Origin of the sequence: Bacillus sp. MYb56 (assembly GCF_002976445.1) — a bacterium.
GTDB classification, from domain to species: domain Bacteria; phylum Bacillota; class Bacilli; order Bacillales; family Bacillaceae_G; genus Bacillus_A; species Bacillus_A mycoides.
Genome location: NZ_PCOH01000013.1, coordinates 1 through 57,671, shown reverse-complemented (window position 1 = coordinate 57,671; position 57,671 = coordinate 1). Strand labels below are relative to the sequence as shown.

Genomic DNA, 57,671 nt, shown 5'->3' with positions numbered 1-57,671 from the left:
TGTAACACCGCCTTTAACGCATACCTTTTCTTGTAAAGTAGGTAATGTGAAAATTTCTTTTTCGAGTAATTTCCCCATTCCAATGACCATTTCACTTACTAAAGTAGTGGCTTCTTCATGTGTAATATTTGTTTTATCTACAGCAGCGTTAATGAAACATTGTAATAAATAACTAAAAAAAGCAGGGCCGCAGCTTGCTATATCAGATGAAACGCGCGTTATATCTTCTTCTATAACAAGGGGAGTAGAAATGTTTTTGAATAGACGAAGTAGTTTTTGTTGCCATTCTAGAGAGCAATTATTTCCAAATGTAAATAGTGATGCGCCGGATAAGGCGCGGTTTGTGATGCTTGGAATGATACGAGCGACGTGGCAAGGTATAAGTGTTTCTAATTGTGATGGAGATATGGGGCTTGTGATAGAAACTAAGCAATCTTCGTCTGAAAAATGGTCAGCGTATTTTTGTAGAATAGGGTATATGTCTTTCGGTTTTACGCAAATGAAAATAAGCTGGGATTGTTCGATTACCTCTTGGATTGTTTTGGCTATATGAACAGAAGGGTATTTTTCTTTTATATGATATGCTTTGGCAGGCGTCCGATTAATAATAGTAAGGCACGAAGGTTTGACAGCACGGGTTTCTAAAAATGCATCGATTAGTATATTCCCCATGTTCCCTGTCCCTATAATTCCTATGTTCAATGTTTCATCCCTCCTTCGTAACAGCTTTCTCCTAAACAATATGAATGATGTTATAAATTTATGATTAGAGGTGTAAAATGATGTGGGATTTTCCGAAAAAATGGTTGGGATTAGTGGTTATTATTGGCACTTTGATTTTTCTTTTTTTCTGGAAAACGAATCAGCAAACAGAGCGATCGCTCGTTACAACGGAAGTTCAAGTGAAAGATGTGGAGAAAAAAAGTAAACCGAAAGTATTGGATGCAAAGGAGCAGAAAAAAATAATTATAATTGATGTGAAAGGGGCGGTTTTTAAAGAGGGTGTGTATGAAATGAAGGAAGGGGACCGGGTGAAGGAGGCGGTTGAAAAAGCTGGTGGTTTGTTGCCGGATGCAGATGTGAAGAAAGTGAATTTGGCGCAAATGGTCCAAGACCAAATGCTTCTGTATGTTCCTAACAAGAATGAGCCAGTGCAAGAAGGGGCTACTTTTTCAAAAAGCGAAGGTAAAGTGCAAATAAATACAGCTTCTAAAGAGCAACTTGAAAAAATAACAGGCATTGGTTCTCGGAAAGCGGAAAGTATTTTGAAATACCGAGAAGAACATGGTCCGTTTCAGAAAATAGAAGATTTATTAGAAATTGATGGGATTGGTGCGAAGTCTTTAGAGAAAATAAAAGATCAAATTATTATTCCATAAAAGATTGACGAAGTTTTTCTTTTTTCGCTACACTACAAGTAGACAAAAAAGAAGGTGAAAAATATGGAACGAATTTCATGGGATCAATATTTTATGACGCAAAGCCATCTACTATCTTTACGTAGTACATGTACAAGGCTTGCGGTAGGAGCGACAATCGTTCGTGATAAACGAATTATTGCTGGTGGATATAACGGTTCAATTAAAGGTGGTGTGCATTGTATAGACGATGGTTGCTATGTCATTGATAATCATTGCGTTCGTACAATTCATGCTGAAATGAATGCTTTATTGCAATGTGCGAAATTTGGTGCAAAAACAGAGGAAGCGGAAATTTATGTCACACATTTTCCTTGTTTGCAGTGCTGTAAGGCGATTATTCAAAGTGGTGTTACAGCGGTTTATTATGCACAGGACTATAAAAATCATCCGTATGCCGTAGAGTTATTTGAACAAGCGAGTGTAACGGTAAAGCACGTTCCGCTAGAATACGATATTACATCGCTAGAGGAACAAGAGCGTCATTTACAGCTAAAGGAATTATTCGCAGCTTTAGAAAAAGATAATTTATCAATGGAAGAATTACAGCGTGTATTCACTAAAGCGAAAATGATGCTATAAGGAGTGAGTATGAGTTGAATGGGCAATGGGGCTATGTTGCAATCTCGTTTATAATTGGGATTGCAATTACCTTTTCCGCATCGCATTTGTTGGCTGCTTGTTGTTTCGTTTGTTATGTTTTATTTTGTTTATATCGTACTTCGCGTAAAACCTTCATATTTTGTATAATAGCGTGTTTTAGTGGCGTTATGTACACCACGTATGTTCAGAGTCTAAATAAGCCGCTAGGGGATTCCTATGAAGTTACACGAGGGGTCGTGCAAAATACACCTCTAATTAATGGGGATCGTCTCTCTTTTCAAATTGAAGATCAGAATAAAAACTTAGTGCAGTTAAATTATAAAATACAATCTGCTTCGGAAAAGAAGCAGTTGCAACAATTACATGCAGGTATATCGTGTACATTTAAAGGGGAGGTGAAAGAACCACAAACTGCCCGGAATTTTCATGTTTTTGATTATCGTAATTATTTATATCAGCAAAAAATACATTTTATATTTGATGTGACATACATTTCTGAATGTCACAAAACATCGTTGTCACTCGTGCAATGGATTTTCCTTCTCAGGCAACAAACAATCTCGAAAGTTACAGAAATGTTCCCGGAACAATCAGGTGCATTTATGAACGCATTATTATTTGGAGATCGACAACAAATGACGTTTGAAGTAGAAGAGCAATATCAACAATTTGGTCTTATACATTTGTTAGCAATTTCAGGATCGCATATCGTATTATTAATGGTTATAATGTATTTTGTTTTGCTAAGAAGTGGTGTGACGAAAGAGATAGCAACAGTATGTCTTATAGTTTGCATTCCTCTGTATATGATCATAGCGGGGGCGTCGCCATCTGTTGTGAGGGCTTCTATAACAGGAGTTTTATTATTGGTAGCTTTCATATGCTCTGTTCGCTTATCTAGTCTAGACGCCTTAAGTATAACGGCTATATGTATGCTTATATACGATCCGTATCTTATTTTCAACATTGGATTTCAATTCTCATTTGTAGGTAGTTTTTCTTTACTACTATCTGCGCCGATATTATTAGGGCGTAGTAATGGGATAGTTCGAAATTCTATTTACATTTCTATAATTTCACAGCTCGCTAGTACCCCCATCTTGTTATATCATTTTGGTTATTTTTCTCCTTATAGCATTTTCCTCAATCTTATATATGTTCCTTTTCTATCCATTATTGTATTGCCGTGTAGCATCATTATTCTTATATGTATGCCGGTTATTCCATTTTTCGCAAAAGGAATTGCATATGTACTTTCACTATGTTTAACCATTTCTAATGATTTTCTAAGTTACTGTGAAAGTTTCCCTTTCATCCGACTTACTTTTGGTCAAACTCCTTTATTTCTTGTGGCTATATATTGTTTTAGTATCGTTAGTATATTTGTGATTTGGGAAAGGGTAATAACGAAAAAAATTTTGTGCATAGTTGTGGGTGTGTTTCTTTTTATTAGTACTTGTCATTATGTATATCCATATTTTCGCGAAAGTGGGAGTGTTACATTTCTTGATGTTGGACAGGGAGATGCGATATTAATTCGTCTTCCATACGATAAAGAGGTTTATCTTATTGATACAGGAGGAGCCCTTTCTGTCAAGAAGGAAGCGTGGCAACAGAAAAAGCATGAATTTTCTGTTGGGCATGATATTCTTGTTCCTTTTTTACAAAAAGAAGGTATAAAAACGATTGATAAATTAATTGTAACGCACGGAGATGCGGATCATATAGGTGCTGCGCTGGATTTGCTGTCATCTATTATTGTAAAAGAAGTTGTATTTGGGAGAAAGGAACAAGATGCTGTATTGGAAAAAGTGGTGAAGAAAAAGGCGTTAGAAAAGAGCGTGAAGATAAGTGTAGTAGGAGAAGGGGAAGGTTGGAGGGTAAATGAAGCGGAATTTTTCGTATTAGCTCCAAAGGGGAAAGAAAAGGGAGAAAATGACTCTTCGATTGTACTATGGGCCAGACTAGGGGGACTAACATGGCTATTTACGGGTGATCTAGAAGAAGAAGGAGAAAAGTTTATAGTATCAACATATCCTGATTTGCGGGCTAATATTTTAAAAGTTGCCCACCATGGGAGTAAAACATCGTCTACAGACCCATTTTTAAGCCTTGTACAGCCTGCTGTAGCGATTATTTCTGTGGGGGAGCGTAATGGGTATGGGCACCCGCATAAGGAAGTTATAGAGCGTTTTAAGAAGATGGGTATTGATATATGGCGTACGGATAAGCAAGGTGCTATTTCCTATGTTTTTAATGGAGAAAAAGGAACCTTTCAAAGTAAAATCACATATGATGAAACACATAGAAGATGAAAAAAAGAAGACTGCCGTTAAGCAGCAGCCTTTAAGAACCGATGAATTTAATAACAGTTGCAATAATGAAAAGTGTTGCGAAAAAACCAAATGAGACGATAAATCCTACCCCTGAATCAATAGCGTCATTGCGTTTACTTTGAACGTTTTGTTCAAAATCATTCATTTAGAATCCCTCCCCAACATTCCATTTTAGTATAAAATATTGTCAGAAAAAAATCTACAATTTCCATATGAAGTGAAATAGAGTATTTGTATACTTTCTCTAGTTAGTTAAGTAGCGTGAATTTTTCATTTCCAATCATGTTAACAGTTGGCACTTATACTAAGATTATTATTGTAAATAATAAAGGGAAGGTGATTACCGCACACCAATAAGAAATCCGGGGCTTATTGCGTGGCGTTTTATATAAATAAAGGGGCGGGTTATAAAGACCGTCCCTTTGTACTTGTAAAACAAAAGCTAGGGCATTAGTATAAATATATATTGCCAAGTTAGGGAGTAGGAAAAAATATGAGTGATATACATAAGAAGATTAAAAAGAAACAGTTCGCTCCGTTGTATGTACTGTATGGAACGGAAGCCTATTTTATAAATGAAACGATAAAGCTTATTACAACGGAAGCGCTTGAAGAGGAAGATCGAGAGTTTAATGTTGTGACATACGATTTGGAAGAAGCGTATTTAGAAGATGTAGTTGAGGATGCGCATACGCTTCCTTTTTTTGGAGAGCGTAAAGTTATATTAATAAAATCACCACTATTTTTAACGGCACAAAAAGAAAAATTAGAACAAAATATAAAAATTTTAGAAGAATATATTGGGGAGCCATCTCCTTTTTCTATTCTTGTTTTTGTTGCGCCTTATGAAAAATTAGACGAACGAAAAAAAATTACAAAACTATTAAAGAAAACAGCGGATGTAATAGAAGCAAATGCGATGCAAGTGCAGGATGTTCAGAAGTGGATTGTTTCTCGTGCGGATGAGGTGCATGTGCATATTGATAATGCAGCTGTTAGTTTATTGTTAGAGCTTGTGGGAAGTAATGTAACAATGTTGGCGAAGGAAATGGACAAGTTAACGTTATACGTCGGTATGGGCGGAGAAATTACGCCAAAACTTGTCACGGAACTTGTGCCGAAATCTGTTGAGCAAAACGTGTTTGCTTTAACAGAAAAAGTGGTGAAAAAAGATATCGCTGGTGCGATGCAAATTTTAGACGGATTATTTACACAGCAGGAAGAACCGATTAAACTGCTCGCTTTATTAGTAAGTCAGTTCCGCTTGCTACATCAAGTGAAAGAGTTGCAACAGCGTGGTTACGGACAAAATCAAATCGCGTCCCATATTGGTGTACATCCGTACCGGGTAAAGTTGGCGATGAATCAAACGAAGTTTTTCTCTTTTGAAGAATTAAAAAAAGTTATTATAGAATTGGCGGAAGCTGATTATAGTATGAAGACTGGAAAGATGGATAAGAAACTTGTGCTTGAGTTTTTCTTAATAAGGTTAAATCATATGTAGTGACACAAAAAAGTTCACGTACTTAGTACGTGAACTTTTTTGTGTATATAAAAAACGATCCGAATGGATCGTTTTTTAAACGCCTTACGCGTTTACTTGTTTCGCTAAGCGAGATTTTTGACGAGCTGCAGCGTTTTGGTGGATAAGACCTTTACGAGCTGCTTTGTCAAGTTTTTTAGAAGCAGTTTTGAAAGCTTCTTTAGCATTTTCAAGATCGTTATTAGTAACTAAAGTTTCTACAGTTTTAACAGCAGTACGCATGTCAGACTTGATAGAAGCGTTATGTGAACGACGCTCTTCGCTAAGTTTAGCGCGTTTGATAGCAGATTTGATGTTTGCCATACTTTTCACCTCCCTGGTGCAATCGAATGACTCGATTCTTACATAGAACAAGTGATATTTTATCAAACGGTGAAGAGAATTGCAATAGTATATCAATGAAATTTCACGTAAAGGAAAGAATGACCTAATATAACTTGGGGAAATCTAACGATATTTACTATGAATTACGGAGGAGATACGATGAAAGAACCATTAGATTTAAGTAAATATAGTGTTAGAACTGACCTTGCTGTAGAGGCGCACCAAATGCTACAAGAGCGCCAAGAAGAACAAAAAGGGATACAGGGAGTTATTGTAAAAGAGAGGGAAGAAGAGGGAGTTACAATTACAAAAGTAACTATTGATGAAATTGCATCTGAGTCGATGGGGAAAAAACCTGGAAGTTATTTAACTCTTGAGGTGCAAGGTATACGACAACAAGATACGGAACTTCAGCAAAAGGTAGAGCGTATTTTTGCAAAAGAATTTTCTTATTTCTTAGAAGAGGTTGGAGTTTCAAAAGAAGCGAGTTGTTTAATCGTAGGTCTTGGGAATTGGAATGTAACGCCGGATGCACTCGGACCGATAGTTGTAGAGAACGTATTGGTGACGAGACATTTGTTTAAATTGCAGCCTGAAAGTGTGGAAGAAGGGTTTAGACCTGTTAGTGCCATTCGTCCAGGGGTAATGGGAATTACAGGGATTGAAACGAGCGATGTCATTTACGGAATTATTGAGAAGACAAAACCAGACTTTGTCATCGCAATTGATGCATTAGCTGCGCGTTCTATTGAACGAGTAAATAGTACGATACAAATTTCTGATACAGGAATTCATCCAGGATCTGGTGTTGGGAATAAGCGTAAGGAACTAAGTAAAGAAACATTAGGTATTCCTGTTATCGCAATTGGTGTGCCAACTGTGGTAGATGCTGTTTCGATTACGAGTGATACAATTGATTTTATTTTGAAACATTTTGGCCGGGAACTGAAAGAAGGAAACAAACCGTCACGCTCTTTATTGCCAGCAGGTTTTACATTTGGAGAAAAGAAAAAATTAACAGAAGAAGATATGCCAGATGAAAAGAGTCGAAATATGTTTTTAGGAGCTATTGGTACGTTAGAAGAAGAAGAAAAGAGAAAGTTAATTTATGAAGTGTTATCTCCTCTTGGTCATAATTTAATGGTAACTCCAAAAGAAGTAGATGCGTTTATTGAGGATATGGCAAATGTAATAGCCAGCGGTTTAAATGCAGCGCTGCATCATCAGATTGATCAGGATAATACAGGGGCATATACACATTGATGGAAAGAGGCAGAAATAGCTTGAGTCAATTTACGCTGTTATGTATATGCGGTACAGTCTTATGTTTGCTTATGATGATAGCTGGAGTGGGACTCGCTAATCATGGTCTAAAAAGTATGAAGGGATATCGTCAGCTGTCATATGAACAAATTGCTCATATGACAGGAACAGAAGGCGCTGGGGCTGAATCGGAAATTTCGGGAGAGACGTTTTCGACTATTGAAAAACAAAAACAGTTAGAAAGCTTAAGAAGTTTTAATGTTGTAGAAGGTATCGGTATGGCGATAGCAAGTGTTGCTCGTGATATGACAAAGTTTGGAACGGATATAGTTGTTGGGGCAATAAAAGGAATTTTTAGTTAAGGGTAGCGGGAAGGATGGTTGTCTTATGTTTGTAAGAGAGCTGTCTTTTAATTTGAAAAAGGTTTGTCTCTTATGGTTTGTTCGCATAAGATATAGATAGAGTGATTTGTATTGTAAGCAGCACGAGTTTTCATTGAATCTTTGCTGCTCTATTGATATAATCAGTGCTAGTGTATATTGGCGAGACTATTAGGAGTTGAGAACATAGATGAATAAAGAAGAAAGAGCAAAAAGACAGTCCAAAATTCGTAACTTCTCCATCATTGCTCACATTGACCACGGGAAATCAACGTTGGCAGACCGTATTTTGGAGAAAACAAACGCGTTGGCACAGCGCGAAATGAAGGCGCAATTGCTTGACTCTATGGAGTTGGAGCGTGAGCGTGGTATTACAATTAAATTAAATGCAGTACAACTAACGTATAAAGCGAAAGACGGTGAAGAGTATATTCTTCACTTAATCGATACTCCAGGACACGTCGACTTTACGTACGAAGTATCTCGTAGTTTAGCGGCTTGTGAAGGTGCAATTCTTGTAGTGGATGCAGCGCAAGGAATTGAGGCGCAAACATTAGCGAACGTATATTTAGCGCTTGATAATAATTTAGAAATCTTACCAGTTATTAATAAAATCGACTTACCAAGTGCAGACCCAGAACGCGTACGTCAAGAGGTAGAAGATGTAATTGGTTTAGATGCATCGGAAGCTGTACTTGCTTCAGCGAAAGCTGGCATTGGTATTGAAGAAATTTTAGAACAAATCGTTGAAAAGGTACCAGCTCCAACAGGTGATTCAGAAGAGCCGTTACAATGTATGATTTTCGATTCTTTATATGATCCGTACCGTGGTGTAATTGCATATATCCGTGTTGTAAATGGAACGGTAAAAGTTGGCGATAAAGTACGTATGATGGCAACTGGAAAAGAATTTGAAGTAACAGAAGTAGGTGTGTTTACACCGAAAACGACGCAACGTGACGAGTTAACAGTAGGTGATGTAGGTTTCTTGGCAGCATCTATTAAAAATGTAGGCGATACACGTGTTGGTGATACGATTACACATGCGAAACGTCCGGCTGCAGAGCCGTTAAAAGGGTATCGAAAATTAAACCCAATGGTATTCTGTGGTTTATATCCAATCGATTCTGCACGTTATAACGACTTACGTGATGCGTTAGAAAAACTAGAATTGAATGATTCTGCTCTTGAATTTGAGCCTGAAACATCTCAAGCTTTAGGTTTTGGTTTCCGTTGTGGTTTCTTAGGGCTTCTTCACATGGAGATTATTCAAGAACGTATTGAACGTGAATTCAAGATTGACTTAATTACAACAGCGCCAAGTGTTATTTATAAAGTGTATTTAACAAACGGTGAAGATTTTATTGTTGATAATCCATCTAATATGCCAGATCCACAGACTATCGATCGTGTAGAAGAGCCGTTTGTGAAGGCTGCAATTATGGTTCCGAATGACTATGTTGGAGCTGTAATGGAAATTTGCCAAGGGAAACGTGGAACGTTTATTGATATGCAATATTTAGATGAAACACGTGTTACATTGACATATGAAATCCCGTTATCAGAAATCGTATATGATTTCTTCGATCAATTGAAATCAAATACGAAAGGATATGCATCATTTGACTACGAGTTAATTGGTTATAAACCATCTAAACTTGTGAAAATGGATATTCTTTTAAATAATGAACAAGTGGATGCTTTATCATTTATTGTACATCGTGATTCAGCGTATGACCGTGGTAAAGTAATTGTAGAGAAATTAAAGAAATTAATTCCAAGACAACAGTTTGAAGTGCCAATTCAGGCGACTATCGGAAATAAAGTTGTATCTCGTTCTACAATTAAGGCGATGCGTAAAAACGTACTTGCAAAATGTTACGGTGGTGACATTTCTCGTAAGCGTAAACTTCTTGATAAGCAAAAAGAAGGTAAAAAACGTATGAAGTCTGTTGGTTCTGTAGAAGTGCCGCAAGAAGCATTCATGGCTGTACTGAAAATGGATGATAACTAATGGAGTGAACTATAATTAGTGGAGATTTTTCTATTCTTCGCTAATTATTAGCCCGCACCAATCGTGATAAAAGTAGAAGCCGTTCGTTCGGCTTCTTTTTTATATGCTACTTTTTAGACATCTTATCATCTCTCATTTACAATAGTGAGAGAGCTTTTTAGTGATTGATATAGAGTTAGGAGACTATTAATGTCCGAAAATATTCGAAAAGATATTCGAGAGAAAATACAAAAAGGTAATTTTAATTGCGAAAAGGAACTGACGCTTTCTATAATTAGTGGGAAGTGGAAAGTTGTGATATTGTGGCACTTAGGTGTGGAAGGTCCGCATCGTTTTAGTGAATTGCAACGTCTGTTCCCGAGCATTTCTCATAAAGTGTTGTCAAATCAATTGAAAGAGTTAATGGAGGACGGGATTGTTGATCGAACGGTATACCCGGAAATTCCTCCGCGTGTTGAGTACTATATGACGGAATTAGGTATGTCGCTTTTACCGATCGTTGAAATGATGTATGATTGGGGAAAAATGCGAATGGAACAAATCCGTAATACAGTAGAGAAGTAAAGAATCCTCCGGAGTGCGGAGGTTTTCTTTTTAGAAAGGTAGGAGTTATATTTGGTACAAGCTGCATATATTCATATTCCATTTTGTCAGCATATTTGTCACTATTGTGATTTTAATAAAGTATTTATTGAACGCCAACCGGTTGATCAATACTTACAATATTTAGAGAAAGAAATAATAAATACGGTTCAAAAAGTACCGTTTGAAAGTATGAAAACGATTTTTGTTGGCGGAGGAACTCCGACAGCTTTAAATATGGAGCAAACAAAAAAACTACTCGACATCATTAACCGTCGTTTGCGCCTATTTGCGCCGAATTGTGAATTAACATTTGAAGCGAATCCAGGTGATTTACCGAAAGAGAAGTTGAACGTATTGCTAGAAGGTGGAGTAAACCGAATTAGTTTTGGTGTGCAAACGTTTCGTGATGAGCTACTTGAGAAGATTGGACGCAGACATACGAGAGAAGATGCATTCGTAGCAATTCGAGAAGCGCAGGAAGTCGGTTTTACAAATATTAATGTAGATTTAATTTATGCTCTGCCAGGACAGACGATAGAAGATGTAAAGGAAACATTAGACATTGCTTTTACGCTTGGTGTACAACATTTCTCGGCATATTCCTTAATTGTGGAACCGAAAACCGTGTTTTATAACTTAATGAATAAAGGGAAATTAAGACTTCCAGGTGAAGACCATGAAGCGAAAATGTACGAAATGGTAATGGATGAAATGGAGAAACATGGTTATAACCAGTATGAGATTAGTAACTTCTCAAAAGGTAATAATGAAAGTAGACATAATCTCACATACTGGAATAATGAAGAGTATTATGGATTTGGAGCTGGAGCGCATAGCTATGTGAACGGGGAACGAATTCAAAATGTAGGTCCGCTCAAGCAATATTTCACTAAAATTGATGAGACAGGATTTCCATATTTAGATGTTCACCCAGTGACAGAGAAAGAAAAAATGGAAGAAGAGTTGTTCTTAGGACTTCGAAAAACAAAAGGTGTTTCTAAGTTAGAATTCCAAAAGAAATTTAATGTGGAGATGGACCATGTTTTTGCAAAGCAGTTACAAAGTAATCAAGAACAAGGATTACTTGAAAACAGAGATGGACATGTTTGTTTAACGAGGAAAGGGAAACTATTAGGGAATGAAGTATTCCAGTCATTTTTGATTGATTAATTAAATGTGCCATAAGCGCGAAAATTTTTTGTTATTTCGTGACGTTTCCGTTGACAATTGAATGTCAATTTTGGTAAGTTATTAATAGATTTAGCACTCGAAGACAAAGAGTGCTAACAGAGGTGATGATGAGATGCTTACGGAACGTCAGCTCTTAATTTTACAAACAATTGTTGATGACTTTATTGGATCAGCGCAACCAGTTGGTTCGAGGACGTTGGCTAAGAAAGATGAAATTACGTTTAGTTCAGCTACTATTCGAAATGAAATGGCTGATTTAGAAGAATTAGGATTTATTGAAAAAACGCATAGTTCTTCTGGGCGTGTTCCTTCTGAAAAAGGATACCGATTTTATGTAGACCATCTTTTAGCGCCGCAAAACTTACCGACCGATGAAATTGTACAAATTAAAGATTTATTTGCTGAAAGAATTTTTGAAGCAGAAAAAATTGCACAACAATCAGCTCAAATTTTATCAGAGCTTACGAATTATACGGCCATTGTTCTTGGTCCCAAATTGAGCACAAATAAACTTAAAAATGTACAAATTGTACCGCTTGATCGTCAAACAGCAGTCGCTATTATTGTAACAGATACAGGGCATGTGCAAAGTAAAACGATTACCGTTCCGGAATCTGTTGATTTATCAGATTTAGAAAAAATGGTTAATATTTTAAATGAAAAGCTATCTGGTATACCTATGGCAGAACTTCATAATAAAATCTTTAAAGAGATTGTTACAGTCTTGCGTGGGTATGTTCATAATTACGATAGTGCAATAAAAATGTTAGATGGTACATTTCAAGTCCCTTTATCGGAAAAGATATACTTTGGAGGAAAAGCAAATATGCTTTCGCAACCAGAGTTCCATGACATTCACAAAGTAAGATCTTTGCTGACGATGATCGATAATGAGGCTGCGTTTTATGACATTTTGCGTCATAAACAAGTCGGAATTCAAGTGAAAATTGGTAGAGAAAATTCTTCTACGGCAATGGAGGATTGCAGTTTGATTTCTGCAACGTATTCGATTGGAGAAGAGCAACTTGGAACAATTGCAATTTTAGGTCCGACGAGAATGCAATACTCTCGTGTAATTAGTTTACTGCAGTTATTTACAAGACAATTTACAGACGGACTTAAAAAGTAAATGAGAGTAATACATTCGCTCAAGTGATGAAATTTTCATTGCTGTGTGTAATATATAATGCTTAGGTAATCATGCTAAGCATGATACCTAATACCTTTTAAGGAGGTGAAAATTGTGGAAGAGCGTAACGAACAAGTGAAAGAAGCGCAAGTTGAAGAAGCTGTCACGCCAGAAAACAGTGAAAAAACTGTAGAAGAAAAAAGTGAGGCTGCTCTTTTACAAGAAAAAGTAGATGAGTTACAAGCGAAACTAACGGAAACGGAAGGTCGCACATTACGTCTACAAGCTGATTTTGAAAATTATAAGCGCCGTGTCCAAATGGATAAACAGGCTGCTGATAAATATAGAGCACAAAGTCTAGTTTCAGATATTTTGCCAGCTCTTGATAATTTTGAAAGAGCGATGCAAGTGGAAGCGACTGACGAGCAAACGCAATCCTTGTTACAAGGTATGGAAATGGTGCATCGTCAATTGCTAGAAGCGTTGACTAAGGAAGGTGTTGAAGCGATTGAAGCTGTTGGTAAACAGTTTGATCCGAATGAACACCAAGCTATTATGCAAGTGGAAGACAGTGAATTTGAATCAAACGCGGTAGTTGAAGAATTCCAAAAAGGTTATAAACTAAAAGACCGTGTGATTCGCCCATCAATGGTAAAAGTAAATCAATAATTTACATAAAAGTAGGAGGATTCGCCATGAGTAAAATTATCGGTATTGACTTAGGTACAACAAACTCTTGTGTAGCTGTTATGGAAGGTGGAGAACCAAAGGTTATCCCAAATCCAGAAGGAAATCGTACAACACCTTCTGTTGTAGCTTTCAAAAATGAAGAGCGTCAAGTTGGGGAAGTTGCGAAGCGTCAAGCAATTACAAACCCAAATACAATCATGTCTGTTAAACGTCATATGGGTACAGACTACAAAGTAGAAGTTGAAGGTAAAGATTTTACACCTCAAGAAATTTCTGCAATCATTTTACAAAACTTAAAAGCTTCTGCTGAAGCATACTTAGGTGAAACAGTAACGAAAGCTGTTATTACAGTACCTGCATACTTCAACGATGCAGAGCGTCAAGCAACGAAAGATGCTGGTCGTATCGCTGGTTTAGAAGTTGAGCGTATCATTAACGAACCAACAGCCGCAGCACTTGCTTACGGTTTAGAAAAACAAGATGAAGAGCAAAAAATCTTAGTATATGACTTAGGTGGCGGTACATTTGATGTATCTATCCTTGAGTTAGCAGACGGCACATTCGAAGTTATTTCAACTGCTGGTGACAACCGTCTTGGTGGAGATGACTTTGACCAAGTTATCATCGATCATTTAGTAGCTGAATTCAAAAAAGAAAATAGCATTGATTTAAGCCAAGATAAAATGGCACTTCAACGTCTGAAAGATGCAGCTGAAAAAGCGAAGAAAGATCTTTCTGGTGTAACACAAACACAAATTTCATTACCATTCATTAGTGCTGGAGCTGCTGGCCCATTACACTTAGAATTAACGTTAACAAGAGCTAAATTCGAAGAAATTTCAGCTGGTCTTGTTGAAAGAACATTAGAGCCAACTCGTCGTGCATTAAAAGACGCTGGTTTTGCTCCAAGCGAATTAGATAAAGTTATCCTTGTTGGTGGATCTACTCGTATCCCAGCTGTACAAGAAGCAATTAAACGTGAAACTGGTAAAGAGCCATACAAAGGTGTAAACCCAGATGAAGTTGTAGCATTAGGTGCTGCAGTTCAAGGTGGCGTACTTACTGGTGATGTAGAGGGCGTTCTATTATTAGACGTAACTCCACTTTCTTTAGGTATCGAAACTATGGGCGGTGTGTTCACGAAACTAATCGAGCGTAACACTACAATTCCGACAAGTAAGTCACAAGTATTCTCAACAGCTGCTGATAACCAACCAGCGGTAGACATTCACGTACTACAAGGTGAGCGTCCAATGTCAGCTGACAACAAAACGTTAGGTCGTTTCCAATTAACAGACCTTCCGCCAGCACCACGTGGAATTCCACAAATCGAAGTAACATTCGATATTGATGCGAACGGTATCGTTAACGTACGTGCAAAAGACTTAGGTACAAGCAAAGAGCAAACTATTACAATCCAATCTTCTTCAGGTCTTTCTGATGAAGAAGTAGATCGTATGGTACAAGAAGCTGAATCAAATGCTGATGCTGACCAAAAACGTAAGGAAGAAGTTGAACTTCGTAACGAAGCTGACCAACTTGTATTCCAAACAGACAAAGTTGTAAAAGATTTAGAAGGTAAAGTAGATGCAGCTGAAGTAGCGAAAGCAACGGAAGCGAAAGAAGCATTACAAGCGGCAATCGAGAAAAACGAACTTGAAGAAATCCGTGTGAAAAAAGATGCTCTTCAAGAAATCGTACAACAATTAACTGTTAAATTATACGAGCAAGCTCAAGCGGCTGCAGGGCAAGCAGAAGGTGCACAAGGAGCACAAGACGCTGGCGCGAAAAAAGATAATGTAGTAGACGCTGAGTTTGAAGAAGTAAAAGAAGACAAGTAATACAGTGAAATAAAATAAGTAAGATGACAAAAAGTCAAAGTCAAGCGTGCCTTGGCTTTGGCTTTTTTCACGAATAAGAAGAAATGTGTGAGGATCTTAAGTTTTTTATTTTGCATACTGTAAGTGAGGAAACTTTGTTGCAAAGCACTTTCTTTCGGTGTTAAAATTACGTTTATGTGAAAGATTCGGGGGTTGTAAATTTATGAATAAACGAGACTATTATGAGGTCCTTGGACTTAGCCAGGGCGCTTCAAAAGATGAAATTAAAAAAGCGTATCGTCGTTTGGCTAAAAAGTACCATCCAGACGTAAGTAAAGAAGAAAATGCAATTGAAAAGTTTAAAGAAGTACAAGAAGCATACGAAGTATTAAGTGACGATCAAAAACGCGCGCAGTATGATCAATTTGGTCACGCTGGTCCGAATCAAGGTTTCGGTGGCGGAGGAGACTTCGGCGGTGGCTTCGGTTTCGAAGATATCTTTAGTTCATTCTTTGGCGGTGGCGGCGGAAGACGTCGTGATCCAAATGCTCCACGTCAAGGTGCTGATTTACAATATCAAGTTACTTTAGAGTTTGAAGAAGCTATTTTTGGTAAAGAATTAAACGTTGAGATTCCAGTGGAGGATCCATGTGATACTTGTAAGGGTAGTGGAGCAAAACCAGGGACTTCAAAAGAAACATGTAAACATTGTTCAGGATCAGGGCAAGTAAGTGTAGAACAAAATACACCATTTGGGCGTATTGTAAACCGTCAAGCTTGTGGACATTGTTCAGGAACAGGTCAAATGATTAAAGAGAAATGTACGACATGCCATGGTTCTGGTAAAGTTCGTAAACGTAAAAAAATCAATGTTAAAATTCCAGCGGGTATCGATAATGGTCAACAAATTCGTGTATCTGGAAAAGGTGAAGCAGGCGTAAATGGCGGACCAGCAGGTGACTTATATGTTGTTGTTCATGTGAGAAATCATGAATTCTTTGAACGCGAAGGGGATCACATTATTTGCGAAATGCCAATAACATTTGCGCAAATGGCACTTGGTGCGGAAGTAGAAGTTCCTACCGTTCATGGCAAAGTGAAGCTGAAAATTCCAGCAGGAACACAAACAGGAACAGAATTCCGCTTAAAAGGAAAAGGTGCTCCGAACGTACGTGGATATGGTCAAGGAGATCAATATGTAGTCGTTCGTGTTGTTGTGCCGACGAAATTAACTTCACATCAAAAAGATTTATTGCGTGAATTTGCAGGGCAAGAAGAGCAGGATGATAGCTTATTCAGAAAGCTTAAACGTGCTTTCAAAGGGGAATAATGGAAATAAAAAATGGAGTTGGTAAATTGTGAAATGGTCAGAAATTAGTATTCATACAACAGAAGAAGCAGTAGAAGCTGTCTCTCATATTTTGCATGAAGCAGGCGCTAGCGGGGTTGCGATTGAGGACCCAGCGGAGTTGACGAAAGAGCGCAAGCAACAATACGGTGAGATTTATGCACTTAACCCAGATGAATATCCAAGTGAGGGTGTTTTGGTAAAAGCATATTTCCCGCAAACGGATTCTTTACACGAAACGGTTGCAGGTGTAAAATCATCTATTGATGCACTACCATCTTTCGACATCGAAATTGGTAAAGGAACTATTACAATTAATGAAGTCGATGAGGAAGATTGGGCTACTGCTTGGAAGAAGTATTATCATCCAGTTCAAATTTCTGATACATTCACAATTGTGCCGACGTGGGAAGAGTATACACCGTCTTCTCCAGATGAAAAAATTATTGAATTAGATCCAGGTATGGCGTTTGGTACAGGGACACATCCAACAACGACGATGTGTATTCGTGCGTTAGAAAAAACGGTTCAGCCAGGTGATACTGTGATTGATGTGGGGACAGGTTCGGGGGTACTTAGTATTGCTGCGGCAAAATTAGGTGCGGCTTCTGTTCAAGCGTATGATTTAGACCCAGTTGCAGTTGAAAGTGCAGAAATGAATGTGCGCTTAAATAAAACAGATGACATTGTCAATGTTGGACAGAATAGTCTATTAGAAGGTATTGAAGGTCCAGTTGATTTAATCGTAGCAAATTTACTAGCGGAAATTATTCTTCTATTCCCTGAAGATGCAGCGAGAGTTGTGAAGCCAGGTGGATTATTTATTACATCTGGTATTATTGGGGCGAAAGAAAAAGTAATTTCTGAAGCGTTAGAAACAGCTGGATTTTCAATTGAAGAAGTACTTCGAATGGAAGATTGGGTAGCAATTATTGCACGAAATGCGTAATATAGATTTTAGTCTATAAAGAACAGGGGAGTCTCTCACCGTATAAGGTGAGGGACTTGCCGTTTGTTATATGAAAATGATAACGTTTCGTTCTTTTCGTAAGTGTTGACTTACGAAAGGAACGAAACTCTACTAAGGTGATTATATGCAACGTTATTTTGTAGAAGAGAAATATGTAAATGAGACAAGTATTCGCATAATGGGTGATGATGTCCATCACATCGCAAGAGTGATGCGTATGTCAGCTGGTGACCACATTTATTGCTGTGTAAATGGTAAAACAGCAGAGTGTTCAATTGCTGAAATTACCAGTGAATTTGTGGATACCGCTATTGTAGAATGGGTAGAGGCGTCAAGCGAACTTCCTGTGTTCGTGACGATTGCAAGTGGACTGCCGAAAGGAGATAAGCTAGAGTTAATTTTTCAAAAAGGAACTGAGCTTGGGGCAGCTGCATTTTTACCATTTCAAGCATCTCGATCTATTGTAAAGTGGGATGCGAAAAAAGCAGATAAAAAAGTTGAGCGTTTGAAAAAAATTGTAAAAGAAGCTGCGGAACAATCGCATAGAAGTGAAATTCCAGAAGTACACGTTCCCTCATCATTTAAACAACTGCTGTCGATGAGTAGCGAGTATGATGTTTGCCTTGTTGCGTATGAAGAAGAAGCGAAACAAGGTGAGAAATCTAATTTTGCGAAAGCTTTAGCGACGATTAAACCAGGCCAAAAGCTGCTGATTGTATTTGGACCAGAAGGCGGTTTAGCGGAGGAAGAGATAACCGCACTTCGTGAACATAAATTTGTACCATGTAGTTTAGGACCAAGAATTTTAAGAACAGAAACGGCTCCGCTTTATGCGTTAAGTGCCGCTTCTTATCATTTTGAATTGATGGGGTGATAATCAATGGCAACTGTTGCGTTCCACACGTTAGGTTGTAAAGTAAACCACTATGAAACAGAAGCGATTTGGCAATTGTTTAAACAAGGTGGTTATGAAAGAACTGAATATGAAAAAAAATCTGATGTATACGTTATTAACACATGTACAGTAACGAATACTGGAGATAAAAAAAGCCGTCAAGTAATTAGACGTGCTGTACGCCAAAATCCAGATGCGGTAATTTGTGTAACTGGATGTTATGCACAAACATCTCCAGCGGAAATTATGGCAATTCCAGGTGTAGATATTGTTGTTGGTACGCAAGATCGTGAGAAGATGTTAGGATACATCGAAGAATTCCGTAAAGAGCGTCAACCAATTAATGCTGTCCGTAATATTATGAAAACACGTGTATATGAAGAGCTCGATGTACCATATTTCACGGACCGTACACGTGCATCTTTAAAAATACAAGAAGGTTGTAATAACTTCTGTACATTTTGCATCATTCCTTGGGCGCGTGGTTTAATGCGTTCTCGTGATGGAAAAGAAGTTATTAAACAAGCGCAGCAATTAGTAGATGCTGGCTATAAAGAAATCGTATTAACAGGTATTCATACAGGTGGGTACGGTGAAGATATAAAAGAGTATAACTTAGCTGGATTACTGCGCGATATGGAAGCGGAAGTAGGCGGATTGAAACGCCTTCGTATTTCTTCTATTGAGGCGAGTCAAATTTCTGATGAAGTAATTGAAGTGTTAGATAAATCAGAAGTAGTTGTACGTCACTTGCATATTCCATTACAGTCAGGATCTAATACTGTATTGAAACGTATGCGCCGTAAGTATACGATGGAATTTTTCCAAGAGCGTTTAGATCGTTTGAAAGAAGCGTTACCAGGTCTTGCGATTACATCAGACGTAATTGTTGGATTCCCAGGCGAAACAGAAGAGGAATTCATGGAAACGTACAATTTCATTAAAGAGAATCGTTTCTCTGAATTACACGTTTTCCCTTATTCGAAACGTACAGGTACTCCAGCAGCACGTATGGAAGATCAAGTTCCTGAAGACGTGAAGAACGAGCGTGTTCACCGTCTAATTGAGCTATCAAATCAATTAGCGAAAGAGTATGCTTCTAGATTTGAAGGTGAAGTACTTGAAATCATTCCGGAAGAGACATTTAAAGATGGTGACCGTGAAGGTTTATATGTAGGTTATACAGATAACTACTTAAAAATTGTGTTTGAAGGATCTGAAGAATTGATTGGTAAGCTAGTAAAAGTGAAAATTACAAAAGCTGGTTATCCATATAACGAAGCGCAGTTTGTTCGTGTTCTTGAAGATGATGTAAAAAAAGAATCAGCAAGCGCATAAAATGAAACTTTAATCAGTGGGGGGGTTGTTCATCCCCGCTGATTATCAGCCTGACCCCCGCCTAAGTTCTTTGCTTTCGCTGAATTTTGAGGTGGGGGTCTTACTGTCCTGGCAAATAGCGGGATAAAAAAGCATGCAAACGGAAACGATTTGCATGCTTTCTTTTTTTTTGTGGAGAAGTTAAGTACTGAAAAGGCAGGTACGTTGAATGAGTAGTTATTTAATGCTTTCTTGTATTAAAAAAGGTGTAATGATAAAAAATATAGTTGTCTTCAGGGGAAAAGGATAATAGCTATCTAAATAGCTTTTGAACAGGTAAGGGCATCTATTCTTCTTTTATTCTGCCAAATAGTTGACCTGAAGTGATAAAATGTATTATAATCGTAAAAGACATGCTGAAGAAGGGTTTCTTTTTGCATGCTGAAATTAGTATGTAAGTGTGATGTTTCGGAGGGAGGGAAAGAGAATGTCAAAAACAGTCGTTCGTAAAAACGAGTCTTTGGAGGATGCACTTCGCCGTTTTAAAAGATCGGTTTCTAAAACTGGTACACTTGCTGAAGCAAGAAAGCGCGAGTTTTATGAAAAGCCAAGTGTAAAACGTAAGAAGAAATCTGAAGCGGCAAGAAAGCGTAAGTTCTAAGAGAGGGTGTAAGTTATGAGTCTTCTCGGTCGTTTAAACGATGATATGAAACAAGCGATGAAGAATAAACAAAAAGAAAAATTAACCGTTATTCGTATGGTTAAGGCTGCTTTACAAAATGAAGGTATTAAACTGCAACATACTCTTACTGAAGAAGAGGAATTAACAGTTTTAGCTCGTGAAGTAAAACAGTATAAGGACTCCCTCCTTGAATTTAAAAAAGCTGGTCGTGAAGACCTTGTTGATAAACTGCAAAGTGAAATTCAGATTTTAAGCGCATATTTGCCGGAGCAATTAACAGAAGAAGAACTAGCGGATATAATTAAGCAAGTTATTTCTGAAGTTGGTGCTACATCTAAAGCAGATATGGGTAAAGTGATGACTGCTGTTATGCCGAAAGTAAAAGGTAAAACAGACGGATCACTTGTGAATAAGCTGGTTATCCAGCTATTAGCATAAAAAAGCGTCTCATTTCGTATGAGACGTTTTTTTATGCTTTTTTCAGTTTGGACGTGATATTACAAGCTCTTTTTTCATACATATGGGATGAGAGGGGGTCTTTTGAGATGAAAAAAATAGAACAAATGAAGAGTTGGTTAACGAAGCAAATAGACCTGCCAGTGGATGTGTTAATGGATCTACCTCGGATCACGCTTGTTGGGCAAGTACATATCTATATAGAAAATCATCGAGGATTATTAGTGTTTTCAGATAAAGAGGTAAGATTGCTATTGAAACATGGTCAATTATTAATTAAAGGTCAATCCTTTGTTATTAAAACAATCCTTCCAGAAGAACTGTTGCTTGAAGGGATTATTGAACAAGTGACGTTTTTAGAAAATGAAAAGAAAGAGGAGTGAGGAGAAACTTCCGTTTGTGAAGTTTTTCTTCGTTACCTTGTATTAACAGGTGGTAACGTTCTGGCCGCAATATTCGGTTCGTACAAAGAGGATAGGTGGGAATTGAGTTCCACGTAAAAAACTGGCTCGTGAAGGTTAATAATTAGTGAGGATCAAGGAATCTGCTAATTAAAATTTTAGTACGAGCTAGTTTGATAATCGAATTGAAAAGTAGTGTATCTACTTTTAGAAAGGTAGTGGAGATAGTCGATGAAAAATAAATGGTTTATAAAATGGCTTGGGTATGTAAAGGTGCGAATTGAAGGTAGAGGAGCGGAACGCTTTGTTAACGAGTGTGTGCGGAAGAAATTACTCGTTTGGGATGTAAAGAAGATAGCTGATGAAACGTTAGTTTTTTGTATGTTATTACGAGATGTGAAAAAGATAAAACCAATTTATAGAAAAAATGAATGTAAATTATATTTTATTGGACGTTACGGTTTTCCTTTTTGGAATAAGCGTGTAATTAAAAATAGTGGATTTTTAATTGGGTTTTTAATATTTTTTTTCGGAATGATCGCATTGTCAAATATGGTGTGGAAAATTGAAATTACAGGAGCAAAACCTGAAACAGAATATATATTGATGAAAGAATTGGACAAAATGGGTATAAAAAAAGGTAAATTACAATTCCAAATGCCGAGTGTAGAAGATGTTCAACGTCATTTGACAGACAATATTAATGCGATTACTTGGGCGGGATTAGAAATAAGAGGGACAACATATCATTTTAAGATTGTTGAAAAAAATGAGCCGAAAAAAGAAAGTGAACAACAGCCACAAAACTTAGTAGCAAAAAAAGAAGGGATTATTACAAAAACATTTGTGGAAGTTGGGAAGCCGGTTGTCATGAAAAATGACCATGTGGAAAAGGGGCAACTTCTCGTATCCGGGATGTATGGTAATGAGGAGAATCCGACAGTTGTTTCGGCTAAAGGGATTGTATATGGAGAAACGTGGTATAAATCTGAGGTGGATGTTCCGTTAAAGACACAATTTCAAGTGTATACTGGTAATTCATACAATGAACATTTCCTTAAATTTGGGAGTACTAAAATAAAAATATGGGGATTTCTACAGGATAAGTATAAGCGCTCTCGTACTGAAAGTGTAAAACATGATGTGAAATTATTTGGATTTACATTACCAATTGCATACGAGAAAGATATTGTACGAGAAGAGGAAGAAGCGAACCGAGAATATACCGAAAAACAAGCAATGAAAGTAGCGAAAGAGATGGCAGAAAAAGAACTGAAGAAAAAATTGGATGAACATGCTATGATTGTAAGTGATAACATTTTGAGTAAAGAGGTTGAGGCGGATCACCTAAAGGTCACATTACATTATACAGTGATTGAAAATATTGCAGAGCCACAACCAATATCTGAATCCGATATTCAAGGAGACTGAGTAATGGCAGAACAATTAGTAGAAATGAACCAACAATTGGAAAATCCCAACGAAGCAATCGCTCTTTTTGGGGTAAATGATGCTCATTTAAAAGTAATTGAACGAGAACTTAGTGTATCGATTGTGACTAGAGGAGAATCTGTTCGTGTATCTGGGGCAGATGAAACTGTGGTGCTCGTAGAAAAAATCTTACAACAGTTACTTGTTGTTATCCGTAAAGGTGTATCAATTTCGGAAAGAGATGTTGCGTATGCGATTCAGCTTGGGCAACAAGGGAAAATTGCTCAATTCGAAGAATTATATGAAGAGGAAATTTTTAAAACGGCAAAAGGTAAATCCATTCGTGTGAAAACGATGGGGCAAAGACGATATATCCATGCAATGAAAAAGAATGATATTGTATTTGGGATAGGACCTGCTGGGACAGGAAAAACATACTTAGCCGTAGTAATGGCTGTGAGAGCTTTAAAGCAAGGGTATGTAAAGAAAATTATTTTAACAAGACCTGCTGTAGAAGCTGGAGAGAGCTTAGGGTTTTTACCAGGTGATTTGAAAGAAAAAGTAGATCCGTATTTACGTCCACTATATGATGCGTTACATGATATTCTTGGACAAGAATATACACAACGTATGATGGAACGTGGTGTAATTGAAATTGCACCTCTTGCTTATATGAGAGGGCGTACTCTCGATGATTCATTTGTTATATTAGATGAGGCGCAAAATACAACTGGTGTTCAAATAAAAATGTTTTTAACACGATTAGGTTTTAGTTCTAAAATGGTTATTACGGGGGATCCTTCACAGGTAGACTTGCCGAAAGGGGTAAAGTCAGGTCTTTCTATTGCTGCTAATATTTTATCTGGTGTATCAGGTCTTTCGTTCATTACATTGGAACAAACGGACGTTGTGAGACACCCGTTAGTGCAACGTATTATTGAGGCATATGATAAAATGGAATGATCCTATTTGTCAGGATCATTTCTTTTTGTATGATAAGGTTGGCGAATGACATATTTTTTACTATCATTAAAGACGAGGGAAATAAACTATAGGCGATGGTGGATAAAAATGTTGTCCAAAAAGTATCGTTACCTAGAAGAAATGAAAGCTATAAATAGTTTCACTTTATTTCTGGAGAGGAGAAGGTATTGAAATCATGTCAAGATCTCAAGAAATTTCTAAGTGGTTTCGTAATTTACAACATTCGAAAAAACTAAGTTGGATTTCTTACGTTTTATTAGGGGCAGTGCTGTTTTTTGCACTTATGAATAATGTAAAACCAGAGCAATTAGATGTTACAACATATTCTATTGCGAAAAAAACAATCCATTCTCCTATTAAAATTGAAGATAAAGTTACAACGGACAAAAAGAAAAAAGAAGCCGCTACAAAAGTTGAAGATCAATATACATATAAAAGTGAGTATAAACAAAATAAAGTGGATATTGTGAATGACGTCTTTGCTAAAGTAGATGAAGTGATACAAGAGATTAAAGCGGTTGGACCGGATGAGCAAAAAAAGATTACTGATGCTGAAAAAGTGGACAAGTTGAAAAAAAAATTGCCTACTGATTTAACGAAAGAATTATCTGATTCAAACTTACTAAACTTAATTAATGCAGATTCGAACCAATTAGTATTAGCGAAAGATGCAACAGTTACAGCTATTAATAGTATCATGACTGAGCATGTTAAAATGGACGAATTGAAGGATGCGAAGGAACGATATGTAAGTGAGATGAATAGTGTTAATGTTGATAATGGTTTAAAGGAATCTATTAAGGCGTTAGGGAAATATGCGATTTCTGCAAACTATTTTTATGATCCGACCTTAACAAAAGAGAAGAGAAAAGCGGAAGAAGATTTAGTTCCACCTGTTTATATTCTTCAAGGGCAAGTCCTTGTTAGAGAAGGTGAAACGATTTCAAGTGATATGTACAATCAGTTGAAATTAGTTGGCCTGTTAGAAAAAGGGAACAGTTTTCAACCCTATGTTGGGTTAGCGGTACTCATTGGTGTGCTATTGTACTTTATGCATAAGCAGTTTGAAGTGTTTTTACAGCGGAAAAGGGAAGATAGGCCGTATGTCCTAGCGTATATTACAATTTTGTCTATCACGATTGTTTTAATGAAAATCATTAGTTTGTTTCAAAAGCTTGAGTATGCAGGAATCGCGTATGTTGTTCCAGTTGCAATGGGAACAATACTTGTAAAATTAATGATTGGTGATCGATTTGTATTTTTAACGAGTATGATCTTTTCTGTATGCGGAAGTATTATGTTTAATGAAGGTGTAACGAGTACACTGAATTATAGTGTGGGGATTTATGTTTTATTAAGTTCATTATCAGTTAGTATTTTCTTGAGAGAAAAAAATCGTCGTACGATGATTTTACAAGCTGGTATACTCGTTTCTGTATTAAATGTAGTCGTATTAGCGGCTTTGCTATTATTACGTAACGGGAATTTTTCGCCTCTTGAAATTGGGGTGCAATTATTAATGGCTGCTGTTTCGGGTATTATCTCTTCTGTTCTAGCTATGGGGATTTTACCGTATTTAGAAAGTGGTCTTGGGATTGTATCGAGTATGAAATTGATGGAACTTTCAAGTCCGAATCACCCGCTTTTGCGTAAAATTTTATTAGAAGCACCAGGTACATATCATCATAGTGTAATGGTGGCTAATCTCTCAGAAGCTGCTTGTGAAGCAGTTGGAGCAAATGGAGTATTAGCGCGTGTAGGGGCGTATTATCATGATGTAGGGAAAACGGTACAACCACAGTTTTTTATTGAAAACCAAATGGGTATTGAAAACCCGCATGATAGATTAGACCCTGTAACGAGCAAAGATATTATAATTGCTCATGTAACCGATGGGGTGAGAATGTTAGAAGAACACCATATACCTCAAGAAATTATCGATATTGCTGGACAGCATCATGGTACAACGTTACTTAAATATTTTTATTATAATGCGATTAAAGAAGATAAAGAGAAATATACGGAGGAAATGTTCCGCTATCCAGGATCGAAAGCAACTTCTAAAGAGTCGGCGATCGTTGGTATTGCTGATAGTGTGGAAGCGGCGGTACGTTCGATGAACCATCCAACACCAGATCAGATTAATAATTTAGTGCAAAGTATTATTAAAGATCGCCTGCAAGATGGTCAATTTAGTGAATGTGATTTGACATTTAAGGAACTACAAATCGTTGGAAAAACGTTATGTGAAACGTTAAATGGTATTTTCCATTCCCGTATTACATATCCGGAACCGCCGGAAGAAAAGGAGAAAGAATGAGTTTATTAATTGATTTTATTGATGAAACAGAAGAAGTGAAAGATGAATATATAAGTTTGATTCGAGGTTTAGTAGAGAAAGCAGCCCAAATGGAGAACATAGAAGAAGGCGCAGAATTATCGGTTACATTTGTAGATAATGAACGTATTCGTGAAATAAACCGTGATTACCGAGATAAGGATCAGCCTACGGACGTTATTTCTTTTGCTATGGAAGAAATGGGAGAAGGCGAAATGGAAATTGTCGGTGCAGAGATGCCGCGTATGTTAGGAGATCTTATTATTTCTATTCCAAGAGCAAAAGAACAAGCTGAAGAATATGGGCATTCTTTTGATCGAGAACTTGGGTTTTTAGCACTACATGGCTTTTTGCATTTGCTTGGTTATGATCATATGACAGAAGAAGATGAGAAAGAAATGTTTGGAAGACAAAAAGAAATTTTAGAGGCCTTTGGATTAGGACGATGAAAACAGGAAAACTTTTAGATAGTTTTGGATATGCTATAGCTGGTATATACTTTTGTCTTCGTCATGAACGAAATATGAAAATTCATTATTTAGCCGCAGTCATCGTTATATGCTGCGGCTTTTATTTCCATATTACAACAATGGAATGGATTGTCGTACTTATTGTGATAGGGATTGTAATGAGTTTAGAGATGGTGAATACGGCTATTGAAAAAACAGTAGACTTAGCAACCGCCGATATTCATCCGGTTGCAAAAATTGCAAAGGATGTTGCAGCAGGGGCAGTTTTATTATTTGCAATTATAGCTGCTGTAATTGGTGCTATTATCTTTTTACCGTATATGGTATAGTTGCATTCCGAAGCTTTTATTAAGCTTTGGGAGCGCCGTGAAGGCCTTTAATGAAAGAGTGTATCTATTCACATCTATGAACGGAAAGGATGCGGGAATATGAATAGCAAACAATTAATTCAAGAAGCAACCGAAGCGCGTAAACGAGCGTACGTACCATATTCTAAATTTCAAGTAGGTGCAGCTTTACTAACTCAGGATGGAAAAATATATCGTGGATGTAATGTTGAAAATGCATCATATGGTTTATGTAACTGTGCAGAACGAACAGCTTTATTTAAGGCAATTTCTGAAGGGGATAACGAGTTTGTAGCTATTGCAGTCGTAGCGGATACAAAGCGTCCAGTACCTCCTTGTGGAGCATGTCGACAAGTTATGATAGAATTATGTAAACAGGATACGAAAGTATACCTATCAAACTTACATGGTGATGTTCAAGAGACAACAGTCGGAGAATTGTTACCAGGAGCATTTTTAGCGGAGGATTTACATGAATAGAAAAGGTTATAAATCAGGTTTTGTCTCTATTATTGGCAGACCGAATGTTGGGAAATCTACATTTTTAAATCGTATTATTGGCCAAAAAATTGCCATTATGAGCGATAAGCCACAAACAACTCGTAATAAAATTCAAGGTGTATATACAGAAAATGATTCACAAGTAGTTTTCATTGATACACCAGGAATACATAAACCTAAACATAAACTAGGCGATTTCATGGTGAAGATGGCTCAAACGACATTAAAAGAAGTTGATATTGTTTTGTTTATGGTCAATGCAACTGAAGGATATGGTCGTGGTGAGGAATTTATTATTGAGAAATTACAAGAAACGAAACAACCGGTATTTTTGGTAATTAATAAAATTGACCAACTTCATCCAGAGCAATTGCTGGAGTTGATTGATCAATATCGTAAATTATATGAGTTCGCGGAGATTGTGCCAATTTCTGCATTGGACGGTAATAACGTTGAAGCGTTAATCGGAGCAATTAAAAAGTATTTACCAGAAGGACCGCAATATTACCCGGATAATCAAGTAACGGATCATCCAGAGCGATTTATTATTTCAGAGCTTATTCGTGAAAAAGTATTACATTTAACACGTGAAGAAGTACCGCATTCTGTAGCGGTTGTTATTGATGCAATTCAAAAGCGTGAGGGCGGAGCGGTTTATATAAACGCAACGATTGTTGTTGAACGTGCATCACAAAAAGGAATTATTATAGGTAAGCAAGGGAAGATGTTAAAAGAAGTCGGTAAGAGAGCTCGTTTTGACATTGAAGCACTTCTTGGTTCTAAAGTATTTTTAGAAGTATGGGTGAAAGTGCAAAAAGATTGGCGTAATAAGATGTCACAGCTTCGTGACCTTGGTTTCCGTGAAGACGAGTATTAATATGAAGTAAAGTTGTGATCAGTGGATGTTTTGTTCATCCGCTGATCATTGGTTTTTATGAACCTTGATAAATTAGGGAAAATTTTTCTCACATGAAAATGAACAAAATGGGTCAACTTAATAACAACAAAAGAAATTGGTTTATAGGCTACGCTTATTGAGAAAGGTGGATTCTTATGCTAGATTTTACCTGGAAGTTTTTCTCCAAAACAGGAAGCATTGAAACGTATTTGCTTTTGAAAGAAATGGAAAAAGACGTAAACGATGAGATGGATCAACATGAAGAGGAGTTAGCGCATCTAGACTCTCCAATTTCTTGACCCGTTTTGTTCAAACCTTGGATGGTGACGAACATGTTTCAAAAAGTTGAGGGCATTGTTATCCGTACGACAGATTACGGAGAAACAAATAAGATTGTTACAATATACTCACGGGAATTTGGTAAGGTAAGTGCAATGGCAAGAGGGGCGAAAAAGCCGAAGAGTCGGTTAGCAGCTATTTCGCAACTTATGACACATGGTCATTTTCTTATTCAAATGGGATCTGGACTTGGAACTTTGCAACAAGGCGAGATTATTTCATCTATGAAAGAAATTCGCGAGGATATATTTTTAACTGCTTATGCATCATTTATTATTGAATTAACCGATAAAGCAACAGAAGATAAGAAGCATAATCCGTATTTATTTGAAATGTTATATCAAACGTTGCATTATATGTGTGAGGGTGTTGATCCAGAAGTATTATCATTAATTTATCAAACGAAAATGCTTCCGGTATTAGGGATGCGCCCGTACTTTGATACATGTGCTATTTGTCATCAAGAAACAGATTTTGTCGCCTTCTCTGTCCGGGAAGGCGGTTTTCTGTGCTCGCGTCATGCGGAGCAAGATCCGTATCGTATTCCGGTGGGAGAGGCTGTTCATAAATTATTACGTCTCTTTTTTCACTTTGATTTACACCGGCTCGGTAATGTATCGGTGAAGGATAGTACAAAAAAACAAATGCGCACAGTATTGAATACATATTATGACGAATATTGTGGGATTTATTTGAAAACAAGGCGTTTTTTGGAACAACTTGATAAGTTTCAAATATAAAAAGGGCCGTATACGGTCCTTTTTACATACTTTCTTTTTCGAATAGCATATTTAGTATATAATATTTAAGAGATAGTATAACTTTTTTCGTTGTGCATTAAAGGTGGTGATTATCATAGAGCTGAATAAACGGCAAGAGCATATCATTCAGATTGTAAAAGATCACGGTCCTATTACAGGGGAGTCAATTGCTGGGCAATTGGGTTTAACACGTGCAACGCTAAGACCAGACTTAGCAATTTTAACGATGGCTGGTTATTTAGAAGCGCGTCCACGTGTAGGTTATTTTTATACGGGTAAAACCGGGGGACAGCTATTATCTGAAGCTGTTAAGAAAATTAAAGTGCAAGATTATCAATCTAGACCGGCTGTAATTGATAAAAATGTATCAGTATACGATGCAATCTGTACTATGTTTCTAGAGGACGTTGGTACATTATTTGTTGTAGATCAAGCTACTTTATTAGTTGGCGTTGTATCTCGTAAAGATTTATTACGAGCTAGCTTAGGAAAGCAGGATTTAACCTCTCTTCCGGTTAATATTATCATGACAAGGATGCCAAACATTGCGATGTGTCGCAGGGAGGATTCTTTATATGATATTGCGATGGAATTAATAGAAAGACAGATTGATGCGATGCCGGTTGTGAAGGATACGAAACAAGGTTTAGAAGTGATTGGACGAATTACAAAAACAAATATTACACGTGCGTTTGTAAATTTAGTAAATAACGAATAAGTGTAATTTGTTTAAAGTGAGGTAATGTAATGGATAATAAAATCGTATATGTCGTATCTGACTCTGTAGGAGAAACGGCTGATTTGGTTGTTAGAGCGGCAATGGGACAGTTCCCATTCGCTCCTGATATTAGGCGTGTACCGTATGTAGAAGATACAGGGACATTAAAAGAAGTAATCTCGATTGCCAAGAGCAATCAAGCGCTTATTTGTTTTACGTTAGTAAAGCCTGATATGCGTCAATATTTATTGACAGAAGCGGCAAAAGAAGGAGTAGAGGCATACGATATTATCGGACCTCTTATCGATCAAATTGAAGAAATTACAGGGCAAGTACCAAGGTATGAGCCAGGTGTCGTTCGAAGATTAGATGAAGAGTACTTTAAAAAAATAGAAGCGATTGAATTTGCAGTTAAGTATGATGATGGTAGAGATGCACGTGGTATTTTAAAAGCTGATATCGTGTTGATTGGAATTTCACGTACATCAAAAACACCACTTTCACAATATTTAGCGCATAACAAACGTTTGAAAGTTGCTAATGTACCACTTGTACCGGAAGTGGATCCGCCTGAGGAATTATATCAAGTGGCAAAAGAGAAATGTTTCGGTTTGAAAATTATACCAGATAAGTTAAATCATATTCGAAAAGAACGATTGAAATCACTTGGATTAAGTGATGGAGCAACATATGCAAATATTAATCGTATTCAAGAAGAAATTGATCATTTTGAGGAAGTAATTAGTAAAATAAATTGTCAAGTGATTGATGTATCAAATAAGGCAATTGAAGAAACAGCAAATATTATTGTGAATGCAGTGCAAAACCAAAAAATGTTTTAGCACATTTACCAAAGGTGAATGTGCTTTTTTCGCTCGTGAGAAGGCGTTAGAGGAAGATGCGAAGTAGAGCATGAACTTTCGGCTTAGTAATAGAATATAGCGGAATGGTTATACTTATATTCTTCTGTTTTTTAATTATGCTAAAGGAACGATTTCGTTATCTTTAAGTGTAAGATGAAAATTAAAGGGATATGTAGCGTAGTTGAAGAAAATATATTATAATAAAAAATTGTGATAAAAACCTATATTTTACGTTTAGACTTTAATTTTTCAGAATAAACTAGGGATAGGATTTTCGAAAAAGACATGTATTTACGTTAAATCGACAAAATCTAGACAAGAAAACGCACATTATGGAAGGATTCACAGAAGGGATGTAGAATACAGAAATATGCAAAACATCAGATAAGATATTATTTGATGCAGATGCGTATCCCGTGAAGAATGCAATTGTGCAAGTTGGAACAAAATTTTATGTCGAAATTTTGTTTGTCGTATCCTATGCTCATCGTTCAAGAAAACAGCAAGGTAATTGGGTCTATGTAGATTCTGAGCAAGATGAAGTTGATTGTTATATTTATTAACATGCAAAAGCTACAGATCTCATGATCATACAGGCTATAGTGCTTCTTGCTAGTCTTCTTGTGAAAAAGGAGTATATGTATTGTCTCCAGGAGATACATTTGTAACAGATGAGCAAATGTATACAATTTTATATAGTAGTATGTATCTGCGAATTTACGCAGACTGGGGACTTATACGAAAGGTCCAAAATCGTTTACACAATGTGATCGACAGTACTTTCTAACAAATTTAGAAAAATATTGTCGAATTATAAAGGAATCTTTTAATTTATATCGAATACAAAATACGACACGGAGATGGAGTTATGGGGAACAGAATTCCTGAAGAAGTTGTTGAACAGATTCGGACATCATCCGATATTGTAGAAGTGATTGGTGAGTATGTTCAACTTAGAAAGCAGGGGCGTAACTATTTCGGCCTTTGTCCATTTCATGGTGAGAATTCTCCTTCATTCTCTGTTTCATCTGATAAGCAAATTTTTCATTGTTTCGGATGTGGAGAAGGTGGAAATGTATTTTCTTTTCTTATGAAAATGGAAGGACTTGCTTTCACAGAGGCTGTTCAAAAGCTTGGCGAAAGAAATGGAATTGCAGTTGCAGAATATACATCAGGGCAAGGACAACAACAACAAGAAGACATATCTGATGACACTGTCATCATGCAACAGGCTCATGAACTTTTGAAAAAGTATTATCATCATTTATTAGTAAATACAGAAGAAGGAAATGAAGCACTTTCATATTTATTAAAACGTGGTATTACAAAAGAGATGATTGAGAAATTTGAAATTGGTTATGCATCACAAGCTTGGGATGCAGCAACGAAAATTTTACAAAAAAGAGGTTTGTCGCTATCTAGTATGGAACAGGCTGGCCTTCTTGTAAGAAGTGAGAAGGATGGCAGTCATTATGACCGCTTCCGCGGAAGAGTTATGTTTCCGATTTATACTTTACAAGGTAAGGTGATAGCGTTTAGTGGAAGGGCATTAGGAGATGACACTCCGAAATATTTGAATAGTCCTGAAACACCGATTTTTTACAAAAGTAAGCTGTTGTATAATTTCCACCAAGCAAGGCCGTTTATTAGAAAACGTGGGCAGGTTGTCCTTTTTGAAGGTTATGCCGATGTACTAGCCGCGGTGAAAAGTGGTGTGGAAGAAGCTGTTGCGACAATGGGAACAGCTTTAACTGAAGAACAAGCGAAACTTCTGCGACGTAACGTTGAAACTGTTGTTCTTTGCTATGATGGTGATAAAGCAGGGCGAGAAGCGACGATGAAAGCAGGGCAATTACTATTGCAAGTTGGTTGCCAAGTGAAAGTTACATCCTTGCCAGATAAGCTTGACCCTGATGAATATGTGCAACAATATGGGACAACCGCTTTTGAAAATCTTGTGAAATCAAGTATAAGTTTTGTTGGTTTCAAAATAAATTATTTGCGTTTAGGGAAAAATTTGCAAGATGAGTCTGGCAAAGAAGAATATGTAAAAAGTGTTTTAAAAGAGTTATCATTGCTACAGGATGCGATGCAGGCGGAATCCTATTTAAAATCATTATCGCAAGAATTTTCGTATTCAATGGAAACACTTTTGAATCAATTGCACCAATATCGCAAAGAACAAAAGGTACAGCAAAAACAAATAAAGCAGGTTTCTAAGCCATCTCAAATTGTTCAAACGAAACCGAAATTAACAGGTTTTGAAAGGGCAGAAAGAGAAATTATTTACCATATGTTGCAAAGTGCAGAAGTGACAGTGCGTATGGAACCTCATATAGAAGATTTTTATACAGAAGAACATAAAGGGATTTTATATGAACTATACGCATATTATGAAAAGGGAAATGAACCTTCAGTCGGAACATTTTTAAGTTGGCTCTCTGATGAAAAGTTGAAAAATATTATTACTGATATTTCGACGGATGAATTTATTAATCCAGAGTACACAGAAGAAGCGTTACAAGGTCATTTGGAGGCGCTAAGACGCCATAAAGAAAAACTTGAAAAGATGGAAATTATCTTTAAAGTAAAACAAATGGAAAAAACAGATCCTGTAGAGGCTGCTAAATATTATGTGGCATATTTACAAAGTCAAAAAGCAAGAAAATAGCTTTTTCGATAAAGTTTTAGTATAATGAATGTTTGTATCTCGCGTAAGGAGGGGAACAGATGGCTGATAAACCAGCTCGTTCTAAACAAATTGAAACTGAAATGACCCTTGAGCAAGTGAAAGAACAACTCACTGAGCTTGGAAAAAAACGTGGCGTTCTTACATATGAAGAGATTGCAGAACGCATGAATGGATTTGAAATTGAATCCGATCAAATGGATGAATACTATGAATATTTAGGTGAACAAGGGATTGACTTAGTTGGTGACAATGACAACGACGAAGGTCCTAATAATCGTCAAATTACAAAAACGGAAGAAGAATTTGACCTTAATGATTTAAGTGTGCCGCCAGGTGTGAAAATCAATGACCCTGTTCGTATGTACTTAAAAGAAATTGGTCGTGTAGACTTACTATCTGCTGAAGAAGAAATTCGACTTGCGACACGTATTGAAGAAGGCGATGAAGAAGCAAAACGCCGTCTTGCAGAAGCAAACTTACGTCTTGTAGTAAGTATTGCAAAGCGCTACGTGGGCCGTGGTATGCTTTTCTTAGACTTAATCCAAGAAGGAAATATGGGTCTAATTAAGGCAGTTGAAAAGTTCGACTACCGTAAAGGTTTTAAATTTAGTACGTATGCAACTTGGTGGATTCGCCAAGCTATTACACGTGCGATTGCAGACCAAGCGCGAACAATTCGTATTCCAGTTCATATGGTTGAAACAATTAATAAGTTAATCCGTGTACAACGTCAATTATTACAAGATTTAGGACGCGAACCATCTCCTGAAGAGATTGGTGAAGAAATGGATCTTGCTCCAGAAAAAGTACGCGAAATCTTAAAGATTGCACAGGAGCCAGTTTCTCTTGAAACACCAATTGGTGAAGAAGACGACTCCCATTTAGGTGACTTTATCGAAGACCAAGAAGCAACATCGCCTGCGGACCATGCAGCGTATGAATTGCTAAAAGAACAATTAGAAGATGTGTTAGATACACTAACAGATCGTGAAGAAAATGTTCTGCGTCTTCGTTTTGGTTTAGATGATGGACGAACTCGTACGCTTGAAGAAGTTGGGAAAGTATTCGGCGTAACGAGAGAACGTATTCGTCAAATTGAAGCGAAAGCACTTCGCAAATTAAGACATCCAAGCCGTAGTAAGCGTCTTAAGGATTTCTTAGAATAGGCTACCTTTAAGTTTACTTCACTTTTGTGAAGTAAACTTTTTTGTTTTGTTAATTTTTGTTAAAATTTAGCTATCGGCAACGATTACAATTTCTTGTAATTTATTTTACAGAATTGTCTTTTGATTTGCAAATGCTCATTTTTCGATTTTTCGATTTATTTTGTTTATTATATACAAAATAATATGTAGAAAAGTAAAAAATATGATGAGAAACGTTAGTAATTATCGAAATAATATGCGATATAATAGTGAAAATCAATAAAATGAATTTACGGAATATTTTTAACAAGTAGTAGTTTGCTCTTTTCTGATAGGGCGTTTTCAAGTACAATATAAATGACTGAATCATCTAACTATTTAGCGGTATAGAGGGGGGAGAAGAGATATGAAACGTAATCCGTTGATTCCGTTCGCTCTTATTGCAGCATTAGGTATTATCGTTATGTTTGTATTTTCATTTCAGGGGCTAAATAAATCTAAAGAGTTAGCTGATGCAAAAAATGGTGGGAAACCAGCACAAACAGCATCAAAGCCAGAGGATATTGTAAAGCAAAGCTGTACGAGCTGTCATGGTGATCAGTTACAAGGAGCGGTAGGCCCTAATTTACAAAAAATTGGTGGGAAACTTTCAAAAGATGAAATTAAAGAAGTTATTTCAAAAGGAAAAGGAAATATGCCGCCAAATATAGTTCCAGCTGATCAAGCGGCAAAAGTAGCTGATTGGTTATCGAAGAAAAAATAAAGTATAGAAAAACAAGCCTTTTGCTTTTTGCAAAAGGCTTGTTTTTCTATACTATCTAAAATACGATTAGTAATAGAGAATTGAAGTATTGTTATGGACTTGCAACAACTACTATAAATTCATTATCATGGAGACAGACTGAGAAGAGAAGGAGTAATGGAAATACATGAATGAAGTAAAGCTTTCGAAACGATTAGAAGAAGTTGTGAGGGAGATTCCGGTAGGCTCTACAGTAGCTGATATTGGATCGGATCATGCGTATTTACCGTGTTATACAATTATAAATAATATTGCTACAAAAGCAGTTGCAGGAGAGGTTGTAGATGGACCGTTTCGCTCTGCACAAGCAACTGTAGCTGAAAGTGGCTTACAAGATAAAGTAGACGTTCGTAAAGGGAATGGATTAGCTGTTATAGTGCCAGGAGAAGTAGATGTTATTACGATTGCTGGTATGGGTGGAGCGTTAATTCGTGACATTTTAGAAAGTGGTAAAGAAAAATTAGAAGGTGTAACACGTTTAATCTTACAGCCGAATATTGCAGCACACCATATCCGTGAATGGTTTATTGAAAATGGATGGGAGCTTATCCGTGAGAAAATTGTAATAGAAGACGGAAAGATTTACGAGATTTTAGTCGGAGAGCGAGGGGATACAGCAGTACCTTACTCTGAAAATAAACAAGCTGAATTGTTTATGGGTCCATTTTTAATAAAAGAAAAAAGTGAAGCTTTTATTGAAAAGTGGGAAGGGGAATTGAAAAACTTCCAAAATATTTTAAAACAGTTAGAACGTGCAGCAGAGTCTGAAGAGACAAAAGCGAAGCGTGCAGAAGTAGAAGCGAAAATGAAAATGATAGGAGAGGTTTTATCATGAGTAAAATTCCGAATGGTCATGAAATTATTTCTTTGTTTGAAGGTATGTATCCGAAGCATTTAGCGATGGAAGGGGATAAGATTGGCTTACAGATTGGAGCGCTTAATAAACCTGTCCAGCACGTATTAATCGCGTTAGATGTAACTGAGGAAGTTGTGGACGAGGCGATCCAATTAGGAGCGAATATCATTATAGCGCACCATCCTTTAATCTTTAATCCATTAAAAGCGATTCATACAGATAAGGCGTACGGAAGAATTATTGAAATGTGTATTAAAAATGATATTGCGGTTTATGCCGCACATACAAATGTAGATATTGCTAAGGGCGGGATAAATGATTTACTTGCTGATGCGTTAGGGTTACAAAATACAGAAGTATTAGCTCCTACATATGCAGAAGAAATGAAAAAAATTGTTGTATTTGTTCCAGTAACCCATGCAGAAGAAGTGCGCAAAGCTCTTGGAGATGCGGATGCAGGTCATATCGGTAATTATAGCCACTGTACGTTCGGTAGCGAAGGGGTAGGTACGTTTATCCCTCAAGAAGGTACAAATCCTTATATCGGAGAAACTGGGCAGTTAGAACGTGTGGAAGAGATACGTGTCGAAACGATTATTCCAGCTTCATTACAAAGAAAAGTTATTAAAGCGATGTTGGCAGCCCATCCATATGAAGAAGTGGCATATGATGTATATCCGCTTGATAATAAAGGTGAAACATTAGGTCTTGGTAAAATAGGGTATTTACAAGAAGAAATGACGCTTGAGCAGTTTGCTTTACATGTGAAACAATCATTACATGTAAAGGGTGCAAGAGTTGTTGGGAAGTTAGATGATAAGGTGCGTAAAGTAGCTGTACTTGGTGGTGACGGTAATAAATATATAAACCAAGCGAAATTTAAAGGAGCAGATGTATATGTAACAGGTGATATGTATTATCATGTTGCTCACGATGCGATGATGATTGGTTTAAATATAGTCGATCCAGGACATAACGTTGAAAAAGTAATGAAGCAAGGTGTACAAAAACAATTGCAAGAAAAAGTAGATGTGAAGAAATTCAATGTACACATTCACGCTTCGCAGTTACATACAGATCCATTCACATTTGTATAAGAAAAATAAAAACCGTTGCTCATGTAGGCAACGGTTTTTATTATTGTTCTTTTTTCACTTTTACACGAGGTAGTATCTTTTGAAGTGGTACTTTTCGAATTCTTTCCCATGTAGCTGGATTCATTGGGTCATATTGATCTAAGAAAGCAATAACTTCTTTTGTAATTGGCGTTGGAGTAGAAGCACCTGCTGTAACAGCTACGTTTTCTACACCTTGTAGCCATTCTAATTGGATTTCACTTACGTCTGCAACGCGGTATGCTGTCGTACCAGCGATTTCTTGTGATACTTGTGCTAAACGGTTTGAGTTGTTACTTTTCGGATCACCGACAACAATTGTTAAATCTGCAACATCAGCTTGTTTAGCGACAGCTTCTTGGCGAACTTGAGTTGCTAAACAAATTTCCTTGTGGAATTCTGCTGTTGGGAATTTTTTCTGAATGTCCTCCATTAAATGTTGAACATCCCATTGACTCATTGTTGTTTGATTCGTAACTAAAATTTTATCCGTTGGAATTTCTAGTGTTTTTAAATCATCAGCTTTTTCGATAAGATGAACGATATCAGGTGCGATACCAACTGCGCCTTCTGGTTCTGGATGATTTTTTTTGCCGATATAAATGACATGGTATCCTTCAGCTTTCTTTGCTTCGATAAGGTCATGTGTTTTTGTAACATCTGGACAAGTTGCATCAATTGTCGTTAAACCTTTTTCTTTTGCACGTTGTTTAACTTCTGGAGAAACACCGTGTGCAGTGAAAATAACAGTACCAGAATCGATTTTATCTAAAATTTCTAATCGACTTGGACCGTCTAATGTAATGATGCCATCCTCTTCGAAAGCATCTGTGACATGCTTATTGTGAACAATCATACCTAAAATATAAATGGGTCTCGGTAATGATTTATCTAATGCGGCGTTACGTGCAATAACCATTGCGTCAACAACACCGTAGCAATAACCACGAGGGGAAATTTTAACAATCTTCATGTGAGTAATCCTCTCCTTCTAAACAAGGGATACTTTTGTGCATAGTCCATTACATTATAAAGGAGGAGTGGATAGAAAACAAAGGATTGTTACACATATAGTTTTGGTTTTGTTGCTGATTGTTGAACGGGTTCTTTCGGAACCTCTTTTTCTATTACCGGTTCAAGCACTATTTTTTTTCGTTTCCTTTTTGGAGGTGGAGGAGGTGGAGTTGCTACCTCAACCTGTTCTGTTGCATCTTCAGTTTGATTTTCTTCCGTACTTTTTCCAGAGGTGAGGATTTTAACAATGCTTGGTAGACTACGCATAATGGGACCGTACTGTTCGACAACAGGACCGACAGATTGCACGACTTGAGATACTTTTTCGATATTATTTATCATATTAGTTGGGTTCGAAATTAAATTTGAAAAAAAACTACCGATGCCGCTGCTAGATGCCGCTGCAGTTGTAGCTGACGCAGCACCACGTGTATCATTTGATTCATACATTTGAGGTGGTATCATCTGCTCTGGATATTGCTGCATGTATGGCTGATATTGTTGTGTATATTGTTGTTGGTATGGCTGTTGCTGTTGATATTGGGGCGGCGGTTGTTGGTGCATCATCGGTGGCCCTTCCATTTGTCGATAAGGAGGGACCATTTGCATGAAAGGTTCGGTTGGATCGTGTTTTTTAAAGAGTTTAGCAAGGAAACCTTTCTTTTTTTGAGCCATCGGTGGTAGTTGTGGAATCGGATATGGTGTGTAAGATTGTTGTCCTCGATTCGGATACATTTGTCTTATAGGGGATTTCGGAAACATGTGGGAAATCCTCCTTTCTTCAGTTAGGTATATACACATACAATATGCAATGGAAGGAAAGAAGGTTAGTTTTTGAGATAAAAACCTAAACTAAAGATGGATTTTACTTGTAGATTTCGATATAATGTAGACTTGACTGATTTGTGCGCAGTAGAAATTTTAGAAAGAAGGTGTAACTTATGACACTACAAACTTTTACACAGTATGATTTTAAACCATTTTTAATAGATGCAGTTCGTGAACTACGCTTTACAGAGCCAACAGGAATTCAAAAGAAAATTTTCCCGGTCGTGAAAAAAGGTGTGAGTATAATTGGACAATCCCAAACTGGTTCTGGGAAAACACATGCATACTTACTTCCTACATTAAACAGAATTGATGCAAGTCGTGAAGAGGTACAACTTGTTATTACAGCGCCTACTCGTGAGTTAGCACAACAAATTTACGAAGAAATTGTGAAACTAACAAAGTTCTGTGCAGAAGATCAAATGATTACAGCACGCTGTTTAATTGGTGGAACTGATAAACAACGATCAATTGAAAAGTTGAAAAAACAACCTCATATTGTAGTTGGAACGCCAGGACGTATTAAAGATTTAGTAGAAGAAAAGGCGCTATTTGTTTATAAAGCGGATACTATTATTGTCGATGAAGCGGACTTAATGCTTGATATGGGATTCATTCAAGATGTAGATAAAATTGCGGCACGTATGCCTAAAAATCTGCAAATGTTAGTTTTCTCTGCAACAATTCCTCAAAAATTAAAACCATTTTTGAAGAAATATATGGAGAATCCAGAACATATTCATATTAATCCGAAGCAAGTTGCAGCAGGAAATATTGATCATTACCTTGTGCCTTCAAGACACCGTAATAAAACTGAATTAGTGAAAAATATGCTACTTCAATTTAAACCATATTTAGCAATTGTCTTTACAAACACAAAGAAGAAGGCTGACGAAGTAGCCGATGGATTAGCGGAACGTGGATTAAAAGTAGGGCGTATACACGGTGATTTATCACCACGTGATCGTAGAAAAATGATGAAACAAGTTCGTGATTTAGAGTTCCAATACATTGTCGCAACAGATTTGGCGGCACGCGGTATTGATATTGAAGGAATTAGCCATGTTATTAACTATGAACTTCCACCAGATTTAGATTTCTTCGTTCACCGTGTTGGAAGAACTGCACGTGCGGGTCATTCAGGTATTGCAGTGACGATTTATGATCCAGCAAATGAAGAAGCGTTAGATAGTTTGGAAAAACAACGTCATATCGAGTTTAAACATGTAGATTTACGCGGAGATGAATGGGCGGATTTAGGTGACCGTCGTCGTCGTAAGAGCCGTAAAAAACCAAGTGATGGACTAGATGTTATGGCAACAAAAGTTGTTAAGAAGCCGAAAAAAGTAAAACCAAACTATAAACGAAAACTTGCAACAGAACGTGACAAAGTGAAGAAAAAATATAGCAATAAAAAAAGATAAGGGATTTCCCTTATTTTTTTTTATCTCACTGCTTGAGAGAAAGTCGATTAATGTAGACTAATAATTAGTGAGGGGTAGAAAAAACGTTGACTAAAGTTTCGCTTTATTGGGTTAATTTAAGTATAGAGTTCAGATTGTTTGAATAGTCCGTTTAATTTATGTAGTGCCTTTTGTGTGAACAAACAATTCGCTACATATTTCTACAAATTATGCTATCATTATATCTATTGTATATTGAAGAGGTGATTGTATGTTAAAGATTGGATCTCATGTTTCTATGAGTGGTAAGAAAATGTTTTTAGCAGCAAGTGAAGAGGCTGTTTCATACGGTGCAACGACGTTTATGATTTATACAGGTGCACCGCAAAATACACGAAGAAAACCAATTGAAGAATTGAACATAGAAGCAGGAAGAAAACATATGGAACTAAACGGTATTGAAGAAATTATCGTACATGCGCCATACATTATTAATCTTGGGAATACGACGAAGCCAGAAACATTCCAATTAGGTGTAGACTTCCTTCGCATGGAAATTGAAAGAACATCGGCATTAGGTGTAGCGAAACAAATCGTTCTTCACCCAGGTGCGCACGTTGGTGCAGGAGCGGATGCTGGTATTCAACAAATTATTAAAGGGCTTAATGAAGTATTAACGCCAGAGCAGACGGTTAACATTGCGTTAGAAACGATGGCAGGAAAGGGAACGGAATGCGGTCGTAGCTTTGAAGAAATTGCGAAAATTATTGATGGTGTGAAATATAATGAAAAACTATCTGTATGTTTTGATACGTGTCATACGCATGATGCAGGTTATGACCTTGTAAATGATTTTGACGGTGTGTTAAACGAATTTGATAAAATTGTTGGGATAAATCGTTTACAAGTACTTCATATTAACGATAGCAAAAATGTACGCGGAGCTGGAAAAGACCGTCATGAAAATATTGGTTTTGGTCATATTGGCTATAAGGCATTGCATCACATTGTGCATCACCCACAACTTACGCACGTACCAAAAATTCTTGAAACGCCGTATGTAGGTGAAGATAAAAAAGATAAGAAGCCACCATATAAATTAGAAATCGAAATGCTGAAAAATGGTACTTTTGATGAAGGAATTCTTGAAAAAATTAAAGAGCAATAAGGAGGGGATTTTCCCCTCCTTATTTTAATAGCTGCTGAAATAAAATATTTACTTGTTGGGCAGTGGCAGGAGTAGTTACTTTAGCGATTTGTTTTAACAAATCTAGTCGCTCGGTATTATCGTAAATGTTAATGTTTTTCCCTTTCATAAGTAAAACGATTTTATCAGCTTGTGCAGTTGTGATTGGAACTTCGTATTCTTTACTATATTTCAATAGTTCTTTTGTAGAAATATGATTTAATTTTTTGTTCACAATTTGTTTAATGAGGTTCATCGTGTTGTCCTCCTTCACACGTTCTTCTATCGAAATATATGTAAGCATAGCTTGTACATATTCGTATCAAGGTGCATTTTTTCAATGGGGAAAAGAAGCTTATGTTATAATATAAGAACAAAACTATAGATAAAGAGTATAAGGAGGACTTATGGAAAAAAAGCAACATCGAAAAGAAAGTGTTATTCATCTTGTATATCGTTTAGTTATGATTGTCTTTGGGGCAGCGTGTGCGGCGGTAGCGATTGAACTGTTTTTAATGCCAAATAAAATTATTGATGGTGGAATTATTGGTATTTCTCTTATATTAGATTATCTTACTCCTAATATTTGGTGGTTAAGCTTTTCTACTTTAGTTGTTATCCTCAACATTCCTTTTATGTACTCCGGGTATAAGCAAATTGGAAAAACATTCATGTTATCTTCAGCATTTGGAATTGTAGCTTTAGCATTTATTGAATCAACGTTGCATGCTATTCCGCCATTTACAACAGAGCCGATTTTAGCAACAGTTTTCGGCGGTCTTATTTTAGGGATTGGTGTAGGACTTGTTATTCGTCATGGTGGATCGTTAGACGGGACCGAGATTATGGGGATTCTATTAACGAAGAAATTACCGTTTTCTGTTGGTGAATTCGTAATGTTTGTGAACTTATTCATTTTTGCATGGGCAGCATTTGTGTTTGGTGTTGAACAAGCGATGTATTCTGTTATGACGTACTATATCGCATTCAAAACAATTGATACGGTAATTCAAGGATTAGACGAAACGAAAGCAGTTTTAATAGTATCGGATCAATATGAGGAAGTATCAAATGCGATTTTACACCGCCTTGGTCGTGGAACAACAAAACTTGTTGCTAAAGGTGGCTATACAGATAAAGAAAAAGAAGTTATTTATGCAGTTGTAACACGTCTGGAAGTGACGAAGTTAAAATCAATTGTGCATGAAATTGATGAAAACGCATTTGTTACGATTATGAATACACAAGAGACAAATGGTGGTAAGTTTAAATCAGCAATTCACTAAAAAGTTAATTGTAATATCTTTTGAAAGCAGAGAATTATTCTCTGCTTTTTGTTATAATAATAAGGTTTCTTGAAATAAAGAATATATTTTAGGCAGATTGGTTTACAACTATAATAAGCTGTACTATAATTCAAATAGAGATAAATCGGAATCATTCTGAATTAAAATAGGTGAGATGCTATGAATAATATATTGGAAATAGAAGGATTAACGTTTCGGTATGAAGATCGCAACGTGTTAGAAGATATTAATTTGCAAGTTCCGAAGGGAGCTTTTTTAGGTTTAGTTGGACCGAATGGTTCAGGGAAATCGACTTTACTTAAATGCTTATTGGGTGTTTTAAAACCAAAGCAAGGAAGTATTAGATTGTTTGGCATTGATAGTAAGAAATTTAAAGAGTGGAATAAAGTTGGTTATGTATCCCAAAAGGCAAGTAGCTTTAACTCAGGTTTCCCGGCAACTGTTTTCGAGGTTGTTTCAATGGGGCTCGTTTCGAAAAAAGGGCTTTTTCGCTTTTTTACGAAAGACGATAATGCGAAAGTAGAAAAAGCGATTGCTGATGTAGGTATGAGCGAATTTCGAGGTCGCAACATTGGAGAACTTTCTGGTGGACAACAACAGCGTGTATTTATTGCTCGTGCACTTGTAAGTGATCCGGAATTGCTTATTTTGGACGAGCCTACTGTTGGGATTGATGTGAAGAATGTGGCAAGTTTTTATGAGATACTAGAGGATTTAAACAAAAGATTGGGAATTACGTTAATTCTTGTTACGCACGATATGGGTGCTGTAACAGAGAAGGTGACGCATGTTGCATGTTTGAATCAGCATTTACATTTCCATGGGAATGTAGAGAAATTCCGAGAGTTAGAAGATGCAGAAATGTCGATTTTATATGGACATCATGTTCATCGCTTAGAACATGAACATGGGCATCACGGGAGGATATAATGATACAGGATTTTTTACAATATGATTTTTTACGTAATTCCTTATACGCTGGTATTTTAATAGGGCTTGTCGCACCACTTATCGGCGTGTTCGTTGTAATTCGCCGCATGTCGCTTATTGCGGATGCATTAAGTCATGTGACGTTATCAGGAATTGCCGCGAGTTTATTACTTGAAAAGACAATCTTTACCGGTGGGTTTTTAAACCCTTTATATATGGGGATGTTTTTTTCAATCGGTGGAGCATTGCTAATTGAAAAATTACGTACTGTATATAAACATTATCAAGAGTTAGCAATCCCGATTATACTTTCAGCAGGGATGGGGATTGGAGTTATCTTCATCTCACTTGCTAATGGATTCAATACGGATTTATTTAGTTATTTATTTGGTAGTGTAAGTGCTGTAACAAGTGCGGATTTAATTATTATTGGTATAGTAGCAATTGTTGTTATTGCGACGATTGTTTTATTATACAAAGAGTTGTTTTTACTATCATTTGATGAGGAATACGCTGTATCAACCGGTTTAAGTGCAAAGTGGATTCACTTTATCTTCATTATATTAGTTGCTCTTGTAATTGCGGTATCAATGCGTGTTGTAGGTGTTCTTCTCGTATCATCTTTAATGACGTTACCAGTTGCAGCAAGTATTCGTATTGCAAAAGGATTTAAACAAACAATTTTCTTTTCCATTTTATTTGGTGAAATTGCAGTAATTGGTGGAATGTGTGCTTCGTATCAACTTGATTTAGCTCCAGGTGGTACAATTGTTATGATAGCGGTTCTTATTTTAATTGGTGCAATTTTATGGAAAAAGAAAAAAACTGCATAAAGTAGGGATAGGTATGAATCTAACAGAAGCTTTACGCCTAATGAAGGAAAAGGGATACAAACATACAGGGAAAAGGGAAGAAATGCTGAGATTATTCGCAGCTCATAATCGTTATTTAACTGCGAAAGATGTTTTAGAGCATATGAAGGGTGATTATCCAGGACTTAGTTTTGATACGATTTATCGTAACTTAACGGTTTTTGCTGAAGTCGGTGTTTTAGAGCAAACGGAATTAAATGGTGAAAAGCATTTCCGTTTTACATGCTCCATTATGGAACATCATCATCATTTCATTTGTTTAGATTGTGGTGGTACGAAAGAGATTAATTCCTGCCCGATGGATTTTATGAATAAAGATTTTAAAGGTTATGAGGTAACGGGGCATAAGTTTGAAATATATGGTCGTTGCCCAAAATGTGCAAAATGAGAGGGCTCGTCAGTTATATAACTGACGAGTTTTTAATTTGAATGTAAAAAAAGGTTGCTCACAAAAATTGTGGCAACCTTCTTTTTATTGTTCTTGTTTTTCTTTTTCTTTTTCTCGTTCGGCAGCCATTTCAGCAGCGATTACATCAATTTCTTTTTTCAGTTCTTCTACCATTGTTTCTTCTGGTACTTTACGAACGACTTGCCCTTTACGGAATAATAAACCTTCTCCGCGTGCACCGGCAATACCGATGTCAGCTTCACGAGCTTCACCAGGACCGTTTACGGCACAGCCGAGTACTGCAACCTTAATTGGAACTTTAAGTGTGGAGATGTATTCTTCGACTTCATTAGCAATGCTAATTAGGTCGATTTCAATACGACCACAAGTTGGACAAGAAATAAGTGTTGCGGCATTAGATGCAAGACCGAATGATTTTAATAGTTCACGTGCAACTTTTACTTCTTCAACTGGATCAGCGCTTAAAGAGATACGAAGTGTATTTCCGATGCCTTTACTTAAAATTGCTCCAAGACCGGCGGCGCTTTTTACAGTCCCAGCAAACAATGTTCCTGATTCTGTAATACCTAAATGTAATGGATAATCAAAAGCGCGAGCAGCTTTTTCGTATGCTTCAATTGCTAAGTTAACATCAGAGGCTTTCATTGATACGATAATATCGTGGAAATCTAAGTCCTCTAAAATTTTAATATGGTGCAGTGCGCTCTCGACCATACCATCAGCAGTTGGATATCCATACTTTTCTAAAATATGACGTTCTAATGAGCCGGCATTTACACCGATACGGATTGGAATGCCACGCTCTTTCGCTGCATTTACAACAGCTTCTACTTTATGGCGACGTCCAATGTTACCTGGATTGATACGTACTTTATCAATGCCGCCTTCGATTGCTTTTAAAGCAAGGCGGTAATCAAAATGAATATCAGCAACAAGTGGAATGTTGATTTGTTTTTTAATATCAGCAATAGCATTTGCTGCGCGTTCGTCTGGAACAGCAACACGAACAACTTGACAGCCAGCTTCTTCTAAACGTTTAATTTCAGCAACTGTAGCCTCAACATCATGCGTTTTTGTTGTCGTCATACTTTGTATAATTAATTCATTGTTACCGCCAATTGTTAAATTACCGACTTTAACTGGACGTGTTTTTGTGCGTTGAGTCATTTCATTCACGAATTGATCGCTCTCCTTATAAAAGAAGTTTCTTATTTTAGTCCCTTACATCAATGATAGTATGTGTGAGAAAGGGCTATAGAAACCAAAGTACTCGGTTTCACTTTTACTATTGTATCAGCGCCTTTATGTAATTGACAAGGATTAAGTGATTGCTTATTGATATAAGGGGAATTTATAAGACTTTCCAACTTGGATTTTTGTAGCAGATGTATTTTTATTTAATTGCTTAAAATCATCAATTACTTTTTCAATAGAAGGAATTTTTTTCTTATTAATCGCTTCTGTAATAGAAAGAACTGTATCGCCAGTTTTTACTTCGATTGCTTTATAAGCTGTATCCGTTTCTTTTTCTTTCTCTGTTTCGTTCTCTTTATTTTGTTTTGTATCTGTATTTTCTTTTTTTATCGTTTGGGCAGCAGATGTTTTTTTGTATGAACTTAACATCGGTAAAGTACCGATTTTTATGTCGTAATAAAATATATAACCGAGGACAAGCACGAATAAGAGTACACCTAATCTCTTCATATCCTTCACTCCTTTGCTAGGAATATATGCTTGTCCAAAAAAAAAATGCCTATTTAGGCATTTTTTTATAGTTCTTGTTTTTCTTTCGGCTTTGGAACTTCTTTAATTGTTAAGTATAGAACGATTAAAACAACTGCAATGTAAATGAATGTTGCGCCAGGTACGTTTATTTTGAATAAATCCATAATCATAAAGAAGATTGTTGGAATTGTGTAGCTGTAAGCAGTTAATGTCCAAACTTGTTTATAAGATAATTTGCGTTGACCGCTCATCGCAGAACCGATGAAGGCAAGCAATGTAACTCCTACAAAGGTAATAAATAATTGGAACAAGTACAGTAAGAACCCAATAACGAATAATAAGATTGGATAAATACTGTCAAATAACGAAATGAAATCTTGTAAATCTTTTTTCTCAAGAGATGCGCCTAATAAGTCATTATAGGAGTATGTTTGTGTTTGACCATTCCCCATGGAGACTACTTTATCTTTTAAAACAAATAAACCTGTTTTATTTTGATATTTTTCTAAGTCTGTTGAATTTGGATCAAATACGAAAAGGGCATTTCCATCTTCTTTTTCGATAGGTTGATCAATATCAGCTGTTAGCTCGCCATTTTCAATTTTAAAATCAGGTAAATCTTTTTCGATTACTTTATTTACCATGTTAACACCATCTTGAATAACGCTACCGTACAAGAAAGTTCTTGGAATAGTAGTGATTAGGCAAAGAAGCATAATATACAAAATGGTTTTACCGATTTTTTGAAAACGGAAAAGCGCCATATCTTTAGGCGAATATACGCTTTTTGCTAGCTGTGTAAAAATGGACATAGATTCACTTCCTTTATGTATGTATAAAATCATTGTAACGTACGAATCTAGAGAAGCTCAAGATATATTATATTTACATATAGTAGAGAAGACTAAATTCCTTCTTATTAATTTACTTCTTTTAGTAGAGAAAAATACAATTGACACTTTTCTTTCGTATATGGTAAATTTATCTTACATTTTTCAAACGATATATCCGATTGGAATTTAGTTGTTTTTAATGGTACATACATAATCGTGGACCCTTAGCTCAGTTGGTTAGAGCAGACGGCTCATAACCGTCCGGTCGTAGGTTCGAGTCCTACAGGGTCCATATCCATTTCATATGTTTATTATGTCAGCAGGAAGCTTCCTTGTAGAAGGAAGCTTTTTTTCGGAATATATGAGCATTTTAATTGAAAAGAAGTGGGAATTTTGCTACTTTAATGATAGCAAGACAAAGCGATTTATTTGTTTGCACCCTATGGCAATTAGGGTAGAATGAAGTTGTAGGTCACATATGTAGTGACAATACATAAACCGGGAGGAATATAACAATGGCAAAACACGAATTACCAAATTTACCTTATGCGTATGATGCTTTAGAACCTCACTTTGATAAAGAAACAATGAACATCCATCATACAAAACATCACAACACGTATATTACAAACTTAAACGCTGCTTTAGAAGGTCATGCAGAATTAGCTGACAAAAGCGTTGAAGAATTAGTTGCAAACTTAAACGAAGTACCTGAAGCAATCCGTACAGCAGTACGTAACAATGGTGGCGGACATGCTAACCATACATTCTTCTGGACAATCCTATCTCCAAACGGCGGGGGACAACCAGTAGGCGAACTTGCAACTGCGATTGAAGCGAAATTCGGTAGCTTCGATGCATTCAAAGCAGAATTCGCAAAAGCTGGCGCAACTCGCTTCGGTTCTGGTTGGGCTTGGTTAGTAGTAAACAATGGTGAGTTAGAAGTAACAAGCACTCCAAACCAAGATTCTCCTCTAACTGAAGGTAAAACTCCAGTTATCGGTTTAGATGTTTGGGAGCATGCTTACTACTTAAATTACCAAAACCGTCGTCCTGACTACATCGGTGCATTCTGGAACGTTGTAGATTGGAACGTTGCTGAAAAACTTTACCAAGAAGCAAAATAATTAAAGTTAATACAGCTAGAAAAAAGCTAGGGGGTTTTCTCCTAGCTTTTTTCTATGTTCTCCTTTTACATAATTGAGCTTGTCTTTGGAAGACTAGAACATGAAGTAAAGGAGAGTTGTGTATGAAGTGGAAACATGTAATCGGTGATGTTGAAGTGAATCGGGATTTAGTATTATTGCTCGTTATAGGAGGTTTATACACGCTCGCAATTTCTTTATCGAATACGTTTGTAAACATTTATTTATGGAAGCAAACACAAAATTATGTGAATCTGGGCTTGTATAATTTGGCCAGCGTTGTATTACAGCCTCTAACATTTCTTGTGGGCGGGAAATTAGCGAAACGTATTGATCGCTCGATTTTATTGAGAATCGGTGTAGGCACGTTAGCTGTTTTTTTTATCGTCGTTTTAGTAGCGGGAAAAAGTGCATCTCACTATATTTTATTAATGGGAGCCCTTTTAGGAGTTGGTTATGGTTTTTATTGGCTCGCTTTTAACTTGTTGACATTTGAGATTACAGAACCAGAAACAAGAGATTTTTTTAACGGTTTTCTAGGACTTCTTACATCGTTCTCTGGAATGATTGGACCGATAGCAGCAGGATATACAATTTCACGTATGGAAAAATGGAGTGGTTATACTGTCGTTTTCTTCCTTTCGTTAATGCTATTTGCGGTTGCAGTCGTTCTAAGCTTTTTTTTATCGAAGAGGGAATGTGAAGGACGCTATGAAATTGTGCAAGTATTGAAAGAGCGGCAAGTTGATGAAAACTGGGGAAGAATTACGCGCGCTCATTTCTTCCAAGGTTTGAGAGAGGGAACGTTTATTTTCGTTATTTCGGTATACGTCTATTTAGCATCTGGTAGCGAGTTAGCACTAGGGAAATATAGTTTAGTGAATTCTGCAGTATCATTTGTATGCTATTATTTAGTTGCTCGTATGTTAAAGAAAGAATGGCGAAAAAAAGCAATTTTACTTGGTGGCATTATTTTATATGCGGTCGTATTTTTAGTTATTTTCAATGTTACATATACGAAATTACTTATTTATGCAGCATGTATTGCGGTTGCATATCCGATTTTACTCGTTCCGTACGGCTCAATGACATACGATGTAATTGGTAGAGCAAAACAGGCGGGAGAATGGCGTGTAGAATATATAGTGGTCAGGGAATTATGGTTAAATGCCGGAAGAATTTGTTCCATTTTAAGTTTTTTATGTGCTGTCATATTTTTTCCGCCTGAAAAAAGTTTACCTTTCTTACTATGTATTTTAGGAGCTGGACATTTTCTTATTTATTTTGCAGTTAAAAATGTCAAATATGATGAGGGAAATGTGAACAAAACCAGCGCTGTAGCGCAAGGAACCCCACAGAATCAAACTGAACCAGAAGGTTAACTTATCGTTTGTTTTATGCTAGAATAGAAAAAGATGTAAGACAGCAGTGAGGGCACCTGTATGAAGGTGTCCCTTTCACATTACATAGCTGTTGGTAGAGGGGGTTTGTATGAGCAAGAAGCAGAAAAAGAACCAGACAAAGACAAAAACCCACGTTCCCTTTCGGTTAAACGTGTTGTTTTTTTGCGTGTTTTTAATGTTCTCCGCAGTTATTGTAAGGCTTGGATACGTACAAATTGTTCGTGGCGAGGAATATAAAAATGAAGTTGAGAAAAAAGAAAATTCAACGATAAGTAATCCTGTACCACGCGGGAAAATATTTGATCGTAATGGAGAAGCGGTCGTAGATAATGAGCCTATTCGTACAATTACATTTACAAAAATGAAGGGGTCAACTGCAGCAGATCGCTTAGAAACGGCGAAAAAGTTAGCAGATTTAATTGAAGTCCCAACAGATAAGTTAACAGATCGCGATAAAAAAGATTATTGGCTTGCTTTACATAAAGAAGAAGCAGAAACAAAAATCACAAAAAAAGATCGTGAAGAGCTTAAAACAAATAAAATTGACGATAAAGAACTGGATGAACGTCAACGAAATCGTGTGACAGAAGAAGAGATTAATCAACTTTCAGCAAAAGATTTAGAAATATTGGCGATCAAAAGTAAGATGGAAAGCGGATATGCAATGACGCCGCAAATCGTTAAAAAAGGTGCAACAGAAGAAGAATACGCGATTATTAGTGAAAATTTAGCGAAATTACCAGGTGTAGATACAAATGTTGACTGGGAGCGAAAATATAAGTATGATGATATGTTCCGAAGTGTACTTGGTGGTGTAACTTCTTCTGATGAAGGGTTACCGAAAGAGAGATTAGATTACTATCTTGTTCGCGATTATAATCGAAATGATAGAGTAGGAAAAAGTTATCTTGAACAGCAATATGAAGATAGTCTGCACGGTACGAAAGAAGAAGTGAAAAATATTACAGATAAAAACGGTAATATTTTAGAAACGATTAATGTATCGCAAGGACAACGAGGTAACGACCTGAACTTAACAATTGATATGGAATTACAGAAGCGTGTGGAAGATATTATCACCAAAAATTTAATGAAATTTAAAGGGGGAGAACCTCTTTTAGATCGGGCATTCGTTGTAATGATGAATCCGAAAAATGGTGAAGTTTTATCTATGGCTGGGAAACAATTAGTGAATGAAAATGGCGAAACGAAAGTGCAAGATTTCGCATTAGGAACGATGACAAGTGCTTATCCGATGGGATCGACTGTAAAAGGGGCGACAGTACTTACGGGATATCAAACAGGTGCGATTCAACCGGGTTCAGTTCAAGTCGATGAACCAATCGTATTAAAAGGAACGAAGAAAAAATCTTCTTGGAAGACGATGGGACCTATTAATGATTTGACAGCGTTAAAAATGTCTTCTAACGTATATATGTTTAAAACAGCGATGAATATCGCTGGTGTTCCATATGTTAGAGGTGGTACGTTAGATATACCACAAAAAGCATTTGATACGATGCGATACTATTACGGTCAGTTTGGACTTGGTGTAAAAACAGGTATTGATTTACCGAATGAATCTGCTGGACAAAGAGGTAGAACAGACAATATCCCAGGTTTCTTATTAGATTTATCAATTGGACAGTATGATACGTATACACCACTTCAATTAGCACAATATGTTTCAACAATTGCCAATGGTGGTTACCGTATGCAGCCGCAAGTTGTAAAGGAAATTCGTCAGCCATCGGCGAAGCCAGAGGAAGTTGGAAAAGTTGTTCAATCTATGGAACCGAAAGTATTAAATCGTATTGATATGCCTGAATCACAAATTAAACGTGTTCAAGAAGGATTTAGACAAGTATTTAACGATTCAGGTGGTACCGCTACGAAATACTTTACAGGTGCACCATATAAGGCAGCTGGGAAAACGGGTACAGCTCAAACTGTGTATGGCGGAGATAAAGAGATTGGTAAAAAAGCAAACGGTGAGCGTGTTGAAACGTATAACTTAACATTAGTAGGTTATGCGCCACTTGAAGATCCAGAAGTAGCATTTTCTGTTGTTGTGCCGTGGGTACATGATGATAAAACAGGGATTAATGGATATATTGGTCGTGAAATAATGGACGCTTACTTTGATTTGAAAAAACAAGCATTAACTGGTGAAGCTCCAAAAGATGAAAAAGAGAAAAAAAGTAATGTACAAGATGATGAATAAAAAAGTTGTAAAAAAAGCACACTATCTGAAAAGATAGTGTGCTTTTTTTTATGCCTTACGCATATGGTTTAGTAAATGTGGACAAGCATAAAATATTGAAAAAACATGTAGTTTCAAAAACGATGAACACAACAAGATTAGTGCATACGCTCTAAGTTTGTTGTGTGTGATAGGCGATAGCAGTTTTATCCCGCGTTTGAGGGCGGTAAAACTCCCACCTCAAAATTCAGCTGGAGCAAAGAAGTTAGGTGGGAGCCCTGCTGCCCGTAAACGCCCGATTGGTGAGGGCTAATAATCAGTGGGGGGATGAACAAAACCCCCACTGATTAAAGTTTCGCTTTATGGATGATTAGAAAATTTCCTGCATCTAAAGTACAAAAGTGAAAATAAAGTTTGTGTATACAGTTGTTTTTGTGGGACTTTACAAAACTTTTACAAATAATTAAAACCGAATTAATAGTTTAGCAGTATTCTTATATCTGTAATCCTGTTATTTCCGGTTACTTCTAGGAGGAAGAACACGTGAAATGGATGAGCGCATCGATTAAAGTTTTGACATTATCGACATGTTTCCTTTGTTTTAATATGTCTACTGCATTCGCTACAAATGAAATGGGAGAAGTGAGAGTTGATGGATCCTCAACGGTTTTCCCCATTATAGAGGCAGTAGCAGAGGAATATACAAAGGCCCATCCAAACGTGAAAATTTCTATTAGTATTTCTGGGACAGGGGGAGGATTTAATCGTTTCAGTAAAGGAGAAGTAGATATAAACAATGCTTCGAGATTGATGAAACCGGTAGAAGAAAATGCAATGCAGAAAAAATTCATTCAATTTACACCATTTGAGGTTGCTTATGACGGTCTAACGATTGTTGTGAATCGTCAAAATACGTGGGTAAACAATATGACGATAGACGAGTTACGTCTATTATGGAGTGAAAATGGAAGATTGAAACGATGGTCACAAATTCATTCATCATGGCCTCGTGAACAAGTTAAATTTTATGCGCCAGGCGTAGACTCTGGTACTTATGATTATTTCCAAAATGTTGTCTTACAAAATAATCGCCTTGTAAAAACGGTTTCTTTGTCTGAAGACGATCAAGTTATTATGCAAGGGGTAATGAATGATAAAAATGCCATTGCTTTTGTAGGATATGCTTATTATATGGCCAATCGAGATAAGGTAAAAGCAATACAGGTGGATGGTGTATTTCCAACGAAAGAGACTATTCAGTCGGGTACGTATAAGCCATTATCTAGGCCGCTATTTACGTATGTGAATCATGCATCTATCAGAAATAAAATTAATGTAGCAAATTATGTTGAGTTTATGATTAAGCATGTTGGAAGCCTTGCTGAAGAGGTCGGATATGTAAAATTACCAAAAGAAAAATATAATGAACAGCTGCGAATGTTAACAGAAATAAAAAGGTAATGTCAGGGTGGAAAGGGGTTTTCATCTTTGGCTCATAATGACAAAAGTCAAATTACATTTTCTGTACAACATTTGATTGAGAGAAATACAAATAGAAGAAAAAAAACGCAGCGAATCAATCGAATTGTTCCGTTAATACTAAAAGCCATTGCTAGCGTGTCCATTGTAACGACACTTGGAATTATTATTACGTTGGCAAATGAAACAATCATGTTTTTTCAAAAGATATCATTGTATTCTTTTTTGACAGAGAAGGAATGGTTACCTTTTTTTGAAGATCCAAAATTCGGTATATTACCACTTATATGTGGAACAATCCTTGTAACAGCAATTGCCATGTTCGTAGCAATTCCTATTGGTTTAGGTTGTGCCGTGTTTTTAAGCGAATACGCTTCGAATGGCGCTCGGAAAATATTAAAACCGTTGTTAGAGCTACTAGCAGGCATCCCGACAATTGTATATGGTTTTTTCGCGTTAACAGTTGTCACACCACTTTTACAACGGGTTATACCAGATTTGCAGTTTTTTAATGCTATTAGTCCAGGTATTGTTATAGGGTTTATGATGATACCGACGATTGCGTCTCTCTCTGAAGATGCGATGAGAGCTGTAGCGAAAGGAATTAAAGAAGCCTCATTAGCGCTAGGAGCAACTCGTTTTGAGATGGTAAAACAAGTGGTGTTTCCATCGGCTTTTACGGGCATAATGGCAGCGATTATATTAGCAGCTTCCAGGGCAATTGGTGAAACGATGATTGTTGTTATTGCAGCTGGATCAACACCTAATGTATCGATAGATCCGACTCATTCTATTCAAACATTAACAGCCTATATTGTACAAGTGAGTTTAGGTGATGCTCCGCACGGAACGATTACTTATTACAGCATGTATGCTGTAGGTGCAACGTTATTTATGTTTACTTTTATTATGAATATCATTTCGCAATATATTATGCGCCGTTTTAGGAGGTTGACATAATATGCGAATGTTAAACCATAAGAACATACAAGAAAATATGGCATCGCGTTTTTTAAAGGATCGGATTTACAAGTGTTTGTTTTATATAGCAATTTTATTTTCAGTAGTAATACTTTTTATATTGCTTTTTCAAATTTTTGAAAAAGGTATAAGTTATCTTTCAATAGATTTCTTTACAAACTTCGCCTCACGTAATCCGAGAGAAGCTGGGATTGTCGCTGCTTTGTCAGGAACAATACTATTTATGAGCATTGTTATACCAGTCTCTTTTATATTCGGAGTCGGAACAGCTCTTTATTTAGAGCATTATGCGAAGGAGTCCGTTTTTAAAAAGTTAATTGAATTAAATAATCAAACATTAGCAGGGGTACCTTCCGTTGTGTTTGGTTTACTCGGGTTAACTATTTTCGTATACGCTCTCCATTTGGGAGAGAGCATAATGGCAGCGGCACTGACGATGAGTTTACTCGTCTTACCAACTGTTGTTGTAGCTAGTCAAGAAGCGATTAGAACTGTGCCGAGCTCATTACTAGAGGCTTCTTACGGATTAGGTGCTACGAAATGGCAAACGATGTATCAAATTGTATTGCCAGTCGCTTTGCCAGGGATTGTAACGGGATGTACGTTAGCGGTATCGAGAGCAATTGGTGAGGCAGCACCATTATTAGTTATTGGGGCCCTTGCCTTTGCAAATTATGTTCCGTTCAGTATGTTTGATAGATTTACGGTTTTACCAATTCAAATTTTTAATTGGATGAGTAGACCACAAGAAGAATTTCAGTATGTAGCAGCAGCTGGGATGATTGTTTTGCTAGGATTGTTGCTCTTTATAAATATATTTGTCTTATGGTTACGAAATCGAAAATAAGTTGGAAGTGGATGAAAGGGGAATTCAAATGGTAGCAACAGTAGTAAATGTACAGGTGAAAAATGAAAAAAAGATTGAGACAGCACCAAAAAAAATAGTATTTGATACGAAAAATTTAAATTTATGGTACGGAGAAGACCATGCTTTAAAAGATATCAACTTAAGTATTCATGAGAATGAAGTAACAGCGATTATCGGTCCAAGTGGTTGTGGGAAATCAACATACTTAAAAACGCTAAATCGTATGGTAGAGTTAGTGCCTATCGTTCGAACTACGGGCGTTATCGAATATAGAGAACGAAACATATTTGATAAATCATATCCAGTTGAAGAATTACGTACGCATGTGGGTATGGTGTTCCAAAAGCCAAATCCATTCCCAAAATCTATTTATGAAAATGTAGCATATGGTCCGAAAATCCATGGTGTTCGTGACAAAAAAACACTTGATGAAATTGTTGAAAATAGCTTGCGCGGCGCAGCTATTTGGGATGAGTTAAAAGATCGTTTGCATGATAATGCATACGGTTTATCTGGTGGTCAGCAACAACGTCTATGCATTGCACGCTGCTTAGCGATTGAGCCAGACGTAATTTTAATGGATGAGCCAACATCGGCGCTAGATCCAATTTCAACATCAAAAGTAGAAGAATTAATTCAGGAGTTAAAGAAAGATTTTAGTATTGTTATCGTAACGCACAACATGCAACAAGCAGCACGAATTTCAGATAAAACTGCTTTCTTCTTAAGTGGAGAAGTTGTGGAATATACAGATACGAACAAATTATTTACAACACCTGCAGATAAGCGTACAGAAGACTACATTACAGGACGATTTGGTTGATATCGCTAGCAAGGCTAAGAGTAAATACCCTCTTAACAGAGGGTAACTAACTGTTACGATTTATTTAACCAATTATAACCAAAGTTAATTAAATATATCAGTGAGCCCTGCTAGTCAAGTGATTGGCTAGTAGTGAGGGTTAACTGCGGGCAATCCCTAAAGCTGATTGAACTACAACGTGGCTAGAAATGGTGAGCGTGAATGTTGCGAAAGTAGAAAAAATCAATCAGATGATTAAGGAGTTGACTTCTGATGATATTGGCGAAGAAAGTCAGACTGATTCCAACGCCTGAACAAGAAAAAGTGCTTAGAAATCATGCTGGAGCTTCAAGATTCGCTTATAACTATTGTAAAAGGATGAGTGATAGATACTATAAGCTATTTGGAAAATCTGTTTCACAGTTAGATTTACAGAAACGATTTACAAAGATCAAGAAGCGAAAGAGATATGAGTGGTTAAATGAAATCAACGCACAAGTTCCCAAACAGGCTTCAAAAGATTTTGATAAGGCGAGAAGAAATTCATTCAAAAAGTACAAAAATGGTTATCACACTTCTTATAAATCCAAAAAAGATTTAATTCAAGGATTTTATGCCAATTATGAAAGACTGATTATAGGAAAGAAAGTAGTTGATA

The 57,671-nt window shown here is 36.7% G+C and carries 59 protein-coding genes and 1 tRNA gene (1 of these 60 running past the window's edge); 51 read left to right on the top strand and 9 right to left on the bottom strand.

Annotated features, from left to right (window positions below; translation table 11 throughout):
• Positions 1 to 702 carry the 5' portion of a late competence protein ComER gene (gene comER / locus CQ058_RS16745; protein ID WP_002190712.1) on the bottom strand. Its footprint begins 126 nt before the window's first position, so only the first 702 of its 828 coding nucleotides appear in the window; it begins with the start codon at positions 700 to 702; its stop codon lies beyond the left edge, outside the window.
• A gap of 77 nt (positions 703 to 779) precedes the next feature.
• Here comER and CQ058_RS16740 point away from each other — a divergent pair, with 77 nt between their 5' ends.
• The 3 genes from CQ058_RS16740 (at position 780) to CQ058_RS16730 (ending at position 4,336) form a co-directional block, all read left to right on the top strand.
• Positions 780 to 1,379 (top strand): helix-hairpin-helix domain-containing protein, encoded by a 600-nt coding sequence (locus CQ058_RS16740; RefSeq protein WP_002129159.1) that lies wholly within the window; start codon positions 780 to 782, stop codon positions 1,377 to 1,379.
• Between the two features lie 63 nt (positions 1,380 to 1,442).
• Positions 1,443 to 2,000, top strand: a complete 558-nt coding sequence (locus tag CQ058_RS16735; protein WP_002088698.1) for a ComE operon protein 2 — start codon at positions 1,443 to 1,445, stop codon at positions 1,998 to 2,000.
• A gap of 14 nt (positions 2,001 to 2,014) precedes the next feature.
• The gene (locus CQ058_RS16730) at positions 2,015 to 4,336 is read left to right on the top strand and encodes a DNA internalization-related competence protein ComEC/Rec2 (protein ID WP_002192487.1); all 2,322 of its coding nucleotides are present in this window, start codon (positions 2,015 to 2,017) and stop codon (positions 4,334 to 4,336) included.
• A 31-nt stretch (positions 4,337 to 4,367) separates the two neighbouring features.
• On the opposite strand, the gene CQ058_RS16725 is transcribed toward CQ058_RS16730, so the two are convergent.
• On the bottom strand, positions 4,368 to 4,502 hold the full coding sequence (locus CQ058_RS16725) for a YqzM family protein (RefSeq protein WP_000997609.1): 135 nt from the start codon (positions 4,500 to 4,502) through the stop codon (positions 4,368 to 4,370).
• Positions 4,503 to 4,850: 348 nt separating this feature from the next.
• On the opposite strand from CQ058_RS16725, the gene holA reads away from it, so the two are divergent.
• Positions 4,851 to 5,861, top strand: coding sequence for a DNA polymerase III subunit delta (gene holA, locus CQ058_RS16720; RefSeq protein ID WP_105589884.1), 1,011 nt, complete (start codon positions 4,851 to 4,853; stop codon positions 5,859 to 5,861).
• A gap of 84 nt (positions 5,862 to 5,945) precedes the next feature.
• Here the strand turns inward: holA and rpsT are convergent, their stop codons facing one another.
• Positions 5,946 to 6,203, bottom strand: a complete 258-nt coding sequence (rpsT, locus tag CQ058_RS16715; RefSeq protein WP_002088694.1) for a 30S ribosomal protein S20 — start codon at positions 6,201 to 6,203, stop codon at positions 5,946 to 5,948.
• 180 nt (positions 6,204 to 6,383) lie between these two features.
• On the opposite strand from rpsT, the gene gpr reads away from it, so the two are divergent.
• The 32 genes from gpr (at position 6,384) to CQ058_RS16555 (ending at position 37,607) form a co-directional block, all read left to right on the top strand.
• A complete protein-coding gene (gene gpr / locus CQ058_RS16710; protein ID WP_002088693.1) occupies positions 6,384 to 7,487 on the top strand; it encodes a GPR endopeptidase in 1,104 nt (367 codons plus the stop codon).
• Positions 7,487 to 7,849 (top strand): DUF3679 domain-containing protein, encoded by a 363-nt coding sequence (locus CQ058_RS16705; RefSeq protein ID WP_087946951.1) that lies wholly within the window; start codon positions 7,487 to 7,489, stop codon positions 7,847 to 7,849. The genes gpr and CQ058_RS16705 overlap by 1 nt, the downstream gene beginning before the upstream one ends.
• Positions 7,850 to 8,057: 208 nt before the next feature.
• Positions 8,058 to 9,881, top strand: a complete 1,824-nt coding sequence (lepA, locus tag CQ058_RS16700; RefSeq protein WP_002015204.1) for an elongation factor 4 — start codon at positions 8,058 to 8,060, stop codon at positions 9,879 to 9,881.
• Positions 9,882 to 10,070: 189 nt separating this feature from the next.
• Positions 10,071 to 10,445, top strand: a complete 375-nt coding sequence (locus tag CQ058_RS16695; RefSeq protein WP_002015203.1) for a winged helix-turn-helix transcriptional regulator — start codon at positions 10,071 to 10,073, stop codon at positions 10,443 to 10,445.
• A 51-nt stretch (positions 10,446 to 10,496) separates the two neighbouring features.
• On the top strand, positions 10,497 to 11,636 hold the full coding sequence (gene hemW, locus CQ058_RS16690) for a radical SAM family heme chaperone HemW (protein WP_002190704.1): 1,140 nt from the start codon (positions 10,497 to 10,499) through the stop codon (positions 11,634 to 11,636).
• 133 nt (positions 11,637 to 11,769) lie between these two features.
• A complete protein-coding gene (hrcA, locus tag CQ058_RS16685; protein WP_002015201.1) occupies positions 11,770 to 12,786 on the top strand; it encodes a heat-inducible transcriptional repressor HrcA in 1,017 nt (338 codons plus the stop codon).
• Between the two features lie 114 nt (positions 12,787 to 12,900).
• On the top strand, positions 12,901 to 13,455 hold the full coding sequence (gene grpE / locus CQ058_RS16680; RefSeq protein WP_105589883.1) for a nucleotide exchange factor GrpE: 555 nt from the start codon (positions 12,901 to 12,903) through the stop codon (positions 13,453 to 13,455).
• A gap of 26 nt (positions 13,456 to 13,481) precedes the next feature.
• Complete coding sequence (dnaK, locus tag CQ058_RS16675) at positions 13,482 to 15,317, top strand: chaperone protein DnaK (RefSeq protein WP_002015198.1); 1,836 nt, start codon at positions 13,482 to 13,484, stop codon at positions 15,315 to 15,317.
• A gap of 202 nt (positions 15,318 to 15,519) precedes the next feature.
• Positions 15,520 to 16,626 carry a chaperone protein DnaJ gene (gene dnaJ / locus CQ058_RS16670; protein ID WP_002015197.1) on the top strand — a complete coding sequence of 369 codons (1,107 nt, stop codon included), beginning with the start codon at positions 15,520 to 15,522 and terminating at the stop codon, positions 16,624 to 16,626.
• Positions 16,627 to 16,654: 28 nt separating this feature from the next.
• On the top strand, positions 16,655 to 17,593 hold the full coding sequence (gene prmA, locus CQ058_RS16665) for a 50S ribosomal protein L11 methyltransferase (protein ID WP_002067162.1): 939 nt from the start codon (positions 16,655 to 16,657) through the stop codon (positions 17,591 to 17,593).
• Positions 17,594 to 17,738: 145 nt separating this feature from the next.
• The gene (locus tag CQ058_RS16660) at positions 17,739 to 18,488 is read left to right on the top strand and encodes a 16S rRNA (uracil(1498)-N(3))-methyltransferase (RefSeq protein ID WP_002190700.1); all 750 of its coding nucleotides are present in this window, start codon (positions 17,739 to 17,741) and stop codon (positions 18,486 to 18,488) included.
• 6 nt (positions 18,489 to 18,494) lie between these two features.
• Positions 18,495 to 19,847, top strand: a complete 1,353-nt coding sequence (gene mtaB / locus CQ058_RS16655) for a tRNA (N(6)-L-threonylcarbamoyladenosine(37)-C(2))-methylthiotransferase MtaB (protein WP_002190699.1) — start codon at positions 18,495 to 18,497, stop codon at positions 19,845 to 19,847.
• Positions 19,848 to 20,313: 466 nt separating this feature from the next.
• Positions 20,314 to 20,487, top strand: coding sequence for a 30S ribosomal protein S21 (rpsU, locus tag CQ058_RS16650; RefSeq protein ID WP_000048061.1), 174 nt, complete (start codon positions 20,314 to 20,316; stop codon positions 20,485 to 20,487).
• A gap of 15 nt (positions 20,488 to 20,502) precedes the next feature.
• The gene (locus CQ058_RS16645) at positions 20,503 to 20,946 is read left to right on the top strand and encodes a GatB/YqeY domain-containing protein (RefSeq protein WP_000054578.1); all 444 of its coding nucleotides are present in this window, start codon (positions 20,503 to 20,505) and stop codon (positions 20,944 to 20,946) included.
• A gap of 107 nt (positions 20,947 to 21,053) precedes the next feature.
• Positions 21,054 to 21,347 carry a sporulation protein YqfC gene (gene yqfC, locus CQ058_RS16640; protein WP_002190698.1) on the top strand — a complete coding sequence of 98 codons (294 nt, stop codon included), beginning with the start codon at positions 21,054 to 21,056 and terminating at the stop codon, positions 21,345 to 21,347.
• A gap of 249 nt (positions 21,348 to 21,596) precedes the next feature.
• Complete coding sequence (gene yqfD / locus CQ058_RS16635) at positions 21,597 to 22,796, top strand: sporulation protein YqfD (protein WP_002143171.1); 1,200 nt, start codon at positions 21,597 to 21,599, stop codon at positions 22,794 to 22,796.
• 3 nt (positions 22,797 to 22,799) lie between these two features.
• Positions 22,800 to 23,759, top strand: a complete 960-nt coding sequence (locus tag CQ058_RS16630) for a PhoH family protein (protein ID WP_002015189.1) — start codon at positions 22,800 to 22,802, stop codon at positions 23,757 to 23,759.
• A 196-nt stretch (positions 23,760 to 23,955) separates the two neighbouring features.
• A complete protein-coding gene (locus CQ058_RS16625) occupies positions 23,956 to 26,100 on the top strand; it encodes an HD family phosphohydrolase (RefSeq protein ID WP_002015188.1) in 2,145 nt (714 codons plus the stop codon).
• The gene (gene ybeY / locus CQ058_RS16620) at positions 26,097 to 26,567 is read left to right on the top strand and encodes an rRNA maturation RNase YbeY (RefSeq protein ID WP_002088675.1); all 471 of its coding nucleotides are present in this window, start codon (positions 26,097 to 26,099) and stop codon (positions 26,565 to 26,567) included. Before CQ058_RS16625 ends, ybeY begins: the two co-directional genes overlap by 4 nt.
• On the top strand, positions 26,564 to 26,917 hold the full coding sequence (locus CQ058_RS16615; RefSeq protein ID WP_002190697.1) for a diacylglycerol kinase family protein: 354 nt from the start codon (positions 26,564 to 26,566) through the stop codon (positions 26,915 to 26,917). Before ybeY ends, CQ058_RS16615 begins: the two co-directional genes overlap by 4 nt.
• Before the next feature lie 99 nt (positions 26,918 to 27,016).
• Positions 27,017 to 27,415 (top strand): cytidine deaminase, encoded by a 399-nt coding sequence (locus CQ058_RS16610; protein WP_002015184.1) that lies wholly within the window; start codon positions 27,017 to 27,019, stop codon positions 27,413 to 27,415.
• Positions 27,408 to 28,313, top strand: coding sequence for a GTPase Era (gene era / locus CQ058_RS16605; RefSeq protein WP_002088672.1), 906 nt, complete (start codon positions 27,408 to 27,410; stop codon positions 28,311 to 28,313). The genes CQ058_RS16610 and era overlap by 8 nt, the downstream gene beginning before the upstream one ends.
• A 176-nt stretch (positions 28,314 to 28,489) precedes the next feature.
• Entirely contained in the window at positions 28,490 to 28,633 is a 144-nt protein-coding gene (locus tag CQ058_RS16600) for a YqzL family protein (protein WP_000883924.1), read from the top strand.
• 33 nt (positions 28,634 to 28,666) lie between these two features.
• Complete coding sequence (recO, locus tag CQ058_RS16595; protein WP_002129136.1) at positions 28,667 to 29,413, top strand: DNA repair protein RecO; 747 nt, start codon at positions 28,667 to 28,669, stop codon at positions 29,411 to 29,413.
• A 106-nt stretch (positions 29,414 to 29,519) separates the two neighbouring features.
• Entirely contained in the window at positions 29,520 to 30,152 is a 633-nt protein-coding gene (gene ccpN / locus CQ058_RS16590) for a transcriptional regulator CcpN (RefSeq protein WP_002015181.1), read from the top strand.
• 29 nt (positions 30,153 to 30,181) lie between these two features.
• A complete protein-coding gene (locus CQ058_RS16585) occupies positions 30,182 to 30,994 on the top strand; it encodes a pyruvate, water dikinase regulatory protein (RefSeq protein WP_002015180.1) in 813 nt (270 codons plus the stop codon).
• A 664-nt stretch (positions 30,995 to 31,658) separates the two neighbouring features.
• Positions 31,659 to 31,802 (top strand): hypothetical protein, encoded by a 144-nt coding sequence (locus tag CQ058_RS31845; protein WP_162836445.1) that lies wholly within the window; start codon positions 31,659 to 31,661, stop codon positions 31,800 to 31,802.
• Positions 31,803 to 31,883: 81 nt separating this feature from the next.
• Positions 31,884 to 33,686 carry a DNA primase gene (gene dnaG / locus CQ058_RS16575; RefSeq protein ID WP_002015179.1) on the top strand — a complete coding sequence of 601 codons (1,803 nt, stop codon included), beginning with the start codon at positions 31,884 to 31,886 and terminating at the stop codon, positions 33,684 to 33,686.
• A gap of 59 nt (positions 33,687 to 33,745) precedes the next feature.
• The gene (gene rpoD, locus CQ058_RS16570) at positions 33,746 to 34,873 is read left to right on the top strand and encodes an RNA polymerase sigma factor RpoD (protein WP_000764062.1); all 1,128 of its coding nucleotides are present in this window, start codon (positions 33,746 to 33,748) and stop codon (positions 34,871 to 34,873) included.
• A 385-nt stretch (positions 34,874 to 35,258) separates the two neighbouring features.
• A complete protein-coding gene (gene cccA / locus CQ058_RS16565; RefSeq protein ID WP_002129130.1) occupies positions 35,259 to 35,615 on the top strand; it encodes a cytochrome c550 in 357 nt (118 codons plus the stop codon).
• Positions 35,616 to 35,781: 166 nt separating this feature from the next.
• On the top strand, positions 35,782 to 36,489 hold the full coding sequence (locus CQ058_RS16560; RefSeq protein WP_002190695.1) for a tRNA (adenine(22)-N(1))-methyltransferase: 708 nt from the start codon (positions 35,782 to 35,784) through the stop codon (positions 36,487 to 36,489).
• Positions 36,486 to 37,607 carry a Nif3-like dinuclear metal center hexameric protein gene (locus CQ058_RS16555; protein ID WP_105589882.1) on the top strand — a complete coding sequence of 374 codons (1,122 nt, stop codon included), beginning with the start codon at positions 36,486 to 36,488 and terminating at the stop codon, positions 37,605 to 37,607. The genes CQ058_RS16560 and CQ058_RS16555 overlap by 4 nt, the downstream gene beginning before the upstream one ends.
• 40 nt (positions 37,608 to 37,647) lie before the next feature.
• On the opposite strand, the gene CQ058_RS16550 is transcribed toward CQ058_RS16555, so the two are convergent.
• Together CQ058_RS16550 and vrrA are read right to left on the bottom strand one after the other, a co-directional pair.
• Entirely contained in the window at positions 37,648 to 38,598 is a 951-nt protein-coding gene (locus tag CQ058_RS16550; RefSeq protein WP_002067184.1) for a 4-hydroxy-3-methylbut-2-enyl diphosphate reductase, read from the bottom strand.
• An 89-nt stretch (positions 38,599 to 38,687) separates the two neighbouring features.
• Entirely contained in the window at positions 38,688 to 39,401 is a 714-nt protein-coding gene (vrrA, locus tag CQ058_RS16545; RefSeq protein ID WP_002138368.1) for a VrrA/YqfQ family protein, read from the bottom strand.
• A 179-nt stretch (positions 39,402 to 39,580) separates the two neighbouring features.
• On the opposite strand from vrrA, the gene CQ058_RS16540 reads away from it, so the two are divergent.
• Together CQ058_RS16540 and CQ058_RS16535 are read left to right on the top strand one after the other, a co-directional pair.
• The gene (locus CQ058_RS16540; RefSeq protein ID WP_002015172.1) at positions 39,581 to 40,891 is read left to right on the top strand and encodes a DEAD/DEAH box helicase; all 1,311 of its coding nucleotides are present in this window, start codon (positions 39,581 to 39,583) and stop codon (positions 40,889 to 40,891) included.
• A 250-nt stretch (positions 40,892 to 41,141) separates the two neighbouring features.
• Positions 41,142 to 42,038: a deoxyribonuclease IV gene (locus CQ058_RS16535; protein ID WP_002190690.1), complete on the top strand. Its 897-nt coding sequence runs from the start codon at positions 41,142 to 41,144 to the stop codon at positions 42,036 to 42,038.
• Positions 42,039 to 42,057: 19 nt separating this feature from the next.
• On the opposite strand, the gene CQ058_RS16530 is transcribed toward CQ058_RS16535, so the two are convergent.
• Entirely contained in the window at positions 42,058 to 42,312 is a 255-nt protein-coding gene (locus CQ058_RS16530) for a DUF2624 domain-containing protein (RefSeq protein ID WP_002088657.1), read from the bottom strand.
• A gap of 151 nt (positions 42,313 to 42,463) precedes the next feature.
• On the opposite strand from CQ058_RS16530, the gene CQ058_RS16525 reads away from it, so the two are divergent.
• The 4 genes from CQ058_RS16525 (at position 42,464) to CQ058_RS16510 (ending at position 45,553) form a co-directional block, all read left to right on the top strand.
• Positions 42,464 to 43,342, top strand: a complete 879-nt coding sequence (locus CQ058_RS16525; protein ID WP_002015168.1) for a YitT family protein — start codon at positions 42,464 to 42,466, stop codon at positions 43,340 to 43,342.
• A gap of 180 nt (positions 43,343 to 43,522) precedes the next feature.
• Positions 43,523 to 44,293 carry a metal ABC transporter ATP-binding protein gene (locus tag CQ058_RS16520; RefSeq protein ID WP_002015167.1) on the top strand — a complete coding sequence of 257 codons (771 nt, stop codon included), beginning with the start codon at positions 43,523 to 43,525 and terminating at the stop codon, positions 44,291 to 44,293.
• The gene (locus CQ058_RS16515) at positions 44,293 to 45,126 is read left to right on the top strand and encodes a metal ABC transporter permease (protein ID WP_002167661.1); all 834 of its coding nucleotides are present in this window, start codon (positions 44,293 to 44,295) and stop codon (positions 45,124 to 45,126) included. The genes CQ058_RS16520 and CQ058_RS16515 overlap by 1 nt, the downstream gene beginning before the upstream one ends.
• Before the next feature lie 13 nt (positions 45,127 to 45,139).
• On the top strand, positions 45,140 to 45,553 hold the full coding sequence (locus CQ058_RS16510; protein ID WP_002015164.1) for a Fur family transcriptional regulator: 414 nt from the start codon (positions 45,140 to 45,142) through the stop codon (positions 45,551 to 45,553).
• An 84-nt stretch (positions 45,554 to 45,637) separates the two neighbouring features.
• Here CQ058_RS16510 and ispG read toward each other — a convergent pair whose 3' ends face one another.
• From ispG to yqgB, 3 genes are all read right to left on the bottom strand, one after another.
• Positions 45,638 to 46,741 (bottom strand): flavodoxin-dependent (E)-4-hydroxy-3-methylbut-2-enyl-diphosphate synthase, encoded by a 1,104-nt coding sequence (gene ispG / locus CQ058_RS16505; protein WP_161793976.1) that lies wholly within the window; start codon positions 46,739 to 46,741, stop codon positions 45,638 to 45,640.
• Positions 46,742 to 46,906: 165 nt separating this feature from the next.
• Entirely contained in the window at positions 46,907 to 47,278 is a 372-nt protein-coding gene (locus CQ058_RS31840) for a hypothetical protein (RefSeq protein ID WP_002190688.1), read from the bottom strand.
• 65 nt (positions 47,279 to 47,343) lie between these two features.
• A complete protein-coding gene (gene yqgB / locus CQ058_RS16495) occupies positions 47,344 to 48,111 on the bottom strand; it encodes a protein YqgB (protein WP_002034056.1) in 768 nt (255 codons plus the stop codon).
• Between the two features lie 239 nt (positions 48,112 to 48,350).
• Here yqgB and CQ058_RS16490 point away from each other — a divergent pair.
• The 9 genes from CQ058_RS16490 to CQ058_RS16450 all read left to right on the top strand — a co-directional run.
• Positions 48,351 to 48,424: transfer RNA gene (locus CQ058_RS16490), tRNA-Ile, on the top strand.
• Between the two features lie 223 nt (positions 48,425 to 48,647).
• On the top strand, positions 48,648 to 49,259 hold the full coding sequence (gene sodA, locus CQ058_RS16485) for a superoxide dismutase [Mn] (RefSeq protein ID WP_001052029.1): 612 nt from the start codon (positions 48,648 to 48,650) through the stop codon (positions 49,257 to 49,259).
• 122 nt (positions 49,260 to 49,381) lie between these two features.
• Positions 49,382 to 50,659 carry an MFS transporter gene (locus tag CQ058_RS16480; protein WP_002190686.1) on the top strand — a complete coding sequence of 426 codons (1,278 nt, stop codon included), beginning with the start codon at positions 49,382 to 49,384 and terminating at the stop codon, positions 50,657 to 50,659.
• Positions 50,660 to 50,768: 109 nt separating this feature from the next.
• Positions 50,769 to 52,904: a peptidoglycan D,D-transpeptidase FtsI family protein gene (locus CQ058_RS16475; RefSeq protein WP_002190685.1), complete on the top strand. Its 2,136-nt coding sequence runs from the start codon at positions 50,769 to 50,771 to the stop codon at positions 52,902 to 52,904.
• Between the two features lie 522 nt (positions 52,905 to 53,426).
• Positions 53,427 to 54,344 (top strand): PstS family phosphate ABC transporter substrate-binding protein, encoded by a 918-nt coding sequence (locus CQ058_RS16470; protein WP_002190684.1) that lies wholly within the window; start codon positions 53,427 to 53,429, stop codon positions 54,342 to 54,344.
• A gap of 27 nt (positions 54,345 to 54,371) precedes the next feature.
• Positions 54,372 to 55,322 carry a phosphate ABC transporter permease subunit PstC gene (pstC, locus tag CQ058_RS16465; RefSeq protein WP_002088646.1) on the top strand — a complete coding sequence of 317 codons (951 nt, stop codon included), beginning with the start codon at positions 54,372 to 54,374 and terminating at the stop codon, positions 55,320 to 55,322.
• Between the two features lies 1 nt (position 55,323).
• Complete coding sequence (pstA, locus tag CQ058_RS16460; RefSeq protein ID WP_002088645.1) at positions 55,324 to 56,190, top strand: phosphate ABC transporter permease PstA; 867 nt, start codon at positions 55,324 to 55,326, stop codon at positions 56,188 to 56,190.
• A 28-nt stretch (positions 56,191 to 56,218) separates the two neighbouring features.
• Positions 56,219 to 57,034 (top strand): phosphate ABC transporter ATP-binding protein, encoded by an 816-nt coding sequence (gene pstB / locus CQ058_RS16455; RefSeq protein WP_002088644.1) that lies wholly within the window; start codon positions 56,219 to 56,221, stop codon positions 57,032 to 57,034.
• A 252-nt stretch (positions 57,035 to 57,286) separates the two neighbouring features.
• Positions 57,287 to 57,671, top strand: a 385-nt coding sequence (locus CQ058_RS16450; protein ID WP_105589881.1) for a helix-turn-helix domain-containing protein, incomplete at its 3' end; no start/stop codon positions are given.

What these genes read in the sequence shown, in the direction of transcription:
- hrcA (WP_002015201.1), top strand. Translation starts at nt 11,770, where the DNA reads ATGCTTACGGAACGTCAGCTCTTAATTTTACAAACAATTGTTGATGAC.
- CQ058_RS16530 (WP_002088657.1), bottom strand. Translation starts at nt 42,312, where the DNA reads ATGAACCTCATTAAACAAATTGTGAACAAAAAATTAAATCATATTTCT.
- yqfC (WP_002190698.1), top strand. Translation starts at nt 21,054, where the DNA reads ATGAAAAAAATAGAACAAATGAAGAGTTGGTTAACGAAGCAAATAGAC.
- sodA (WP_001052029.1), top strand. Translation starts at nt 48,648, where the DNA reads ATGGCAAAACACGAATTACCAAATTTACCTTATGCGTATGATGCTTTA.
- CQ058_RS16550 (WP_002067184.1), bottom strand. Translation starts at nt 38,598, where the DNA reads ATGAAGATTGTTAAAATTTCCCCTCGTGGTTATTGCTACGGTGTTGTT.
- CQ058_RS16600 (WP_000883924.1), top strand. Translation starts at nt 28,490, where the DNA reads ATGCTAGATTTTACCTGGAAGTTTTTCTCCAAAACAGGAAGCATTGAA.
- dnaG (WP_002015179.1), top strand. Translation starts at nt 31,884, where the DNA reads ATGGGGAACAGAATTCCTGAAGAAGTTGTTGAACAGATTCGGACATCA.
- CQ058_RS16615 (WP_002190697.1), top strand. Translation starts at nt 26,564, where the DNA reads ATGAAAACAGGAAAACTTTTAGATAGTTTTGGATATGCTATAGCTGGT.
- CQ058_RS16725 (WP_000997609.1), bottom strand. Translation starts at nt 4,502, where the DNA reads ATGAATGATTTTGAACAAAACGTTCAAAGTAAACGCAATGACGCTATT.
- mtaB (WP_002190699.1), top strand. Translation starts at nt 18,495, where the DNA reads ATGGCAACTGTTGCGTTCCACACGTTAGGTTGTAAAGTAAACCACTAT.
- dnaK (WP_002015198.1), top strand. Translation starts at nt 13,482, where the DNA reads ATGAGTAAAATTATCGGTATTGACTTAGGTACAACAAACTCTTGTGTA.
- CQ058_RS16560 (WP_002190695.1), top strand. Translation starts at nt 35,782, where the DNA reads ATGAATGAAGTAAAGCTTTCGAAACGATTAGAAGAAGTTGTGAGGGAG.
- rpsT (WP_002088694.1), bottom strand. Translation starts at nt 6,203, where the DNA reads ATGGCAAACATCAAATCTGCTATCAAACGCGCTAAACTTAGCGAAGAG.
- CQ058_RS16525 (WP_002015168.1), top strand. Translation starts at nt 42,464, where the DNA reads ATGGAAAAAAAGCAACATCGAAAAGAAAGTGTTATTCATCTTGTATAT.
- gpr (WP_002088693.1), top strand. Translation starts at nt 6,384, where the DNA reads ATGAAAGAACCATTAGATTTAAGTAAATATAGTGTTAGAACTGACCTT.
- ispG (WP_161793976.1), bottom strand. Translation starts at nt 46,741, where the DNA reads ATGACTCAACGCACAAAAACACGTCCAGTTAAAGTCGGTAATTTAACA.
- vrrA (WP_002138368.1), bottom strand. Translation starts at nt 39,401, where the DNA reads ATGTTTCCGAAATCCCCTATAAGACAAATGTATCCGAATCGAGGACAA.
- CQ058_RS16660 (WP_002190700.1), top strand. Translation starts at nt 17,739, where the DNA reads ATGCAACGTTATTTTGTAGAAGAGAAATATGTAAATGAGACAAGTATT.
- lepA (WP_002015204.1), top strand. Translation starts at nt 8,058, where the DNA reads ATGAATAAAGAAGAAAGAGCAAAAAGACAGTCCAAAATTCGTAACTTC.
- pstA (WP_002088645.1), top strand. Translation starts at nt 55,324, where the DNA reads ATGCGAATGTTAAACCATAAGAACATACAAGAAAATATGGCATCGCGT.
- CQ058_RS16735 (WP_002088698.1), top strand. Translation starts at nt 1,443, where the DNA reads ATGGAACGAATTTCATGGGATCAATATTTTATGACGCAAAGCCATCTA.
- CQ058_RS16510 (WP_002015164.1), top strand. Translation starts at nt 45,140, where the DNA reads ATGAATCTAACAGAAGCTTTACGCCTAATGAAGGAAAAGGGATACAAA.
- era (WP_002088672.1), top strand. Translation starts at nt 27,408, where the DNA reads ATGAATAGAAAAGGTTATAAATCAGGTTTTGTCTCTATTATTGGCAGA.
- CQ058_RS16520 (WP_002015167.1), top strand. Translation starts at nt 43,523, where the DNA reads ATGAATAATATATTGGAAATAGAAGGATTAACGTTTCGGTATGAAGAT.
- rpoD (WP_000764062.1), top strand. Translation starts at nt 33,746, where the DNA reads ATGGCTGATAAACCAGCTCGTTCTAAACAAATTGAAACTGAAATGACC.
- CQ058_RS16540 (WP_002015172.1), top strand. Translation starts at nt 39,581, where the DNA reads ATGACACTACAAACTTTTACACAGTATGATTTTAAACCATTTTTAATA.
- CQ058_RS16480 (WP_002190686.1), top strand. Translation starts at nt 49,382, where the DNA reads ATGAAGTGGAAACATGTAATCGGTGATGTTGAAGTGAATCGGGATTTA.
- pstB (WP_002088644.1), top strand. Translation starts at nt 56,219, where the DNA reads ATGGTAGCAACAGTAGTAAATGTACAGGTGAAAAATGAAAAAAAGATT.
- CQ058_RS16695 (WP_002015203.1), top strand. Translation starts at nt 10,071, where the DNA reads ATGTCCGAAAATATTCGAAAAGATATTCGAGAGAAAATACAAAAAGGT.
- CQ058_RS16475 (WP_002190685.1), top strand. Translation starts at nt 50,769, where the DNA reads ATGAGCAAGAAGCAGAAAAAGAACCAGACAAAGACAAAAACCCACGTT.
- CQ058_RS16585 (WP_002015180.1), top strand. Translation starts at nt 30,182, where the DNA reads ATGGATAATAAAATCGTATATGTCGTATCTGACTCTGTAGGAGAAACG.
- yqgB (WP_002034056.1), bottom strand. Translation starts at nt 48,111, where the DNA reads ATGTCCATTTTTACACAGCTAGCAAAAAGCGTATATTCGCCTAAAGAT.
- ybeY (WP_002088675.1), top strand. Translation starts at nt 26,097, where the DNA reads ATGAGTTTATTAATTGATTTTATTGATGAAACAGAAGAAGTGAAAGAT.
- CQ058_RS31840 (WP_002190688.1), bottom strand. Translation starts at nt 47,278, where the DNA reads ATGAAGAGATTAGGTGTACTCTTATTCGTGCTTGTCCTCGGTTATATA.
- recO (WP_002129136.1), top strand. Translation starts at nt 28,667, where the DNA reads ATGTTTCAAAAAGTTGAGGGCATTGTTATCCGTACGACAGATTACGGA.
- cccA (WP_002129130.1), top strand. Translation starts at nt 35,259, where the DNA reads ATGAAACGTAATCCGTTGATTCCGTTCGCTCTTATTGCAGCATTAGGT.
- CQ058_RS16610 (WP_002015184.1), top strand. Translation starts at nt 27,017, where the DNA reads ATGAATAGCAAACAATTAATTCAAGAAGCAACCGAAGCGCGTAAACGA.
- CQ058_RS16740 (WP_002129159.1), top strand. Translation starts at nt 780, where the DNA reads ATGATGTGGGATTTTCCGAAAAAATGGTTGGGATTAGTGGTTATTATT.
- rpsU (WP_000048061.1), top strand. Translation starts at nt 20,314, where the DNA reads ATGTCAAAAACAGTCGTTCGTAAAAACGAGTCTTTGGAGGATGCACTT.
- CQ058_RS16630 (WP_002015189.1), top strand. Translation starts at nt 22,800, where the DNA reads ATGGCAGAACAATTAGTAGAAATGAACCAACAATTGGAAAATCCCAAC.
- yqfD (WP_002143171.1), top strand. Translation starts at nt 21,597, where the DNA reads ATGAAAAATAAATGGTTTATAAAATGGCTTGGGTATGTAAAGGTGCGA.
- CQ058_RS16705 (WP_087946951.1), top strand. Translation starts at nt 7,487, where the DNA reads ATGGAAAGAGGCAGAAATAGCTTGAGTCAATTTACGCTGTTATGTATA.
- CQ058_RS16625 (WP_002015188.1), top strand. Translation starts at nt 23,956, where the DNA reads ATGTCAAGATCTCAAGAAATTTCTAAGTGGTTTCGTAATTTACAACAT.
- CQ058_RS16555 (WP_105589882.1), top strand. Translation starts at nt 36,486, where the DNA reads ATGAGTAAAATTCCGAATGGTCATGAAATTATTTCTTTGTTTGAAGGT.
- dnaJ (WP_002015197.1), top strand. Translation starts at nt 15,520, where the DNA reads ATGAATAAACGAGACTATTATGAGGTCCTTGGACTTAGCCAGGGCGCT.
- CQ058_RS16645 (WP_000054578.1), top strand. Translation starts at nt 20,503, where the DNA reads ATGAGTCTTCTCGGTCGTTTAAACGATGATATGAAACAAGCGATGAAG.
- holA (WP_105589884.1), top strand. Translation starts at nt 4,851, where the DNA reads ATGAGTGATATACATAAGAAGATTAAAAAGAAACAGTTCGCTCCGTTG.
- CQ058_RS16535 (WP_002190690.1), top strand. Translation starts at nt 41,142, where the DNA reads ATGTTAAAGATTGGATCTCATGTTTCTATGAGTGGTAAGAAAATGTTT.
- CQ058_RS16515 (WP_002167661.1), top strand. Translation starts at nt 44,293, where the DNA reads ATGATACAGGATTTTTTACAATATGATTTTTTACGTAATTCCTTATAC.